49 protein-coding genes, 1 pseudogene and 1 riboswitch (2 of these 51 cut by a window edge) are annotated in these 57,671 nt (G+C 40.4%); of the genes and pseudogenes, 25 read left to right on the top strand and 25 right to left on the bottom strand.

Going from position 1 to position 57,671, the window contains the following annotated elements:
- The 10 genes from J663_RS10685 to J663_RS10640 all read right to left on the bottom strand — a co-directional run.
- Window positions 1-2,029 carry the 5' portion of a monovalent cation/H+ antiporter subunit A gene (locus tag J663_RS10685; protein WP_033849605.1) on the bottom strand. The gene continues 821 nt to the left of window position 1, outside the view, so the window shows 2,029 of its 2,850 coding nt (coding positions 1-2,029); it begins with the start codon at window positions 2,027-2,029; the stop codon falls past the left edge of the window.
- 294 nt (window positions 2,030-2,323) lie between these two features.
- Window positions 2,324-3,715, bottom strand: a complete 1,392-nt coding sequence (locus J663_RS10680; RefSeq protein WP_033849603.1) for an AAA family ATPase — start codon at window positions 3,713-3,715, stop codon at window positions 2,324-2,326.
- Window positions 3,716-3,738: 23 nt separating this feature from the next.
- Window positions 3,739-5,241 carry a UvrD-helicase domain-containing protein gene (locus J663_RS10675; RefSeq protein WP_033849601.1) on the bottom strand — a complete coding sequence of 501 codons (1,503 nt, stop codon included), beginning with the start codon at window positions 5,239-5,241 and terminating at the stop codon, window positions 3,739-3,741.
- Window positions 5,242-5,250: 9 nt separating this feature from the next.
- Window positions 5,251-6,024 carry a bifunctional phosphoribosyl-AMP cyclohydrolase/phosphoribosyl-ATP diphosphatase HisIE gene (gene hisIE / locus J663_RS10670; protein WP_029423712.1) on the bottom strand — a complete coding sequence of 258 codons (774 nt, stop codon included), beginning with the start codon at window positions 6,022-6,024 and terminating at the stop codon, window positions 5,251-5,253.
- Window positions 6,025-6,197: 173 nt separating this feature from the next.
- Window positions 6,198-6,584, bottom strand: coding sequence for a VOC family protein (locus J663_RS10665; protein WP_033849598.1), 387 nt, complete (start codon window positions 6,582-6,584; stop codon window positions 6,198-6,200).
- A 26-nt stretch (window positions 6,585-6,610) separates the two neighbouring features.
- Complete coding sequence (locus J663_RS10660; protein WP_033849596.1) at window positions 6,611-7,924, bottom strand: FAD-dependent oxidoreductase; 1,314 nt, start codon at window positions 7,922-7,924, stop codon at window positions 6,611-6,613.
- A gap of 125 nt (window positions 7,925-8,049) precedes the next feature.
- Window positions 8,050-9,669 (bottom strand): ABC1 kinase family protein, encoded by a 1,620-nt coding sequence (locus J663_RS10655; protein ID WP_033849593.1) that lies wholly within the window; start codon window positions 9,667-9,669, stop codon window positions 8,050-8,052.
- A gap of 12 nt (window positions 9,670-9,681) precedes the next feature.
- Window positions 9,682-10,350, bottom strand: coding sequence for a ubiquinone biosynthesis accessory factor UbiJ (locus J663_RS10650; RefSeq protein ID WP_033849592.1), 669 nt, complete (start codon window positions 10,348-10,350; stop codon window positions 9,682-9,684).
- Between the two features lie 11 nt (window positions 10,351-10,361).
- Window positions 10,362-11,309 carry a bifunctional demethylmenaquinone methyltransferase/2-methoxy-6-polyprenyl-1,4-benzoquinol methylase UbiE gene (gene ubiE / locus J663_RS10645; RefSeq protein ID WP_002114829.1) on the bottom strand — a complete coding sequence of 316 codons (948 nt, stop codon included), beginning with the start codon at window positions 11,307-11,309 and terminating at the stop codon, window positions 10,362-10,364.
- Window positions 11,310-11,456: 147 nt separating this feature from the next.
- Window positions 11,457-12,164 carry an FFLEELY motif protein gene (locus J663_RS10640; protein WP_017398741.1) on the bottom strand — a complete coding sequence of 236 codons (708 nt, stop codon included), beginning with the start codon at window positions 12,162-12,164 and terminating at the stop codon, window positions 11,457-11,459.
- Between the two features lie 209 nt (window positions 12,165-12,373).
- Here J663_RS10640 and J663_RS10635 point away from each other — a divergent pair, with 209 nt between their 5' ends.
- Window positions 12,374-13,792 carry a polyphosphate--AMP phosphotransferase gene (locus J663_RS10635; RefSeq protein WP_005065911.1) on the top strand — a complete coding sequence of 473 codons (1,419 nt, stop codon included), beginning with the start codon at window positions 12,374-12,376 and terminating at the stop codon, window positions 13,790-13,792.
- Window positions 13,793-13,814: 22 nt separating this feature from the next.
- On the opposite strand, the gene J663_RS10630 is transcribed toward J663_RS10635, so the two are convergent.
- Window positions 13,815-14,321 (bottom strand): hypothetical protein, encoded by a 507-nt coding sequence (locus J663_RS10630; protein ID WP_014208241.1) that lies wholly within the window; start codon window positions 14,319-14,321, stop codon window positions 13,815-13,817.
- A gap of 168 nt (window positions 14,322-14,489) precedes the next feature.
- On the opposite strand from J663_RS10630, the gene J663_RS10625 reads away from it, so the two are divergent.
- From J663_RS10625 to recD, 3 genes are all read left to right on the top strand, one after another.
- Complete coding sequence (locus J663_RS10625; protein ID WP_033849590.1) at window positions 14,490-18,125, top strand: exodeoxyribonuclease V subunit gamma; 3,636 nt, start codon at window positions 14,490-14,492, stop codon at window positions 18,123-18,125.
- Window positions 18,126-18,128: 3 nt separating this feature from the next.
- On the top strand, window positions 18,129-21,827 hold the full coding sequence (locus tag J663_RS10620; RefSeq protein WP_033849589.1) for a UvrD-helicase domain-containing protein: 3,699 nt from the start codon (window positions 18,129-18,131) through the stop codon (window positions 21,825-21,827).
- Window positions 21,828-21,935: 108 nt separating this feature from the next.
- Entirely contained in the window at window positions 21,936-23,687 is a 1,752-nt protein-coding gene (gene recD / locus J663_RS10615; protein WP_033849587.1) for an exodeoxyribonuclease V subunit alpha, read from the top strand.
- A gap of 701 nt (window positions 23,688-24,388) precedes the next feature.
- Here recD and J663_RS10610 read toward each other — a convergent pair.
- Window positions 24,389-25,687: an EstA family serine hydrolase gene (locus tag J663_RS10610; protein WP_033849585.1), complete on the bottom strand. Its 1,299-nt coding sequence runs from the start codon at window positions 25,685-25,687 to the stop codon at window positions 24,389-24,391.
- A 210-nt stretch (window positions 25,688-25,897) separates the two neighbouring features.
- Between J663_RS10610 and rpsO the strand changes: the two genes are divergently transcribed.
- The 3 genes from rpsO to J663_RS10595 all read left to right on the top strand — a co-directional run bounded on the left by rpsO (window position 25,898) and on the right by J663_RS10595 (window position 29,809).
- Entirely contained in the window at window positions 25,898-26,167 is a 270-nt protein-coding gene (rpsO, locus tag J663_RS10605; RefSeq protein WP_002114951.1) for a 30S ribosomal protein S15, read from the top strand.
- 257 nt (window positions 26,168-26,424) lie between these two features.
- Window positions 26,425-28,512: a polyribonucleotide nucleotidyltransferase gene (pnp, locus tag J663_RS10600; protein ID WP_170814194.1), complete on the top strand. Its 2,088-nt coding sequence runs from the start codon at window positions 26,425-26,427 to the stop codon at window positions 28,510-28,512.
- A gap of 85 nt (window positions 28,513-28,597) precedes the next feature.
- Window positions 28,598-29,809, top strand: coding sequence for a magnesium transporter CorA family protein (locus J663_RS10595; protein WP_014208248.1), 1,212 nt, complete (start codon window positions 28,598-28,600; stop codon window positions 29,807-29,809).
- Window positions 29,810-30,080: 271 nt separating this feature from the next.
- On the opposite strand, the gene J663_RS10590 is transcribed toward J663_RS10595, so the two are convergent.
- The 6 genes from J663_RS10590 to J663_RS10565 all read right to left on the bottom strand — a co-directional run bounded on the left by J663_RS10590 (window position 30,081) and on the right by J663_RS10565 (window position 37,462).
- Complete coding sequence (locus J663_RS10590; RefSeq protein ID WP_002114963.1) at window positions 30,081-30,410, bottom strand: chaperone modulator CbpM; 330 nt, start codon at window positions 30,408-30,410, stop codon at window positions 30,081-30,083.
- A gap of 11 nt (window positions 30,411-30,421) precedes the next feature.
- Window positions 30,422-31,378: a DnaJ C-terminal domain-containing protein gene (locus J663_RS10585; protein ID WP_033849582.1), complete on the bottom strand. Its 957-nt coding sequence runs from the start codon at window positions 31,376-31,378 to the stop codon at window positions 30,422-30,424.
- Between the two features lie 146 nt (window positions 31,379-31,524).
- Window positions 31,525-32,136, bottom strand: a complete 612-nt coding sequence (locus tag J663_RS10580) for a LysE family translocator (protein WP_002115157.1) — start codon at window positions 32,134-32,136, stop codon at window positions 31,525-31,527.
- 137 nt (window positions 32,137-32,273) lie between these two features.
- Window positions 32,274-33,149: an Hsp33 family molecular chaperone HslO gene (locus J663_RS10575; protein WP_033849580.1), complete on the bottom strand. Its 876-nt coding sequence runs from the start codon at window positions 33,147-33,149 to the stop codon at window positions 32,274-32,276.
- Between the two features lie 163 nt (window positions 33,150-33,312).
- On the bottom strand, window positions 33,313-35,157 hold the full coding sequence (locus J663_RS10570) for a monovalent cation:proton antiporter-2 (CPA2) family protein (RefSeq protein ID WP_017402577.1): 1,845 nt from the start codon (window positions 35,155-35,157) through the stop codon (window positions 33,313-33,315).
- A gap of 76 nt (window positions 35,158-35,233) precedes the next feature.
- The gene (locus tag J663_RS10565) at window positions 35,234-37,462 is read right to left on the bottom strand and encodes a primosomal protein N' (protein ID WP_033849578.1); all 2,229 of its coding nucleotides are present in this window, start codon (window positions 37,460-37,462) and stop codon (window positions 35,234-35,236) included.
- A gap of 148 nt (window positions 37,463-37,610) precedes the next feature.
- Between J663_RS10565 and gspF the strand changes: the two genes are divergently transcribed.
- From gspF to J663_RS10545, 4 genes are all read left to right on the top strand, one after another.
- Window positions 37,611-38,816 carry a type II secretion system inner membrane protein GspF gene (gene gspF / locus J663_RS10560; protein WP_005065941.1) on the top strand — a complete coding sequence of 402 codons (1,206 nt, stop codon included), beginning with the start codon at window positions 37,611-37,613 and terminating at the stop codon, window positions 38,814-38,816.
- A gap of 23 nt (window positions 38,817-38,839) precedes the next feature.
- On the top strand, window positions 38,840-39,355 hold the full coding sequence (gene gspG / locus J663_RS10555) for a type II secretion system major pseudopilin GspG (RefSeq protein WP_033849576.1): 516 nt from the start codon (window positions 38,840-38,842) through the stop codon (window positions 39,353-39,355).
- Window positions 39,356-39,622: 267 nt separating this feature from the next.
- Window positions 39,623-39,967 carry a hypothetical protein gene (locus tag J663_RS10550; protein ID WP_033849575.1) on the top strand — a complete coding sequence of 115 codons (345 nt, stop codon included), beginning with the start codon at window positions 39,623-39,625 and terminating at the stop codon, window positions 39,965-39,967.
- A gap of 145 nt (window positions 39,968-40,112) precedes the next feature.
- A complete protein-coding gene (locus J663_RS10545) occupies window positions 40,113-40,451 on the top strand; it encodes a tRNA-binding protein (protein WP_005079284.1) in 339 nt (112 codons plus the stop codon).
- 1 nt (window position 40,452) lies between these two features.
- Here the strand turns inward: J663_RS10545 and lnt are convergent, their stop codons facing one another.
- Together lnt and J663_RS10535 are read right to left on the bottom strand one after the other, a co-directional pair.
- Complete coding sequence (lnt, locus tag J663_RS10540; RefSeq protein ID WP_017481975.1) at window positions 40,453-42,012, bottom strand: apolipoprotein N-acyltransferase; 1,560 nt, start codon at window positions 42,010-42,012, stop codon at window positions 40,453-40,455.
- Window positions 42,009-42,848: an HlyC/CorC family transporter gene (locus J663_RS10535; RefSeq protein ID WP_002114976.1), complete on the bottom strand. Its 840-nt coding sequence runs from the start codon at window positions 42,846-42,848 to the stop codon at window positions 42,009-42,011. The genes lnt and J663_RS10535 overlap by 4 nt, the downstream gene beginning before the upstream one ends.
- A 184-nt stretch (window positions 42,849-43,032) precedes the next feature.
- Here J663_RS10535 and tusA point away from each other — a divergent pair, with 184 nt between their 5' ends.
- Both tusA and J663_RS19470 read left to right on the top strand, forming a co-directional pair.
- Window positions 43,033-43,290, top strand: coding sequence for a sulfurtransferase TusA (tusA, locus tag J663_RS10530; protein ID WP_002053527.1), 258 nt, complete (start codon window positions 43,033-43,035; stop codon window positions 43,288-43,290).
- Between the two features lie 132 nt (window positions 43,291-43,422).
- Window positions 43,423-43,803 carry a hypothetical protein gene (locus J663_RS19470; protein WP_032035414.1) on the top strand — a complete coding sequence of 127 codons (381 nt, stop codon included), beginning with the start codon at window positions 43,423-43,425 and terminating at the stop codon, window positions 43,801-43,803.
- An 86-nt stretch (window positions 43,804-43,889) separates the two neighbouring features.
- On the opposite strand, the gene J663_RS10520 is transcribed toward J663_RS19470, so the two are convergent.
- Window positions 43,890-45,602, bottom strand: a complete 1,713-nt coding sequence (locus J663_RS10520; protein ID WP_033849572.1) for an electron transfer flavoprotein-ubiquinone oxidoreductase — start codon at window positions 45,600-45,602, stop codon at window positions 43,890-43,892.
- A 187-nt stretch (window positions 45,603-45,789) separates the two neighbouring features.
- Here J663_RS10520 and J663_RS10515 point away from each other — a divergent pair, with 187 nt between their 5' ends.
- The 5 genes from J663_RS10515 (at window position 45,790) to J663_RS10495 (ending at window position 50,193) form a co-directional block, all read left to right on the top strand.
- A complete protein-coding gene (locus tag J663_RS10515) occupies window positions 45,790-46,401 on the top strand; it encodes a DUF1285 domain-containing protein (protein ID WP_002114653.1) in 612 nt (203 codons plus the stop codon).
- Window positions 46,402-46,447: 46 nt separating this feature from the next.
- Window positions 46,448-47,314, top strand: coding sequence for a glutamate racemase (murI, locus tag J663_RS10510; RefSeq protein WP_005804179.1), 867 nt, complete (start codon window positions 46,448-46,450; stop codon window positions 47,312-47,314).
- A 116-nt stretch (window positions 47,315-47,430) separates the two neighbouring features.
- Window positions 47,431-48,435: a DUF4062 domain-containing protein gene (locus J663_RS10505; protein ID WP_033849569.1), complete on the top strand. Its 1,005-nt coding sequence runs from the start codon at window positions 47,431-47,433 to the stop codon at window positions 48,433-48,435.
- Between the two features lie 73 nt (window positions 48,436-48,508).
- The gene (gene hemH, locus J663_RS10500; RefSeq protein WP_033849566.1) at window positions 48,509-49,525 is read left to right on the top strand and encodes a ferrochelatase; all 1,017 of its coding nucleotides are present in this window, start codon (window positions 48,509-48,511) and stop codon (window positions 49,523-49,525) included.
- A gap of 23 nt (window positions 49,526-49,548) precedes the next feature.
- Window positions 49,549-50,193 (top strand): MBL fold metallo-hydrolase, encoded by a 645-nt coding sequence (locus J663_RS10495; RefSeq protein ID WP_017385667.1) that lies wholly within the window; start codon window positions 49,549-49,551, stop codon window positions 50,191-50,193.
- Here J663_RS10495 and J663_RS10490 read toward each other — a convergent pair.
- The gene (locus J663_RS10490) at window positions 50,190-50,384 is read right to left on the bottom strand and encodes a DNA gyrase inhibitor YacG (protein WP_002114956.1); all 195 of its coding nucleotides are present in this window, start codon (window positions 50,382-50,384) and stop codon (window positions 50,190-50,192) included. The two genes, J663_RS10495 and J663_RS10490, sit on opposite strands and share 4 nt — an antisense overlap.
- Before the next feature lie 87 nt (window positions 50,385-50,471).
- On the opposite strand from J663_RS10490, the gene J663_RS10485 reads away from it, so the two are divergent.
- The 5 genes and pseudogenes from J663_RS10485 to J663_RS18920 all read left to right on the top strand — a co-directional run bounded on the left by J663_RS10485 (window position 50,472) and on the right by J663_RS18920 (window position 53,704).
- A complete protein-coding gene (locus tag J663_RS10485) occupies window positions 50,472-51,110 on the top strand; it encodes an SAM-dependent methyltransferase (protein ID WP_075383382.1) in 639 nt (212 codons plus the stop codon).
- Window positions 51,100-52,305 carry a TIGR03862 family flavoprotein gene (locus J663_RS10480; protein ID WP_033849561.1) on the top strand — a complete coding sequence of 402 codons (1,206 nt, stop codon included), beginning with the start codon at window positions 51,100-51,102 and terminating at the stop codon, window positions 52,303-52,305. Before J663_RS10485 ends, J663_RS10480 begins: the two co-directional genes overlap by 11 nt.
- Window positions 52,306-52,383: 78 nt before the next feature.
- The gene (locus J663_RS10475; protein ID WP_014208261.1) at window positions 52,384-52,794 is read left to right on the top strand and encodes a GFA family protein; all 411 of its coding nucleotides are present in this window, start codon (window positions 52,384-52,386) and stop codon (window positions 52,792-52,794) included.
- A gap of 45 nt (window positions 52,795-52,839) precedes the next feature.
- A riboswitch (Fluoride riboswitch) is annotated at window positions 52,840-52,906 on the top strand.
- Between the two features lie 124 nt (window positions 52,907-53,030).
- Complete coding sequence (crcB, locus tag J663_RS10470) at window positions 53,031-53,411, top strand: fluoride efflux transporter CrcB (RefSeq protein ID WP_033849558.1); 381 nt, start codon at window positions 53,031-53,033, stop codon at window positions 53,409-53,411.
- Between the two features lie 166 nt (window positions 53,412-53,577).
- Window positions 53,578-53,704, top strand: a pseudogene (locus J663_RS18920) (hypothetical protein).
- 135 nt (window positions 53,705-53,839) lie between these two features.
- On the opposite strand, the gene J663_RS10465 reads toward J663_RS18920, so the two are convergent.
- From J663_RS10465 to J663_RS10455, 3 genes are all read right to left on the bottom strand, one after another.
- Complete coding sequence (locus J663_RS10465) at window positions 53,840-54,172, bottom strand: HopJ type III effector protein (RefSeq protein ID WP_033849557.1); 333 nt, start codon at window positions 54,170-54,172, stop codon at window positions 53,840-53,842.
- A gap of 253 nt (window positions 54,173-54,425) precedes the next feature.
- Window positions 54,426-54,680, bottom strand: coding sequence for a type B 50S ribosomal protein L31 (locus J663_RS10460; RefSeq protein WP_002114896.1), 255 nt, complete (start codon window positions 54,678-54,680; stop codon window positions 54,426-54,428).
- A 101-nt stretch (window positions 54,681-54,781) separates the two neighbouring features.
- A complete protein-coding gene (locus J663_RS10455; protein ID WP_033849554.1) occupies window positions 54,782-56,080 on the bottom strand; it encodes an ABC1 kinase family protein in 1,299 nt (432 codons plus the stop codon).
- Window positions 56,081-56,336: 256 nt separating this feature from the next.
- On the opposite strand from J663_RS10455, the gene J663_RS10450 reads away from it, so the two are divergent.
- Window positions 56,337-57,584, top strand: coding sequence for an SfnB family sulfur acquisition oxidoreductase (locus tag J663_RS10450; RefSeq protein ID WP_033849552.1), 1,248 nt, complete (start codon window positions 56,337-56,339; stop codon window positions 57,582-57,584).
- Between the two features lie 32 nt (window positions 57,585-57,616).
- On the top strand, window positions 57,617-57,671 hold the 5' portion of the coding sequence (locus tag J663_RS10445; protein WP_033849550.1) for an acyl-CoA dehydrogenase family protein. Its footprint extends 1,196 nt past the window's final position; the window shows 55 of its 1,251 coding nt (coding positions 1-55); it begins with the start codon at window positions 57,617-57,619; the stop codon falls past the right edge of the window.

Genomic DNA, 57,671 nt, shown 5'->3' with positions numbered 1-57,671 from the left:
ATAAAAGAACAGTCGTTACCACGTCTACTGTAATTTGAGTCAGCGCTAAATCTGGTGCTGACATGGTGACGAAGACCATCGTTACCACTAGACCAATTGCACCACTAATAAGCACTGCTTTAATACGCTCATGATGGAACCAGAGCATCATCCAACAGCCTGAGAATAACGTCAGCCAAAGAACTACAGCAATCCATGGAGCATGGGTGAGTTCGCGTGTACCTGTACTCAGCCCTTGATTGAGTAAAGGCATAGTGACCATGATGACGCTAAAAGCAATGATCCAGAACAAATAACTTTGCAATGAACCATTTTCAGTTTTTTGTTTGATTTTTCGGCTTGTAAGCAGCAGATGTTTTAAAAATAAATCAAATAAGATGCGGCCTTGTAATTTGCCTAGACGTGGGTCAAGGTCAATTTTACGAATCATGCCGTCTTTTGCTAAGGCAAAGTAGAACAGCGTACCGCCAATCAAAGCAATAATACTCATCACAAGAGGAGCGTTGAAACCATGCCAAATTGCAAGGTGTGTACCCGCAAATTCCGGTTGCATCAAGCTTGCTCTAGTTACGCTATTGACCAGTGGTTCTACCAATAACGAAGGCAGAACGCCGACCAAGATACAAAGCACAGCAAGAAGAATGGCTGGAGCACGCATCCCCATTGGTGGTTCATGTGCATCTTTATTTGGAACTTGTTTACCAATTGGACCATCAAAGAACACACCATGCACTAAGCGAATTGAATAACTTACTGCGAAGATACCAGCCAGAGTTGCAATGATGCTGGCAAAGATAACTGTTGAGCCTGAAAGATTCGCCAATAGCTCGGTAAAGAACATCTCTTTTGAAATAAAGCCGTTGGTAAGTGGTACACCTGCCATAGAGGCAGCGGTGATCATGGTGAGTGTGGCAGTAAAAGGAAGTAATTGCCAAATACCACTGAGTTTTCGAAGATCACGTGTGCCAGTTTCATGATCAATAATCCCTGCAAGCATAAACAGCGCTGCTTTAAATGTTGCATGGTTAATAATATGGAAAATAGCAGCGGCAACCGCTAAAGGAGAACCGATCCCGAGTAAACAAACAATAAGTCCTAAATGACTAATGGTTGAATAGGCTAACAGTCCTTTTAAATCTTCTTTGAAAATGGCAAAACACGCTGCCATACAGAGCGTAAATAGGCCGACAAACGTAACGATATTGTGATAGATCGCAGCGCCTATAAAGATTGGAAGTAAGCGGGCAAGTAGAAAAATCCCGGCTTTTACCATGGTCGCAGAGTGCAGGTAAGCGGACACTGGTGTGGGTGCCGCCATTGCGTTAGGTAACCAAAAATGAAATGGAAACTGAGCACTCTTTGTAAATGCGCCAAGCAAAATAAGCAATAACATTGGAATAAAAAGAGCGTGGGCTTGGATCGCATCTTTCATGCCCATGATTTCGCTAATTTCATAGGTCCCAGTGATTTGTCCTAATAGAACAAATCCACCTAGCATTGCTAAACCACCCATCCCTGTAATAGTGAGCGCCATCCGAGAGCCACGTTGAGCAGCTTCATAATGGCTCCAATAACCCACTAACAAGAAAGATGAAATACTGGTGAGCTCCCAAAAGACTAATAAAATAATAAGATTATTAGAGAGCGAAATACCCAGCATTGCTGCCATAAATAGCATGAGTAGAGTATAGAGTTTACTTAATGAATTTTTAGGGCCTAAATAATAATAGGCGTATATATAAATGAGTGTACCGATACCGGTAATAAGAAGAGAAAATAATAAACCAAGAGCATCAAGTCTAAAGCTCAGATTGATCCCTAATTGAGGTAACCAATCCCAGCTTTGTTGAATGCTTGCACCACCAAGCACAGTTTTAGCTTGAGTCAGTAATAAACCAAAACTGGTTAAACTGACTCCAATTGCCCCTAAAGCCGTTACTCCACGCGAGAACCGTTGAAGCAATGAAACAAGGGTGGTGCCTAATATTAACGGTAATAAGATAATTATCGGTAGCACACTCGTATCCATATGTGATTTAGGTCGAAACCTAAAGGTGAAATTTTAATTTCAGAATAGATAGGAATTCAAAGAGAGTTCCAAAGCTTATTATTCCGAAAACCCAACCAAATTAGAAAATAAAGCGAGAAACAAGTTGTATTGCGCAACTTGAAGAATAAAAACGCAAAATGAAATTTATTGTACACTAAAAAAGCATTGAAAATCTGATGTTATTACATGTAGTAACAACATCTAGTTATTTTAGTGCCTAAAAAACCGTACTCCACCATATATTTTGTGAGTATGATTTTTTGATTATAAAACTCAAACCGAAGGGCTTTCTTCCGGTGCGTCTCCCGCATGAATCATCCTTAATAATTCATTTTTTTGTTGTTCAGTTAAACCCTGAATCTGCTGAAATAAAACCTCAATCTGTGCTGGTGTTGGCGTTGGATCTATTAAACTCAGAGGCTGTGCTTCTATAGATGGTGTTAATGGCTCGCTTCTTTGAAGTAAGGGATAGATATGTTCAAGCTGTTGCTTGGTCGTATTTAGGTCAAGATGGCTAATTCTACCAGACTCTAATTTTAGACATTGATAGGTCGAGGCATGTTCAAGTAGCTCTTCACGGCTTCCTGTTGCAATAATTTGTAGGCGTGGGAATGCTTGATGAAGCCGATTTAAGATCTCGGAGCAATGCGTTGAGTCGAGCTGTGCATCAATCTGGTCAATGAGTAAAACGCCATCCCCCTCAAGACAAGGGTTTAAACTTAAAGGATTGAGTAAACAGAGTCGGCGTGCTATATCACCTACTAAAGCAATCCAGGTTTTTGTTGTATTTGAAAGCTGCTGAAAAGGTAAGGTTTGATCTTCATAGTCGACCATGAGTTGCAGTCGAGGCTGATATTGTAAATAGAGGTCTTTAAGCTCAGGCAAAACTATATTCAATGCATTCTTGAGGGCGTATAGATTGGGTGAAGTGAGCTGTTTAGGTTGCCCTGATAACTCTTTTTGAAGCTCATTTAATAATTCTGTTTGATCTTGTTGATCTGATTGTTTCGATCTAATCCGTTGTACAAGATATGCAGCTTGAGCATTTTCGATATCACTGATTTCTCGTAACCATTCAAAAAAGCGTGTAAAAGTTGTAAACGGTAGTGGACTAATGTCATAGGCTGAAATGGCTTGAGTAATGCCGGGTAAATTTTTATTAAGCAGATTAATATCATTTACAAATCGCTCGGCTGGGTAGTAAGCGATTAAGGGAAGCCCCTGTAATGGATCTTTTTTTATGACTTGTTGATATAGAGCCATGGTTTGGTCAAGTTGCTGAGTTTCAACTTGGCTCACTCCAATCCCACTTGCATTTAAGGTTTTAAAAAGTTTCCAGCTACATAGTGAAGAGTCTAGCTGCTGAGCAGAGGTACTTTCTGGTAGATGACCAATTTCTGAAGGAACTTGAATAGTCACTTCAATTTTTGATTGTAGACGCGACTGAGTAATGTCTTGATCAGGCATGACAATACCGGGACTACGCAAATCTTTAAGGCGAGCGGGGAACCAAGTTAAAGCATGGTAAGTATGTTTGAGCAACATACTTTTACCAGTTGCCTGTTCACCTAAAATTAAGGTGATTGGCTGTTTTTCATAGTGAAAGTGTATTTTAAGGTCGTGAAACAGAGCAATATGTTTAAATTGGACAGATTCAAGTTTCATAGGCTCACCTAAATATGAGCGCTTCAACCAACCGACTGACGAAGACTTAAAGGCGCCCTTAGTTTTAATTGTTGTATCAGATCATAAAGATGATGGATATTTAGACTTACTTTAGCACGAGTACAGGCAACGTACAGTAGTCTTAATTCTTCATCGGTAATCTTGTGTTCTAACCCATTAATTTTAAATTGATAGTCATCCTCAATATGAACGCGGTTCCATTCTAGTCCTTTCGCTTTATGGGCTGTAGAGATGACATAGTCAGCTTGCTCAAGTGGTGTAATCTTTGCAAGTGCTTTTTTTAGTGGGTCTGTGCCGTGATCATCGACCAGTTTTACTAATGGCTTAATATCACTACCTTCATTAGTTTCACAGTATTCATGGACATCATGCCATGAATTAAACCATGCTAATTCAGGTACATCAGTAACCCGTTTTCCTTGCTTTAAGAGGCTTGCAGCATCTACAAAGCGGTTTAGCTTTTGATGATCAGCTTGCAAACTCACTTTATCACCGTGAACTAAACCTGCTAATAGAAGTTCCATAGCACGAGCATTGGTACGGCACAAAATTGCATCACGCATTTTGGTATGTGGTTTATTTACGACACTTGATTTCTGGTTTGGATTACCAAGCAGAGGAACAGTTTCATTTAATCCGCCCAGCAATGCATTGGCAACTTCGGCAATCGTTTCACCAAAACGAAAAGAAGTGGTGAGGCGAGACTCTGGCAAGGGTAATTGTTGCATCGCATTGATTGCACCACGCCATGCATAAATTTGCTGATGTGCATCACCTACATAGATGACCTGCGTACTTTTTTGGCGAAGTAAAATACCCAGCATTAAAGGGTCGGCATCTTGTGCTTCATCAAATAGTACATAATCGGCTGGGATGTTAGGTTCAGACAAAGCCCAAAGTTTGAGATAAATATCGTGACCAATTCCTGCCTGATGATTTGGGTCGATGGACTCTAACCAACGGCGCTCTACAGCAGGGTAAAGATGAGTTTGTAGCTCGGTAATATCATCCGGATGTAACCAGTTGGGCGCCTGAATATGTCGAGGCGCTGGATATTGAGAACTGGTTGAACAGAAATAGCTGACAGCATTAGCGACAAGGCTTGCGAGGCGACTTGGCATTAAGACGTATTTTTCATAACGTCCACCCATCATGCGTCGTAAAGTAATAGGTTCTAGTCGATATTCTTTTGCGATAAAGCTTGGACTTAAGCGAGGTAAGCGTAATTTATCAGTCACACCTCGTGGCACACTGCGAAACGCGAGTGAGTGAAAAGTCCGGCAGTCTACATTACGATGAAATTTGTTTTGTGCTTCACCAGCAATGGCTTTGTTAAAAGCCAAATACATACCGCGCCGTTCAGGCATGGCATCACTAATCATTTGTAACGTAGTAGTTTTACCTGTACCCGCATAGGCAATCACTTTAAATGATTGCCCAAGACGTCCGTTATCTATGGCAATAGCTTGCTCATAGGTGGCTTTAGGTTTTTCGATATTCGACACTGAGTGATTTTAAACCTTGTTGCGGTTAGCTTTTTCAACTAAACCAGATAAACCCTGACGACGAGCTAATTCGTCAATAATAAGTTGTGGATTAAGATCGAAATAACCCAACATGACAATGCTATGGAACCACAAATCGGCAGTTTCATAAATCAAGTCATTTAAATTGCTTTCTGTATTTTGAGCTGCGTAGTCTTTCGCAGCGATAATAGTTTCTACGCCTTCTTCGCCGACTTTTTCCAGGATTTTATTGATGCCTTTTTTGTAGAGGCTTGCAACATATGAAGTGTCCGCTTCAGCTTGCTTACGCTCTTGCATCAATTGCCCTAAGTGAGCAAGTACATCCACTTGTTCTGTCGTGTGAGCGTGATCGTGGCTTTCAGTTTTGGCTTTATCGCCATAAATTGCAGTAGGGTCCTTTAATTGTGCATCGACAATTTCCCAACCCTGTGGGGTAAGTTTACGGTAGAAACAAGACTCACGACCTGTATGGCAAGCAATACCGCCGTGTTGCTCAACTTGTAATATAATTACATCACCATCGCAGTCCAGACGAATTTCATAAACCGTTTGGAAATGACCTGATTCTTCACCCTTGTGCCAAAGTTTTTGGCGAGAGCGAGAGAAATACACCGCCTGATTTTTTTCTGCTGTGAGCGCAAGTGATTCACGGTTCATCCACGCCACCATCAAAATACGTCCGGTTTGATGATGTTGAGCAATGGCAGGGATAAGACCTTGTTCGTTAAATTTTACTTCATCGAGCCATTGCGTGTTATTCATGAGGAATCACCAAAGAAATATGAACTATAAATTGATTTCAATCAGATGCTAAAAATAGCTTGTATAGTGTACGGCATCAACGTCGCTTTGCGGAAAAATTCTTTGTCCTTTTTGTCTTTGTCAGCGTAATGAATAGGTTGTAACACTTACCAATCTGTATCTTATTCAAATGACTAAGGCGTGAGGATATTTGAAATCTCAATCAAATTTTGATCTGGATCGCGAATATAAACTGAAAGAATAGGATGCATTGCACCAGTACGTTCAACGGGGCCTTCCTCAATTGTAATATTTAATTGATTAAGGTGTGCAACCACTTCTGAAATGGGAGTGTCTGAAATAAAACACAAGTCGGCAGATCCAGGAGTCGGCTGTAATGCCTTCGGTTCAAACTCGTTGCCTTGCTGGTGTAAATTTATTTTTTGATTTCCAAACTTTAGAGCCTTTCTATTACCTTTAAACGTGATGACTTCAAACCCCAATACGGTTTGATAGAAATGACAGGTAGATTCAATATTTGAGACAGTTAAAACAAGATGATCAAGATGGCTAATTTTCATGTGTTAATCACTATTATTTGGTGGGGTTAATAGTCAGACAGAGATTCGCTTTTTAAATTAAAAACACTGTTTTCTTTAGGTAATTGAGCAACCTGATCATAGTCAAGTTGTTGGAATGGACCAGTCTTTAAGCCTGAAATTGTAATTGCCATTTCTTTTCGAAAATAAGGGATTTGATACATCCACGGAAAAACTAAATCTCTTAAACCTCCAGCCCACCAATGATCAGACTGATAAAGTGGTGTTAATAAGCGACTAAGAAATTGATAAAACTGGGTGGATGAACGGCGAAGCTGGTGGTAGTGCTGCCAGAGCAGGGACCAATCAATATTCTGGTTTTTTTGAGCATGTTGCAATGATTGAGAGAAAGCCCAAGCATCCAATAATCCCATATTTGCACCTTGACCTAACTGCGGACTCATCGCATGAGCGGCATCGCCAATCACCCCAATTCGACCTTGACCAAATTGAGTCATAACGACATCACGGTAGTTTGCAGATAACCATTTGGGCTGAGTTTGACTGTTATAGAAAATTTCTTTCAGCCATTCTGCAACTTTGGGCCAACGCTCAGAGACTTCCTTTAACCAAGCTTGTTTAGCCTGCTCATCTTGTAAAAAGCTTTGTAATTTTGAAGTAGGTAAACTCCAAAAAACACTTGAAAGGCGCTGTTGAGGTTCTGTTGGAACTGCTCCTGTAGGGAGAATTCCCATCATAATTTTCGAGCGATCATAAAATTGATGCAGAATTTCAGAATCGAGAACTTGGCACTCAGGCACGATACTCCACGCCGCACCCCAAGGATAGGCTTGGTCAACCTTTACCCATGCTTTGGGGCGTAATTGACTCCGAGCACCATTGGCAATAAGGACGGCATCAAAGCAAGCATCAAACTTTTGGTTTTGATGACTGCCGAATAGCTGAATTTCATCGTTACGTTCTTCAAAACTTTCAACAGAGTGGTTCATACACCAAGTAATTTGGTTTGAATATTCGCTAAGCTTTTGAGTGAGCACATGACATAAAGTAGCTCGGTGTATACCTAGGCCATAAAGATTTGCTGATGCTTCGTGATAGTGACTGTTCACTAAAAGACGCTTGTCTGGAAGTTGGCCCTCTAAGCCTGTGACTCTTGCACCTAATGTTAAGGCGTTTTCGAGCACACCTAAATGTTCAAATATAGCTAAGCCCGCAGGTTGTAGTAATAAACCAGCACCTACCGGAGATAACTCATCAACTTGTTCAAAAATAGTAACGTTATTGCCTTGGCGGGCGAGTAAAATCGCAGTGGCTAAACCTGCAGTGCCGGCACCGATAATGGCAAAATGAGGTGTTTTCATTGTTTGTTCTTTTGAAGCATTTATAGGTTCAATTTAGCAATGAACGAATAGTTGAGCTATAAATTTTTTTTAAAATTAAAGTTTTTCCATAAAAAAATCCCTTGCACTGGCAAGGGATTTTGAACTTATTTCAATATACGCCAAAGCGCTAGTAAACTACTCAGCACAATTAGAATAATCGAAACAAACCAAGGGCTAATAATTGCAATAGTCAGCAAAATCAGCATGGTACTGCCGAACATCCAGCTACGGCGTTGCTGATGTTCCATTTGCAAACGAAGTTGCTGAATTTCGCGTAACTGGCGGTCTTGCCAAGCTGACTGATTTTTTAAACCATTTAAGCTATCAATAATTAAGCTTGGGAAATCTTGAGCGCCTAAAAGCAGGTCAGGTAATTGCTGGCCAAGCTCTTTTACATTTTTGACTGGGTTCATGTTGGATTTGACCCATTCCGTCAAAATTGGTTTTGCCAATTTCCAGATGTCGAGCTGCGGATAAAGATCAGTACCTAAGCCTTCTACATGCACTAAAGTTTTGAGTAGCAGCATGAGTTGTGGCGGGGTTTCTAAATGAAAACGGCGAGCAATATTCATGACTTGAATTAAGATACCAGCAAAATCAAGTTGATCCATTGGTTTAGACACCATTGGCCCAACAGTACGGCGCATTTCACGTGCTAAAGCGTCTTGGTCTGTACCTGGTGGAATCCAGCCAGCTTGATGCACAATTTGAATGAGCTGCATAAAGTTGCTGTTCATGACAGCAAGCAGCATGCGGGCAACCGTCATTTGGTCGTGTTTAGATAGCTCGCCCATAATCGCACAGTCCAGTGCAATAAAGCGTGGATTGCTTGGATTAATGGTTTCTACAAAGACATTACCAGGATGCATGTCGGCATGGAAAAAGTTATCGCGGAATACTTGGGTAAAGAAAATGGTTAACCCTTTTTCTGCAAGTTGTGCGCGGTCCATGCCTAGACGGTCAAAGGTTGCCGTATCTGAAATAGGAACACCTGTAATGCGCTCTGCCACCATGACATCTTTGGTGTCCATGTAGACTTCAGGCACATACATCATGGTTGAGCCAGTAAAGTAATGGCGCATACGACGTGTGTTATCTGCCTCAATACTCAAGTCCAGTTCATTTAAAATGATCTGGCGGTAGTCTTGAATAATTTCGGTGAGATGCAACGCACGGGCAGCTTCAAGGCGGCTTTCTAGTGTGTTGCCTAGCCATGCCAAAATCTCAAAGTCTTGTAAAATTTGATTGCGAATGTCAGGGCGAGTGACCTTAACAACGACTTCGCGACCATCATGCAATGCAGCAGTATGAACTTGGGCAATTGATGCGGCAGCTAATGGCTGGTCATCAAATCGTGCAAACAAGGTATTTACGTCAGCTTTTAACGATTCTTGAATACGTTGTTTGGCAACATTGCTATTAAAAGGTTTTACCTGATCTTGAAGTAAGACCAATTGAGCGAGTATTTCTGGTGGAATTAGGTCACGACGAGTAGACAGTAATTGACCGAGCTTGATTGCAAGTGGTCCCATATCTTCTAAAGCTTCTTTGAGCTTTAAAGGATTTTTACGTTCACGACTCGACCATGCAGCAGGGTGCATTTTAATAATATTTAATGCATGCTGAGCTTTAACTGGTAATTCATCCGCAGGGAACAACGTATCGAGTCTATAGTGCGCTGCAATACGCCAAAGTTCGAGTAAACGTGAAACGTGCGGAATCATATAAAGTCTTACCTAGTCTTGAGAGGGTTGTAGTTGTGCATTGAGTTGCTGCAATCTTGCTTCAAGACGGTCAATGTCTTGATTAAGCTTGCGCGTTGCTTGAGTTAAGTCGTCCATTTCCCAGCGAGGGGCAAATAGGCCGCTATCTTCTTTTAAGGCATCTTCAGCAAAAAACAGATGGCTTTGCACGGAGCATTTTAAATGTTTTGGTGCAAGTTGAATCTTGCCAATTTCATGAGCGAGTTGAGGACCCACCCATCTTGATAAATGCGCAGCTAAATCTGGCTCAGCTTGCTGCATAATCTTTTGAATATCCTGTAGCAGATGGTAATCACCTTGCAATGGGATATTACCAATCTGATCTGGATCGCTGACCAATAATTTAATCAGTTCAATGACATCATTAACATGCAAAGTTGCAGTTGCTTCAGAAATTTTGAATTGGGCCTCAAAAGGACGCTGTTCAAAAATAGAAGGCTTTTCACTATGACCTGTTACGGTAGGTTCAAGACGTACTTTTTCTTGGTCAAAGAACACATCGACAGAAAGCTGCGGGCTATCGATGACAACACGCAACATTTTGCCCTGTAACTGATTAAGCTGAATGCGGGTAACCGCATCCAGATCGATCAGATGATGAATGATACGTTCGACTGCACCGAGTGCCAGAATCGACCACATATCGTTATCCCTTACAGTTTGAAGCCACGGTGAACGGCAACGATACCGGCAGTAAGGTTGTGATAGTCACAGTTCTGGAAGCCAGCATTTTCCATCATACCTTTTAAAGTACGTTGGTCTGGATGCATACGGATTGATTCAGCCAAATATTTATAGCTTTCTGAGTCATTCGCAACCAATTTACCCATGATCGGTAAAGCAGTGAATGAATAGAGGTCATAAAGTTTTGAGAATGGCTCAAATACAGGTTTAGAAAATTCAAGAATCAGTAAACGGCCACCTGGTTTTAATACACGGAACATAGAAGCAAGTGCTGCGTCTTTATCTGTCACGTTACGTAAACCAAAGCTAATGGTTACAAGGTCAAAGCTGTTGTCTGCAAAAGGTTCTAATGTTTCAGCATTGGCAAGAACGAAGTCAACATTGGTACAGCCTGCATCAATTAGACGGTCACGGCCAACATTGAGCATAGATTCGTTAATGTCTGAAAGTACAACGTGACCTTGCGGACCAACTTCACGGCTAAATACTTTTGCTAAGTCGCCTGTACCGCCAGCAATGTCTAACACGTGTTGACCACGGCGAACACCAGACATGTTAATTGCAAAACGCTTCCACAAACGGTGAATACCAAATGACATCAAGTCATTCATCAAGTCATATTTGCTTGCAACTGAGTGGAAAACTTCTGCAACTTTTTGTGCTTTATCTTCAGTTCTAACAGTTGAGTAACCAAAGTGTGTGGTTTCACCAACGTTGCCAGTATTACCAGCACCACGAGGTAAATTGTATTTAGGTACAGAACCATTCACAGGCGTGTCTGTTAAGGTTTGCTGTAAAGTTTGTTGTTGCCCTTGAGGGGTACCTTGCGGTAAAGGTGAGCTTAGGAATGGGCTAACTTTGTCTGAACTTTGTGCCTGCTCAGTTGGAGATGTTGGCTTTTGGTTTTCGTTAGACATATTGTCTCTCCTAGACTCAAACTCAAGTGAAACGGAATAAGTTCTGCATGATGACAGATTTTGTCTATTTTTACAGGCATCATCATGCAAATATAATGAATAAAATCTCAACTTCGCGAGGTTGAGTTTTTCTATGTGCCGACCTTATCACACTCTAAACGGATTCGGATGCCCTGAATGTACATTTTCAATAATCTGGCGTTCTTTTTCAGTAAAAGTTTTAATAAAGGTCTCGGCCGATTTTAACGGTTTCATCGCACTAAAACCATCTTGAATGAAATCATACATCAATTCGAAGTGATATTTTTGGGCAATACCTTTACACATTTTAAAAGCAGTAAACATCATAAATGAACGCATGTATTTATCGAGCGCTGCTCCTAAATCATCAAGAAGGGCAAGCTGTTGATAACGCGCTTCTGCTTGATCGAGCTTGATTAAGGTTAAACGCATAATCTCATCAGTGAGTACTGTATCTGCCGGATAGTCCTCAAGAAGTTGCATTGCTACTTGCTCATCAAGTTGGGTTGCAAGTACAGCCAAACTTACTGATTTAGTACCTGTTTTAATTGCATTTTCAGGTAAGACTTTTTCGGCTTTATGCGCATATTTCAATAGGCGTTCAATTTGAGCTGCAAGAGCATCAAACTCTGGGCCACCATATAAACGATTTAAAAAGTACTCTGACATGAGCTTGTGTGTTGGCAGATTAAAAAAGTCATGATGCGTATCTTTCATCCGCTCTTTTAGCCATGTTTGTACATCTTGCAAACGCTGGGCAAGCACTGGATTATCGTGATAATTAAACGTTTTATATTGTTGTAAAAGATCATCAAAAGCAGCGAGTTTAGACATTTAAGGCTCTAATATTGGGCTATTTGCAAAAAATCATAAAAGGCATTGTAACCTTGTACTATGGCGAGTAGATGTAAAAAAAATGATTCATGCGTCAATTTTTAAACAGAATTTTGTCGCAATGACATAATTTGTATAGCAATTCATCATTTAACCGCATAAGTTAAAGATCATCGAAATTAAACAATAAAAGATTAGAGCCGTGGACTATGAGTGAACAACAACCAAAATTTGAGATTCGTGATGAAGAACAGCTTTCAGTTGATTTGATTGAAGCACAATATGCGTTAAAAGAAAGTCGGGGCAAACCCAACGCTAAAAGCACACTCATTTTAATGAGCGGTATTGAACTGGCTGGAAAAGGTGAGGCTGTTAAGCAACTTCGTGAGTGGTTAGACCCTAGATATTTACGAGTCAAAGCAGACGCGCCACGTGTGCTGACAGACACAGAAGCATTTTGGCAATCTTACTCGGAGTTTATTCCGACTGAAGGACAAATTGTGGTGATGTTCGGCAACTGGTATAGCGATTTGCTCGTCACCGCAACGCATGTTTCCGAGCCTTTAGATGATTCGCGTTTTGATGAATACGTTGAAAATATGCGGGCATTTGAGCAAGATTTAAAAAATAACTATGTCGATGTGGTTAAAGTCTGGTTCGATCTATCATGGAAATCGCTGCAAAAACGTTTAGATAAAATAGATCCATCTGAACAACATTGGCATAAGCTCCACGGCCTAGACTGGCGTAATAAAAAACAATATGACACTTTGCAAAAGTTACGCCGTCGTTTTACCGATGATTGGTACATTATTGATGGCGAAGATGAAAAGCAGCGTGATCAGTTTTTCGCTCAATACCTTTTACAACATATGCGTCAACTTCCAGAGCATGAAACTGAAGTTAAAGGAAAATGGCAGCAAGCTAAAATTCCAGAGAGTTTATTAAAACCTTCTAATGAACCACTTGAAAAAGCTGAATATAAAAAAGAGCTCGATAAGCTGAGTAAGAAAATTGCCGATGCCATGCGTTTTGATAAACGTAATGTCGTCATTGCTTTTGAAGGTATGGATGCTGCTGGTAAAGGCGGGGCCATTAAGCGAATTGTTAAAAACTTAGACCCACGTGAATATGATATTCATTGTATTGGTGCACCTGAACGCTTTGAAGCTCGACATCCTTACTTATGGCGCTTTTGGAACCGCATTAATGAAGCCGAAAAAATTACGATTTTTGACCGTACTTGGTATGGCCGAGTGCTGGTAGAACGAGTTGAAGGTTTTGCTTCGCCTTTAGAATGGCAGCGTGCTTACGATGAAATAAATCGCTTTGAAAAAGATTTATTTGATAGTCAAACGATTGTAGTAAAAATTTGGCTAGCGATTAGTAAAGATGAGCAAGAGCAGCGTTTTAAGGCCAGAGAAGAGACACCGCATAAACGTTTTAAAATCACTGCGGAAGATTGGCGTAATCGTGATAAGTGGGACGATTATTTAAAGGCAGCAGCCGATATGTTTGAGCGAACCAGTACTGAATATGCACCTTGGTATATCGTCGCAACTGATGATAAATATACGGCACGTCTGGAAGTGTTGAAGGCCATTTTAAAACAGCTGAGAGCAGACTAAGCTCTCAGCTACAAGGTATACATTAATTTACAATGGTGCTACGGCTTTTTTGCTGAATACGTTTTGCAAGGTTATAACTGTCATTCAGATGAGTTTCTGCTATTTTTTTCATCATGAAATAGCCTAAACTTGCTGCTACAATTTGTCCGCCTAGCGGTATAAATTTAGTCACCTGTTTCGTTACGATTTTGCCAAAAAAGCCATTAAATGTTTTTTTAACAGTAGTACGTGCGACTACAAAACCTGAAAATTCAAAACCGCGTTTACGTAACTCATCCCAATGAATAGTTTTAGTTTTTGGGTCGTAAACGCTCACGTGCTCAGGTGCTAAACCGAAACGGGAATTGATATCTGGAATCAGGTGCGACAAAATTCCCAAATCTACCACCACGTCAAAAAAAGGAATCGGTACAATTGCCGCTCCGGCTGAGACGTAAGCTCTTTTTTTGATGAGATCATGGCACTCATCGCGAATTTGTTCCAGATTTAGGCTAGGATCAATATAGTCAGGAATCTTGTCAATTTTCATAATGTCTACCTGTATAAGTTCTTGATGGCGTCATTCAAACCAAGTGTAAGTGACACCTTAAGTTAAATTATGCTGTGTTTAAACCAACGTGACATAGTCAGATTCAGTTGTATAGTAATGAATGTTTATGATTTTGTGCATAAATTATGCAAGCAGGAAATGAAATAAATGGGGATCCATGTTATTCAAAGTCAACGTATTGATGTGTTGTTGCAAGGTGTATTGGCGTCTACATCTCAAGCTTCAACGCATCCATTACAGGTTTTGAAAACCCAACATTTTATTGTTCCAAGTCCTGCGGTCGAGCAGTGGCTGATACAAAAACTTGCAGAACAGCAAGGCATGAGTGCCAATTACCAGTTTCACCAACGGGTACGAGGTTTCCAATGGTTTGCCTATCAGCAAGTTTTAACTGCGCATAAAGAGCAGGTTCGTAAAGCGAACATCCCGCGTTTGATTTTTAAATGGCGGGTGCATCAGGCTTTGCACGAATTTATTCAACCTGACACGATAAGCATCGATACGTCGCATCCTTTACATTCTATTGTTCAGCGTATTTATGACAGCGCAGATCGACTCGAACAAGGCATAGATAAACAATTAAAAAAACAAAAAATGCTGTATTGGGTCGCTGAGCAGGTTGCCGATCTATTTAGCAACTATATGATTTATCGTGGACAGTGCCAGCGTGGTTGTGAAAATAGTTGTACCTGTCCGGAAAACTGGTTGTCTGCTTGGGGACAGGGCCGAGCACTCGATATTGAAAAATATATTGTGCAGAAAGATGAAGAAGTGACTGCTTTTGCATTACATCAAACTGAGGAGCTAGAGCGTTGGCAGCGTTGGTTGTGGCAGCAACATTTTCATGATGATTTTGTGCAAATGCAGCAAATTGACGCGTTGTTTTGGCAAGAGTTAGATCATCCAGACCGTGGTAAGCGTGCTATTTCAAGATTACCTAATCAAGTGGTGATCTTTACATTATTAGATTTGCCGCCAAGTCAGTTACAGTTCTTGCGCCGTTTAGGCCAATATATTGATGTCTTGATTTTGCACTATAACCCTTCACAAGAATATTGGGCCGATAGTGTCGATCCACTCTGGAAACAGCGTTATGACTTAGGGGTAAAAGAGCGTTTTATTGCGAAAAATCCAAAGGCTACTGATGCTGAAATTAGTGATTTCTTTAATAAATTCACACTCAATTTTAATGCTGAAGCGCGTGAGTCTAGACATCCGCTTTTAACCAGATTGGGTAAACAAGCCCGCGACCACTTTTCTTTATTATCGAATTTATCTACGGGGGAAGAAGGTAAGTGGGTGGATGCTTTTGTGGATGATTTTCCTGAAAGTTTACTCGGTAAAGTTCAGTCAGATATTTTGCATTTAGTTGAACCTCAAGCTAAGCAATATGAGCTTGCCCCAGACGATGACTCGATTCAGATTCATGTTTGTCATTCGACTTTACGTCAGCTTGAAGTTCTAAAAGAGCAATTAATCTGTTGGTTGGCTAAACCACATGAGCAGCCGCGCCGACCAAACGATATTTTAGTTTTAGTTCCTAATTTGGCCGACATAGAACCTTTAATTCGAAGTGTATTTCCCGCTACTGCCACTGAGCAAGGTGTACATTTGCCAGTGAAAATTGCAGGTGTTGCATCACTTGATGCACTTAATGCTTGGCGTGCTGTAATTGGGCGTATTCAACTGATGCAGGGCCGTTTTAGCTTTGATGATTTTGCTGACTGGTTAAGCTTGCATGCGACCCAGCAACGTTACGAACTTGAGTATGTTCAGGTCGAGCGGATTTTAAATTTGCTTGCCGATGCGGGTTTTAAACGAGGGCTTGATGCAGAGCATCTCAAGCGCAGTTTGTGTGACGGTGATGATGATTATCGATATAGCTTTAAATTTGCCTTAGAGCGATTGGCTCTTGGCATTGCCGTGCCTGTACATGCGACGTTTAATCAGGTGTTGAGTTATGCCAAAGTTCAACCGAGCGATTTCGAGCTGATTGGTACACTCATTCAGATTTATCAGGATTTGAACGAGCGCCGTGATTGGCTGACTCTGCATGAACAAGGAAAAGTCTATACCGTTGAATATTGGCTTCAGGTACTAGGCAAAGATATTGTTGAATTTGAGCAGGTTGGTGTTGCTGCTCTAAAAGCTGTGCGTGAAATTGTTAAAAAACAAGAACGAATGTTGACGCTCGCAAGCTATTACGCCGAGACAGAAACAGGAACTTTGCGCAAAATTACTTTGCCTCTGCCTTATATTATTGAAGAAATTCAACGGACATTAGAAAGCCAAAGTGCACAAGCTGAGCCGACAGGGCAAATTACCTTTGCCCAAATTGGACACATTCGACCATTACCTTATCGTTTAATGGTCATGCTAAATCTTGATGCAGGACAATTTCCAAACCGTGATACACACGTTCCATTTGATTTGATGGATGCACTGCGCCAACAGTTAGGTGATCGTTCTCGACTTGAAGATGATCAAGGTGCTTTTTTAGATGCTTTATTATTAGCCCAAGAAAATTTATGGCTGTTTTATAACGGCTTTGATGTGAACGATGGCGAGGTGCGCGAACCTTCCAGTATTCTTCAAGAGTTTCGTGAACATCTTGCGTTGATTGTGAAAGCTGAAGATGGTGAACCTGAAAGTGTCGTTATTGAAGGAATTGAGATTCCATCACAGTTAAAACAACTCTATCACTTACATGATTTACAGCCCTTCGACCCGAAAGGTTTTACTGTAGAAAAAAGTGTTATTCGCTACCAAGATCACTGGTTTAAGGTCGCTTCACAAATTCAGCAAGTTTCAGGAAGCCGTCAACCTTGGGCGAATACGACCTATCCGCTACAAGCGCCTGACATGCTGGTTTTAGAAAGTCAGCAGTGGATACAGGATGTGACGTTCCCTGCACGGTTATATTTGAAAACTTTAGGTGTAGAAAACTTAGGAAGTGTCGGAGTACTCGACCAAAATGAACCTTTATTATTAGATGGTTTAGGGCGCTATGTGATTCGACATTTTTTACAACAATCTGAACAGCAAGCACAACCTGAAGTATTAATTGATCAGTTGCCTGTCGGTAAAGTCAAATATAGCGCATGGCAACAAGGTGTTTTTGAGCAAGAATGTTTACTTGAACGCCTTCACCATTATGCACCAGCAGTGACACAAACAACTCAGCGTATTTGGCGAATTGCTAAACAGCTTCATATGAATATTACCGTTCCGAAGTCTGAAACTCGGGACTGGGTGAGTATGGAACCTTCAAGCGCTCGCGCAAAAAGACGTGCTAAAGTCTGGTTAGAATATCTGCTCTGGTTAGCTTATTTGAATGAGGGTAGTGCAGGAGCTGAAAAGCGCCGTATTGTGGTTTTTAGCGATCAAACTGTGATTTGTAGTGGGATTAGTTCTGAGCAAGCTCGGCAATATTTGCAGCCATGGTTTAAAATCTGGCGCCATGCACAGCAACAACCCTTGGTTTTACCAGCAGCCTTATTATTAAAGCCATTAGAAAAAGCTAAAGCATATCAGTGGGAAACAACAAATCAGACAGAAAAAGCAAAACTGGATGAGAAGAGCTATGCTGAGCTGCTAAAATACTGGAATGAAACAGGGTCATTTACCACGATGGATATGACTCAAAATGAAGCTTGTAAGTTGCATCAAGACTGGAGCTTTATTTTGCAAGAACAAGATGCGCAAGCTTTGCTTCAACATGCTTGTGATGAGTTTGCGTATGATTTGTATCATCCGGTTTTTCAATTTCAACATTCGGAGTAAGGCATGAACTCAAGAGTACAGGTGTCTTATCAACCTATTATTGATATTGAATTTAGTGGCTTGCACTTAATTGAAGCTTCGGCTGGGACAGGAAAAACCTATACCTTATCAAGTTTGATGGTCCGTATCTTTCTTGAAAAATACTTGCCTAGACAAGTCATTGCGACCACGTTTACCCGTGCTGCTGCTGCTGAGTTAAAAAGCCGTATTCGTGCCCGTTTGGTTGAAACGTACCGTTATTTAGATGCCAAGCGTAGTTTTACAGAACAAGAATTACTTACGCAGGCAGAGCAAGAACCTGATTTATTACTCCAGCATATTCTAAAGCATTTTGCGACGCGTATTGCCTATGCGTGTGAACGTTTAAAATTGGTTATAGATCAGTTAGACGAGTTATTTGTCGGAACACTCGATAGCTTTAGCCAAAAACTATTACGTGAGTTTGCCTTTGAGAGTGGCAAAATTGAACGCGCTCAAATTACCGATGATGCTAAAACTTATAGTCGACAACTGATTCATGATGTTTTACGTGAATGGATACAGTCTCAACCTCAGACCGTGATTGATGCATTGTATCTGGCTGGTGAACTCAAGAGTGTCGATAGTTTTGTCAAACTTGTTGAAGACTCACTTAACTTTAGTTCTGCTCATTTTAAACTTCCCGAAAAACCAACCATTCAATTTGAAGAACTCACGCAGCTCAAACAATTAGCGGCAGAAATCGATATTAGCCTTTTAGAAGCATATTACTTGCTTGATGGTGAACACTACAAGCATGTGAGCGGGACAGTATTTCGAAATGGAGCGTTTAATAAGTTATTTAGTGAATGTTTGCCGCAGCTGTTGCAAGTTCTAACGCAAAGCGACAGCATTTTGGTTTTTGATGGGTCTTTGACTGCACAACGTGAGCTTGTTTTTAAGTTTTTAGGTCAACTTGCCGATCAGAAAGTTTTCAAGAAATGTCCTGCTGAAATTTCAGATGGATTCTATCAACATCCTTGTATCCAACAGATTCAACAGCTATTTGGTGTGCTGAAAAACTACGCCGAGCAGTTCGACCAGCTTCATATTTTTTTAAAAGCCTATTTATGTGTAGAGGTGAAAAAACGTTTACCTCAGGTTTTGCAAAATAAAGGTGAAACTACTTTTTCTCAGCAAATTCGTACACTTTCTGAAGCTTTAAAAGGTGAGCAGGGGCAGCGTTTTGCTGTATTTGTTCAGGCACGTTATCCCTTAATTTTGGTTGATGAATTTCAGGACACTAACCAAGATCAAGACGACATGCTAGCGAGCATTTGGCGCCATCCAGAGCGCTACCAAAAAGGTTGCATGATTATGGTCGGTGATCGTAAACAGGCGATTTATGGTTTCCGTGGTGGGGATATGCTCACCTTCTTAAATGCCTATAAAGATATTCAGGCAAAGCATGGTCGTGAATATAAGTTAATTCATAACCATCGCTCCGTTGCAGATCTGGTTGAAGTGGTCGACGCCTTATTTCAACGACAAATTGATTTTGGTGAAGAAGTTCAATATGACCCAATTCGAGCGGGCACTCGACCTCATCCTGTACTGATTGAGCAGAACAATCATAATCCTTACCCTTTGCGCTGGTTAATGCTCAAAGATAAAGAAACAGAGGCTCAGCAAGTTGCTTGGAAGATTCGAGATCTACTCAACCAGTCACATGCTGGAGAGCTATATTTTCAAAAAGATGCTCAGACCCAAACATTAAACGAAGATGATATTGCGGTATTGTCCCGTAATCATGATGGACTTGATAAAGTTCAATTTGAGCTAGAGCGTTTAGGAATACGAGTTAACAGGCCTTCAAAACGAAGTGTTTTCGACTGCACGATTGCTCAAGACGTGGGTGCTTTGTTGACCGCCATACTTCATCCTTACGATGAGGCAAAAGTAAAGCGAGCTTTAATTAGCCGTCTATTTGCTATGGATTTAAAACAACTCTTGCAGCTTGAGCAGACAGCCGAAGGGTTAAGCCAGTTTATGACTGGTTTTGACACGATTAGAGAGTTGTGGTCCGCTCAAGGCTTTTTAGTTGCATGGCAACAATGCTTAATCCAGTTCGATATATGGCAAAATTTAGTTGCAGCTCAAAGTAAAGATAATGAACGGGTTGTGGTGAACTTGCGGCATTTAACTGAAATTTTGAGTCAGCACAGTGAGAAATACTCTGGTGCTCAGAACCTTTATCACTGGTATCTCAAACAGTTACGTTCTCCTCTTGACCGTGATTGGGAGTTAGAACGTAAATTATCGAGCGAAGCTGGTGTTCAGCTCATGACAATTCACCAGTCAAAAGGGCTGGAATTCAAGATTGTATTTTTATTAGGTGCAGACAAGCCCTTTCGAGAAAATAACAAAACTCTCAATTTTTCGACCCAAGATATAGTTCAATCAGACTCAAGTCAGACCTTGACTCAACGTGTAGTTGCGATTGCTGATAAGACTTATTTGAATGAAGTTGAACTTAAGCAACATGAAGAGCGAGCGCTCGCTGAACAGAATCGTCTTTGGTATGTCGCTTTAACGCGAGCAAGCCACCGCGTCTATGCACTTTTACAAGATGTGGATGGTAAATCAGTATCAGGCCTCGCGTTTTGGAAAAATAGGACTGAGCCTTTTCAACACCGTTGCTGTACGGATGAAATGGTTTTGGAGCAGATTCCACAGGCAATTCATTTAGCCAAACAAACAAGTATTATTGAAATACAAGCGCAACGGTTTCCTGAACAACGTTTTTATTCGAGAGGTAAAACCAGTTTCAGTTATTTGGCACAGCATTTAAAACATAAGGCTGGCACAGATTTATTGGCGAGTCAGAGCAATGATGCTGTATTGGCAGAAGATGAGCTAGATTTAATTAACACTGCTGAGGCAATCAGTGCTCAGCCGATTGACTGGATCAAGAGTAACTTCCCTCGAGGAACGCTTGCTGGTAATTTCTTACATGAAATCTTTGAGCACATCGATTTTCAATGTTCAGATGACTGGGTAAGTGAAATACGTCGTCGTTTTAAAAATGACTATAGTAGTCTTTGGCAAGATTTACTTAATAAATATAACGAGAGCTTCCCAGAGCAAGAAGATGCCGAGAATCTGCTTTACCAGTCCGTTGCAGAGTGGCTGAAAGATATTTTGCAAACGCCGCTTGATCAAGGTTTCCGACTAAATCAGCTTAAACAAGAGCAGTATTTGTCAGAGTTTCCTTTTTATTTAGCACTCTCAGATCGGGTTCTAGCGATGACACGTATTCAGCAGCTTTTCGCTGAGTATGGTTTGAATATGCCTGAATTACTTGAAGCACGTTCAGCGCGTTACCTCAATGGTTCTATCGATTTAGTTTATTTTGATGGGCAGCGTTACCACATTGCCGATTATAAAAGTAATTATTTAGGTGATGATCTTGCAGACTATCGTAGCGATAGCATTGCTCAGAGCATGTCTTTGGCAAGTTACTGGCTACAAGCAGGTTTATATCTCGTTGCATTGCATCGCTATTTGCAAGTCAAAATGCAGGATTACCAAATTGAGCAACATTTGGGTGGGGCAACTTATCTTTATTTACGTGGCATGAATGGTGAAGCAGAGCAGGGCTATTATTACTGGCAACCTAGCGTTGAGTTTATTCTTCGTCTTGATGCCATTTTGGGGTATTTTGCTGAGGATAAATTAGCATGAAAAATGCTGATAAAATGCGTAATTTGAAGATTAACAAATACTTGACATGTGGATAAGCCTGTCTATAACCATGTGGACAAGCGTGTGGAAAACTAGGTGGATAAGTGTGTGGACAATCTAAACAGCCCTGAACAAGCCGATTTAAGCTGGTTAACAACGTGGAGTAACTTCTTAAATCAGGCTCCATTTACTGAACAATCGCAAGTGTCAGAAGCCACTTGTTACTTACAGCAGCTTATTGAAGCGAGCTTACAAGGCGATAGTTGTATTGATATCAGTTCAGAGCAAATTGCAGCACTTGGTCAGCTTGCTATATCTGCCGATCAAGCAACCTCAAAAGTTGCGCCGTGCGTCTACGATGAGCAGGGGTTGGCATTATACCGATATTGGCACCTAGAGCAACGACTTGCTGAACAAATTTGTCGATTAAAGCAACAATTAATTCAACCTGTCTCTTGTGATGACTATTTAGACCTGCTTACCGATCCTCATCAACAGGCAGCTTTACAAATGGTTGCTCGGCAGAGCCTGAGTATCATTACGGGTGGGCCGGGTACAGGTAAGACTTATACACTTGCACGTATTATTGCTGTGCTGAGTCAAGCAATTCCACATATTCGTGTGGCGATGGCTGCTCCAACAGGTAAAGCAGCACAGCGAATGCAAGAGGCTTTACAGAACTCGTTTAATGACCCTAAATTGCTTGAGTCCGGATTAGTGAGTGAAGAGCTCAGAAATCAGGGAACACAAACGATTCACCGTTTGTTGGGGATGGGACATAGCCAGACACCACGGTTTAATCAAAAACAGCCTTTGCCTTATGACGTGATTGTCGTCGATGAAGCTTCCATGCTGGATTTAAATCTGGCTACTCTTCTATTTGAGGCGGTGCCTGAGTCTTGTCGAATTATTTTATTAGGAGATGCGAATCAGCTTGCTTCTGTTGATGTCGGAGCAGTTCTTGCTGATTTACAGCAAATACAGGCGTTGGCTGACAACAGGGTACAATTACAAACCAGTCGCCGTTTCGCTGAAGGGGCACTGATTGGACAAGTGGCCAAATTTATTCAGGCACAAACTCATCAACAAGACCATGTAGAAGTTTTGCAGCAGTTTGAAATTGATATTGTTGAGGTTTCAGAATTAAAACCTATACTTTTACAAACAGATATGCCTGATGTTGTTCAGTTTGAATATTTACCAGAAGGGAGTCTGTTAGACCTAGATAATTATTATCAAAAGCTAATGCTCGGTTTCCAAGGGTATGTACAGAGTCTAAAAAATTATTTAAAAGAAGAGCGCTCGATTGAACAGGTCCAAAATGTAGTAAAAGCATTTGATGACTACCGGATTTTAACCGCAGTTCGTCATGGCCCATTTGGGTTACAGCAGTTAAACCAATATGCGCAGCGTTGGTTGCAACAGCAACTTTCAATAGTGACAGCAGGGGGATGGTATGTCGGTCGTCCTGTAATGATGACTTATAACGATTATCAGCTCGGTATTTCAAATGGCGATATTGGTTTGTGCTTTGAGCACAGAACTCAGCCACAGCAGTTTGAAGTATATTTTCCAAGTTTGAACAAATGGGTTGCTGCAAATCGATTACCTAAAAGTATTCAAAGTGCATTCGCCTTAACAATTCATAAATCGCAAGGGTCTGAATTTACCCATACTGCTGTCGTTTTAGATCAGGGTGCCAAGAACTTATTAAGCCAAGAGCTTATTTACACTGCGATTACACGAGCTAAGAAAGTAGTCAGTCTTTTAGTGCACCAAGAGGCTTTATTACAAGCATTTACAGTTCGTACTACACGAAAAAGCGGTTTAGTTCAAAAAGTTAATCGGTTAGTTCGTTAAGACAAACTTAATATTTTTACCCTTGTAAGAAAAAGCTTACATAGATTCGAGATATTTGCTGCTAGAGTACACCCCGTGTTTTTGAGATTATAAACGCACAACGAGCTTGGCACGGAATGTCGGGCAAAATCGCACAATAATAATAATTTAAGTCGAGAGACTGCGAACTTACAATGAAGTAGGTGTATAAAGAGGAAACTTACAGCCGCTAAGCCTTGTAGTTTTGGGAGAGACTACAGGGCTTTTTTATATTCTACTTTTCACCATGTTTCAAAAAGCATTACAACATTTCGTTTTTAGCACTATCTTCACTTTGTTTTTGTCTAAAGATTTAAATCAATAATATCAATATATTTATCTATAATATGATTTCAAAACAGGCATTTTTCCTGTGAATTGTTAAGTTATATGTTATACAGAACTGTACGTTAAAGGTTAAAAATGGCTATTTACCAAATATTATACAGACCTGTACGTTTTCACTTACATGATGATAAGAAAAATACTACTTTTCTTCATAATTGGATATGTCACAATACATCACATAAGGAAATAGAAACAAAAACATCGGAAGTGAGTTAAAACAACAAGAAGGATGTGACTAGCATCTCACCAACGACAATAAAAACAGCAATAACACGATAAACAAAAACTACAGCGCAAAAAACCCAAGCAGAAATGCTTGGGTTTTTTATTTGTTTCTACACTAAGTCAGTTTCATGAGAATCACTACCAAATAACGAACGGCGTTGATCTCTCGGTATACGTGGACATTGGGTTGAGATTTGATAGAGCACTTTAGCTAAAGCAGGTAGGTGAGTACCCACTACAGATTTACCAGTTGTTAATAAGGAAACACTGATATCTCTTTCAGGGTCGGCCCAACATAAAATGTTAGAGAATCCTAAATGACCAAATGCTTGTCCTGTCATTGGGCCAAAAAGACCTACAGGATTGCTACCTAACATTGGCCCCAGAGCATAGCGCATTGGAATCAGCAAAGTACGGTCAATGTTAACGCCTGTGGTTGGCAGTGTTGCTCTGAAAATTGTTTTCTCACTAAAGATTTGCTGACCGCCGTAGCTTCCTCCACTTAAAAGCATTTCAAAGAAGCGGCCGGCTTGTTCTGCACTGGTATAGATGTTTCCAGCTGGGCAAATGGTGTCCATAAAACGACTATCGTTAGTCACATCAACTGCAAGTTGTAAACCGCCACCTAACACATGATTCAGGTAGTGATCGGTACCAAGGCGTGGGTGCAGACCTGTTGCACAGTTTAAGGCGACTTCTGAACGGTATTCTGGTTTTAAGCCATAATTGAAATAAGGCATCCCCATTGGTTTTTCGATAGTTTGATGTACAAATTCACGTAAATCCTGCCCAGTCCCCCGTTCAATAACTTCTCCTAAAATATAACCTGCCGTAACAGCATGATAGGCAAGGTGATTGCCAGCAGGAGACACAGGTCGGGCAGCATATAAACGTTTTAAAATTTCGTCTTTATCAAATAATAAATCTGGTGTGACATCGCCATCAATATAAGGAATGCCGCCACGATGTGCTAATAAATGAAAGATCGTTGCACGACGCTTACCATTTACCCCATATTCAGGAACATAATAGCTCACGGGATCAAGCAAATTGATTTCGCCTTTTTCATCTAATAGATGAATCAACATGGCTGTAATCATCTTTGATGCTGAAAATAGGCAAACAGGTGTGTCAGGTGTTGCAATCAGGGTATTTTCTTGAAGGCCTGCCGGAGAGTTTCCTTGAGCATATCCAATGCTTCTATTTAGCAAAATTTTACCTTGCCTGCGTAAACAAAAGGTAATGAGTGGATAGTTTCCGGTTTTATATAGTGCTTCTATACTTTTCCAGATTTTTTGAATCTGGTGATCACTCATTCCACCCTGTTCAGCAGCAACTTCATCTTTTTGTCGAATGACTTGCTCAATATTGTCCGGTACTGGACAAGTGTTGGTTGAAAAAATTTTCACACGTCCCTCGCGCTTCTTTCTTTTTATTCGAGGCTAGTGTGCAGGGTTAAGGTCTTCATGTCAGTGTCTAAAATGACAAGTTACTGAAAACTATTTTGCAATCCACCTATAGATACCTTAAAATAGGCGACTTGCTGTAGTGATGCACGGCAGTCAGTTGCCTCAACTGATTCATATCGTTTACTTTTTTAAGCATCTCGGAGAAATCGAATGGCTTTAACTAATGCAGACCGCGCAGAGATCATTGCTAAATTTGCTCGCGCTGAAAATGACACTGGTTCACCAGAAGTACAAGTAGCTTTATTGACTGCTCAAATCAATGATTTACAAGGTCACTTCAAAGCTCACAAACACGACCACCACAGCCGTCGTGGTTTGATCCGTATGGTTAACCAACGTCGTAAATTGCTCGACTACTTAAATGGTAAAGACCACGGTCGTTACACTGCTTTGATCGGTGCTTTAGGTTTACGTCGTTAATTCGATTTTCACTTTGTTTTCGCTATTTCGCATGTCGCAATGCTTTATCGCTGAAAAGAGAGTTTCACTTAATGTTAGGTTAAGTGATTTTTAGAAGGGGCGCTTGTGCGCTCCTTCTTTGCGTTTAACTTATTTTAAATAATTGATCTAGTGTGATGGCTTCTAAGCTTTGTCATTTATCTACCAATCGGTGTAGTCTGAATGCCAAACCTTAGGGGTCTCACTAGAATAAAATTAGGAAAATACAATACATGTCAATGTTTAATATCGTTCGTAAAGAATTCCAATTCGGTCAACATCAAGTCGTTTTAGAAACGGGTCGCGTTGCACGTCAAGCAAACACAGTTTTAATCACTATGGGTGGCGTAACTGTTTTAGTTGCAGTTGTTGCTCAACCTAAAGCAAAAGCGGGTCAAGACTTCTTCCCGTTAACAGTTAACTATCAAGAAAAACAATATGCAGCTGGTCGTATCCCTGGTGGTTACGGTAAGCGTGAAGGTCGTGCTTCTGAAGCTGAAACTTTAATTTCACGTCTTATTGACCGTCCAATTCGTCCGTTGTTCCCAGAAGGTTACTTCAACGAGATCCAAGTGACAGCAACTGTTGTTTCTTCTGACAAAACTATGGATGCTGATATTGCAGCAATGCTTGGTACATCAGCAGCATTGTCTATTGCTGGTACTCCTTTCCGTGGTCCAATTGGTGGCGCACGTGTTGGTTTAATCAACGGTGAATATGTTCTTAACCCGAACTTCGAACAGTTGAAAGAAAGTGACCTTGACCTTGTGGTTGCTGGTACAGAATCTGCTGTATTGATGGTTGAATCTGAAGCGAAAGAACTTTCAGAAGACCAAATGCTGGGTGCTGTTCTTTTCGGTCATGACGAAATGCAAATCGCAATTCAAGCGATCAAAGAATTTGCTGCCGCTGCTGGTGCTGTTGAGTCAACTTGGGTTGCTCCAACTAAAAACGAAGCTCTTCTTGAGCAATTAAAAGCAGCTTTCGAAGCTAAAATTTCTGAAGCATATACAATTGCGGTTAAACAAGATCGTTATGCAGCACTTGATGCACTTTATGCAGAAGCTGTAGCTCAGTTCGTTCCAGAAAATGACGAAACTGGTATTGCTGATGAAGTAAACGAATTATTCGAAGACCTTAAATACCGTACAGTACGTGACAACATCTTGTCAGGTAAGCCACGTATTGATGGCCGTGATACTAAAACTGTTCGTGCTATCGACGTTCAAGTTGGCGTATTAGATCGTGCACACGGTTCTGCATTATTTACACGTGGTGAAACTCAAGCGTTAGTAACAACAACTTTGGGTAATACTCGTGATGCATTAATGGTTGATACCCTTGCTGGTACTAAAACTGACAACTTCATGTTGCACTACAACTTCCCTGCATACTCTGTAGGTGAAACAGGCCGCGAATCTGGTCCTAAGCGTCGTGAAATTGGTCACGGTCGTTTAGCACGTCGTGGTGTTCAAGCAGTTCTTCCTGCTGCTGACCGCTTCCCGTATGTAATTCGTATTGTATCTGACATTACTGAATCTAACGGTTCATCTTCAATGGCTTCTGTATGTGGTGCTTCATTATCACTTATGGATGCAGGTGTTCCGCTTAAAGCACCAGTTGCGGGTATCGCAATGGGCTTAGTGAAAGAAGGCGAGCGTTTCGCAGTACTTTCTGACATCTTGGGTGATGAAGATCACTTAGGTGATATGGACTTTAAAGTAGCAGGTTCTGCAAACGGTATTACTGCGCTTCAAATGGACATCAAGATTGAAGGTATTACTGAAGAAATCATGGAAGTTGCATTAAACCAAGCATTTGCTGGTCGTATGCACATTCTAAACGAAATGAATAAAGTCATTTCACGTGCTCGTGCTGAAATCAGTGCTCATGCACCGACGTTTGAAGTTATTAACATTAACCCAGACAAGATCCGTGATGTTATTGGTAAAGGCGGCGCAACTATCCGTCAAATTACTGAAGAAACTAAAGCTGCAATTGATATCGAAGACAATGGTACAGTTCGCGTATTTGGTGAAACTAAAGCTGCTGCTAAAGCTGCAATTGCTAAGATTCAAGCCATTACTGCTGAAGTTGAACCAGGTAAGATCTATGACGGTAAAGTAATCCGTATCGTAGAATTCGGTGCGTTTGTAAACATCATGCCGGGTACTGATGGTCTTCTTCACATTTCGCAAATTTCAAATGAACGTATTGCGAACGTAACTGATGTTCTTAAAGAAGGTCAGGAAGTGAAAGTACAAGTTGCTGATGTTGATAATCGTGGTCGTATCAAATTGACTATGAAAGACATTGAACAAGCATAATTGTTCTAGTGACATGAAAAAGTCCGCTTGATGCGGACTTTTTTTATGGCATGATGCAAGTAATACAAAAACAGATCATTGTGGTATGCAGGTTTATTACTTTTATCGCCATCAAGCTGACGGTTATGTCTTTTTAAGCCGTGAACAGCATAATGAACACATTCTGGAGTTTTTCTGGATTGATAGTGTCAGAGCTGATGTGGTGAACCATAACGAAGAATGGCAACAAAAGATTCAGCAGCTTTCAGGCGTGGTTATTAATGAATTTCATATGCGGGATATTGCGAATATTGAGCATCCTTGTGCATTTGATACGCTTGAAGAATATGATCTGCTTATTTTTAGAAAGCTCGTTACACCTGATGATGAAATTAAAAATGGGGAATCCCACGAGAGTGTATTTGGCCTAGCAACTACGCCGATTAGCTTTATTTTTACTCCTAAAGTTCTGATTAGTGTTCGTGAGCAGGGCAATAAGTCGATTGAAAACTATATTCAACGTCTCGAAAATATTTTATGTAAAACTTTGGAAGAACAAAATAAAACCCGTAAGCTGCCTAATTCACCTGTAGATTTATGTTTACGACTGCTCAATAGTATGGTGGATGGCTACCTTGATATCCGTTCACCTTTGACTAGAAGGGTCGAGCATTGGCAACAGCAATTGCTGCAAGGTAATCGCCGTTTTAAACAATGGCATCAGCTGTTTCATGAAAACATGGCCTTTCAGCAGGTTGAAAATTTATGCGAAGAGCAAATTGAAACTTTACAAGAGTTTCGAGATGAAATTGTAGAAAACTATCATCATGTTATTGGTGAGAAGACACATAGTTCTCAAGATCTTCTGTTGGTTCGTTTGAATGATTTAATGAGTCATGTCGAACGTATTCAAAAACATACTTTACGTTTACGTAGCGCCATTCAGTCGGCGATTGATTTGCATTTCTCGGCAATTGCAAACCAGACCAATGAGAATATGCGTATTCTTGCCATTATTACTGCTGTCTTTGCACCACTTACTCTTTTAACGGGTATTTATGGAATGAACTTTGAGTTTATTCCAGGGCTTAAATCACCAGTAGGTTTCTGGATTATGCTGGGTGTCATGCTGCTCAGTACTGTTTTATTGCTGTACTATTTTTATCGACAACATTTGGTCGGCCGCGGTGAAAAAAGTGTGATTGATTTATTGGCTCAACAACATCGCCAAGATCGGATGAATTTGTTCTGGTTTTTGGAATATGAACCGATTAAGCAGACTTTGAAGGAAGTGGAAAAGATTACTCGGTTGAAATAATTCTTCAATTTTTATTGAATTTTTTCCAAATTTGCTTGAGCTAAGCGTCATCCACAACCTGAGCGAGAAAAAGCAAACATCGTTTGCTTCGAGCGCAAGACAAACGAAGTGCGTAGCTTGTGTTCAAATATAAATTTGATCTTAGTACGCACTTCAATATCTCTGGTTTTGGCCTTGCGTAGCTTCGCTACTCATGCCAAAACAAAAGTAACGTAATTAACTGATGAAATAGATAGGGAGTGCCAGTAGGACTCCGTCGTGACTATCTAATCTAATGAAAATGCTTCAACTGTTTTCTAAGTTGTTGCACTTCATCAATCAAATCTAACATCACAGCAACTGCCGCCAAACTTGCGTCAAAGTCACGTTGTAAACGATACGCTTTACGTGCGCGTGCGACATCTTCACCCATAAACTGGTGTGCTTCAGGTGTGTTCTCGACTGATAAAATGTCATATTCAATGAGCTGAAGAATCCAGTCAGGACTTTGGCCGCAAGCTTGGGCAAATTGTTGTAAATCAAATGTAGATTGTTCATCAACGACCTCTGCACTAAAGGTATGGCCGTCATATACAATTTCTCGATAGTGAATGGTTGTCATGATCTTGCTCCCTAATGAGATGAACGAGGTTCGAATGAAGCAAATGCTTCTGCCAGTTGCTGATACGCTTCTTTTTCTTTTTCAGAATTTGCAGGCGGGAATACAATATTTAAAATTAAATAGAGATGGCCTGGCGTTTTATTTGGTATCCCTTTGTCTTTTAAACGTAGCTGTTGTCCTTGTTTTGCATTTTTAGGTAAATTGACATGTAAAGATCCTGCTGGTGTTTTCACTTCAATACCTTGACCTAATGCCGCTTCCCATGGAGCTACATCTACAGTCAGATATACGTCACTGCCTTCGACATGAACACGGTCTGTATCTTTATACTGGATTTCAATATAAAGATCACCGTTAGCACCACCATTAATCCCACTTTGGCCTTGCCCACTTAAGCGGATTTGCTGACCTTCTTTCATGCCTTTTGGGATTTTTACCTGCAAGGTCTTGCGTTGAACTTCAGGCTCGCCATAAGCGTTCATGGTTGGAATTTGCAGAGTAATTTGCTGGGTTGAACCATGATAGGCAATATCAAGATCAACCTCTATGCTGGCATGTTGATCTTCACCGCGATAACTACGTTGTTGTCTTTGATATTGTTGTTGGCCACCGCCAAAGCCTGCACCAAAGCGACCAAATAAATCTTCAAAACCGCTAAAGTCTGCTTGTTCACCGCCTGTAAAACCTTGACGATAAAACTGTGCTCCATCAAAGCCCCCTTGTGCAGCACCTTGACCAAAGTTATTAAAACCTTGAGGATGATCTAACATTTGGTCATATTCGGCTTTTTTATCTGCATTGCTTAATGTGTCGTAGGCAACATTAATGGCCTGCATTTTTTCTTCTGCATCTTTTTCTTTGCTGATGTCGGGATGATATTTACGGGCTAATTTTCGATAAGCTTTTTTAATTTCATCAGCAGAGGCTTTGCGGGTAACCCCTAATTCTTCATAATAATTTTTTGCCATAATGTTTTATCACGATGGTGTTGTTTATTTCATTATGAAACGATTTTTAGAGTTTTCAATAAGCTAGATTGTATAAGAGTTGTTCTATTACGAAATACAGAGGAACGTAAAGAGGTATAGAAAAATTAGACTATACCTCTAATGAATTAGATGAAACTCTGATATAAGCCGTAAAGAGCAATAAGTAGAAGTAATAAACCGCAGAGGCCTAATATTTTTGGATATAAATGACTGTTAGAAAGGCGGCGGAAAAAGATATAAACCAAAGATAGGGTGAGGAAGTCTAAAACAATCCATGTCAAAGTAAGTAGGGTTAAACTTAAATTTAACTGAGGGGTAATAGAGACAAATTGCGGAAAGAAAGCCGAGAAAAAGATAATATCTTTTGGGTTTGAAATACCGACAAGAAAGCCTTTTTTAAAGCCACCATTTTGTGCTGAAACTGTTTGTATTGCTTCTGGGTGAGGTGCTTGAATCACTTCTTTGAGAATACTAAAACCTAAATAACCAATATATAGGCACCCTAAAATACGAATGATATTGAGGTAACTATCATTAACACTCAGTACTCCTTTTAAAACCAGTACTGAAATAAAAATTAAAACAAGGGATGCTAGGTTTGTACCAAAAATGGTTTCTAGTGCTTTTTTATAGCCCCCTTTAAGTCCAGCGCTTGCAACTAAAATCATGACAGGGCCAGGGGTCGCAATCATGATAACTACACTAAAAATAAAGAGAAAATAATCAAAATAATTCATGGTATTTAGGCATCTTATTTATTAGGCTATAAAGTAGCCTTATATTATCCTATTTAAATTAACATGTTGAAAATTATCATCAAAAAATACAGGTAAATAAAAAGGCGGTATAACCGCCTTTTTATAAAGTTAAAAGATTAACTTAAATGTTCACCAAATAACGCTAAAGCCTCTTCAGCGGTAAAGGTATATTGCGTATTACAGAACTGACAGTCCATACGAATCGGGTTCTGATGTTCTAGGGTTTCATGAACAGCGTCTACACCAATTTGAATCAGGGCATTTGCACAGCGTTCTTTTGAACATGTACAGCCAAATTTTAATGCTTCAATTTCTGGTAAACGAACTTCTTCTTCGTTGTATAAACGATATAAGATTTCATTTGCATCTAAATTGGTAAGCTCTTCAGCTTTTAATGTTTCAGTCAACATCGTCAAACGTGGCCATAAATCTTCATCGACCAAGTTTTGCTCTTCTTCATCATGACGTGGTAAGAGTTGAATCAGTAAACCGCCAGAACGCTTATCTGTACTTGCCAACACAATACGAGTTGGAATTTGTGCAGATAAATCGTAATACTGCATCAAGCAGCCTGCTAAATTTACTTGATCAAGCGGCACGATCCCTTGATAACGTTCGCCAAATTCCGGTTCAATGTTAATAAATAAAACTGGATTAACTAAAGCACCAAGAACTGTGCTGCTGTCTGTTGCTTCAATAAAGCGAGGATCAGTTTCATAGTCCGCTAAAGCACGGACTTCTCCTAAATGGTTACATTCAGCCATCGCCCATTTGAAGGTGCCGCTAGCCTGGATTTGCAAGCTGATACGGCCTTTGATTTTTAGTGTACTTGCAAGTAATGCAGTCGCACTCAACATTTCACCTAGCAGAATTTTAACCGCAGGCATATAGTCACGTTGAGCTAAGATAGTTTGTAGGGCTTCTTCTAGATGAACTACTTCTCCACGTACTGGAAAGTTCTCTATATAAAAGCGTTGGCGTAAATCAGACATAATATTCTCCAGGGCCCTAAGCAGAGTATAACTATTTCGTTTTAATCAAGCTCAGGAAATGCAGCTAAGCCGCAAGCCGGACAGGGGCAGCTTTGTGCCCATTGTCCAATTATTTAGGCAATGTGAATAAGTCCTTAATATAGCCATTTTCTGAAATCTCAAGTTATTCTAGATGATCTCTTGTAATGTCGATGCGATTTGGTTGTAAATGACGCTTTAAATTAACATCATGCTTTGATGTAGCCTGTTGCTGCGCATCACTTTCAAACAAATGTTCAAGCTCGGCTAAGGCATTACGATGTGTTTCAAAAATCTTCTGTTCATCAGTATAAATACTTTGCTGCTGTATGAGCAATTTCTCATCATAATCCCGAAAGATTTCGATATTGTTATAGGCTTGTTCATCAGAGATTCCAAGTTCTCTCAAGGCACGATAAGCCATACCTAATGAAGATAAATACGTTTCACGCCAAATGTATTCAACACCTAAATCTCTTAAAAGATGGACATGGTGGCGGTCACGAGCACGAGCCAACAGCTTTAAGTTTGGATAATTTAATCTAAGATGACGCGCGACATTCATAGAGTCTTCAACATCATCAATCGCTAAAATAAATACTTTAGCTTTTTCAATACCGGCAGAACGCAGTAAATCGGGCTGGGTTACATCGCCATAATAGAGTTTGCCGCCATAGCGACGAACAAAGTCCACTTGATGAAGATTGTTGTCGATTGCAGTAAAGCCTAAATGTTGTAGGCGAGCAATACGCGCGATGATTTGTCCAAATCGACCAAAGCCGGCAATGATAATCGGGTTATCCTGCTGAGGAATTTCATCATACTCGGGAGGACGTTCTTTATTAAACAGAGGAATGACCTGAGTTGCCATGATCCAGTAAATTACTGGTGTAAGTACCATCGACAATGTCACGATCAGAGTCACGGGTTCTAATATAGCTTGAGTTAAAACCTTCTCACTTTTTGCAAGACTCAAAATTACAAAAGCAAATTCTCCACCTTGTGCCAAGCAAGTACCTAAAAGCAAACTGTTATTCCAACTATATTTTTTATAGCGGGCGATGGCGGTCAATATCAGCGTTTTGATGAGTAATAAGCCGACTGCTCCACCAATAATAAGCAAAGGCATTTCAATGAGCAGTGACAGCTGTGTAGTCATGCCGACGGTCATAAAGAATAAGCCAAGCAATAAACCTTTAAACGGTGCAATACTCGCTTCAACTTCATGGCGAAATTCTGAATCTGCTAATAATACACCTGTGAGGAATGCACCTAATGTAGTGCTAATTCCTAAAGTATCCATAAGCAAGACAACAGCAAGAATAATAAATAATCCTACTGCTGTAATAAGTTCAGTCGCTCCACTTTTGGCAACAAAACGGAAGAATGGACGCATCACATAGCGACTAAACAGAAACAGACCAGTAAAGGTTGCAATGATAGCCGCAAAATAAGCCACCCCATGATGGGTTGATTCTGTTCCTGCCAATAATGGAATGATGGCAAGTAAGGGAATAGCCGCTATATCTTGGAAAAGTAAAATGGAAAAAGACTGCTGACCATAAGTCGTATTGAGTTGCTGCTTTTCGGTCAGAAGTTGTAATACAAAAGCGGTAGAAGAAAGCGCAAGGGCAAAACCAATGACAAAGCTGACAGAAAGCTGCTGTTGAAAGAGTAATAGTACGATCAGCATAAGAATAGCCCCACTAATGAGGACTTGCAGACTTCCCATTACAAAAATAGAGTCGCGCATTTCCCATAAACGTTGGGGGCGTAACTCTAAACCAATCAGGAACATCAATAAGATAACGCCAAATTCGGCAAGTTCCATAATCGCTTCAGGGTCATGTGCAATATTTAAAACACTAGGGCCCAGAAGTATTCCTGTAAATAAATAACCTAAAACTGTTGCTATCCCTAGGCGTTTGCCAAGAGGGACTAAAATCAGAGAAGCTCCAAGAAAAATTGTTGCTTGCAGTAGGAATGACATTCATTGCCTCGAATGTATTAGTCTCTTTTAAGTGTAAAGCCAAAAAGGCTTCTTCACACCATGATATTCAAATCATCTAATTAAATTCTTGCGGATCGACATCAATTGATAGCCTGAGTTGATGCTGTCTTGGAGCATGAACCAATTGAGACCACCATTGTCTTAAGTAAAAATGTAGGCGAGCACGGTCAGCAGATAAAATCACCATATGGGCACGATAACGTCCCGCTTTACGTTCCATCGGCGCTGGAATAGGTCCCCAAATATCAACAATTTCACCTGCAATTTGGCGTAATTGTTCCGTCGCTTCATTTAAGAAATGTAAGGTGTAGTCGCGATCTTTGGATTCTGCACGTATCAGTACTGCATAACGGTAAGGCGGCAGCAATGCGACTTTACGTTCCGCAAGAGTCTGTTTAGCAACCGCCCGATAATCTTTTTCGATGAGTGTGGTTAGTAAAGGGTGATCTGGTCTTAGGGTTTGTAAATAAACATGGCCTTTATGTTCACCACGGCCTGCACGTCCAGCGACTTGTACAATTAACTGCGCAGTACGTTCTGGCGCGCGGATGTCGACACTAAGTAACCCCGCATCAATATCTAAAATGGCAACCAAAGTCACGTGTGGGAAATGATGACCTTTTGCCAGCATTTGAGTGCCAAGCAAAATTGTTGGTTTGTTTTGATGAATCCGATCATAGATTTTTTGCCAGCTACCGACACGACTGGTGCTGTCACGGTCAACCCGAATCACATCATAGTCTGGAAATAGTTCTTGTAAGTGCTCTTCAACCTTGGCAGTTCCTGCCCCTAAGGTTTTTAAGCTTTTTTGCTGGCATTCAGGGCAATGGTCTGGCAAGCGATGAACAGTACCGCAGTGGTGGCAGTGTAAATAAGAATAAGGCTGACTGTGCAACGTAAAATGCGCATCACAATGCGGACAATTTGCTTGCCATCCACAACTTTCACAAACCAGTACAGGTGCATAGCCACGACGGTTTAAAAAGATTAAAACCTGTTCTTTTCTAGCTAATGTATGTTTGATTTGTTCAATAAGGGGCTGGCTAATTCCATGCTGTTTTTTGACAATTTTAAGGTCTATCAAATGCATTTTAGGCAAAAGTGCATGTCCAGCACGTTTGTTGAGTTGCAGCGCAGTTAATTTGCCAGATTCGACCAAATAATAACTATCTATGCTTGGAGTTGCTGAACCTAAAATAACAGGGCAGCTTTGTAAGTGACCTCGATAAAGAGCGACATCACGTGCATGGTAGCGGAAGCCTTCTTGCTGTTTATAAGACAGGTCATGTTCTTCATCTAAGATGATGAGGCCCAAACGTGGCAGTGGCGTATAGATGGCTGAGCGGGTTCCTAAAATAATAGATGCTTTGCCAGTCTGGGCCTGTTGCCATGCCTGCAAGCGTTTGGAGTCATTTAAGCCCGAGTGTAATAGAGCAATATCACAGTTAAAACGTGATTTAAAACGAGAAATCGTTTGAGGGGTTAGACCAATTTCAGGGACTAACACCAGTACTTGCTTACCTTGCTTTAGCACTTCGTGCATGATGTGCAGATAAACTTCAGTTTTACCGCTTCCTGTTAAACCATCTAATAAAAAGGCTTGGTATTGATGCTGTGCGTTTACGACGTGCTGGGTTGCTTTCTTTTGGTCTTCATTTAGCGTGAGCGGCATTTGTGCCAATTCAACAGGCGATGGGCTAAAGTCGTGAGGTTCAAGCGTACAGTCAACCAGTCCTTTCTTTTGAAGTGCTTTAAGCGTAGCCGTTTCTACACCACTTAAATTAAGAATATTCTCTGTAGTTCCGGCAGGGTGTAATTTTAAAATTTGATACGCGTCTTGTTGCTTAACAGAGCGTTTAAGAAGTGCTTCAACATTATCACATGGTGTGATTTTCCAAAGATGGAACAAAACATCCATCGGTTTGCCCTGACGCAATAACGCGGGTAGGGCAGTTTGCATGACCTCACCAATTGGAAATTGGTAATATTGCGCCGACCATGTCAATAAACTTAAAACTTGTTCATCTAAAATTGGTTCTTCATCTAAAAGGTCAGAAATGGCTTTAAGCTGAAAGGTGCCTGTAAATGATTCACTTGGATCAACTTTTTCAGTAATGATGCCAATCAGGTTTTGGCGCCCAAATGAAATAGCGACGCGTGAGCCTACATGAGCCCGTTCATATTGTGCTTGGGTGAGTGTATAGTCAAAAGTGTCGTACAGATGCACAGGTACGGCTACACGCACACGATAAACAACTGAATCAGGCTTTGGCGTTATGGTCATAGAGGCTCATTTCGTCAATTTTAAAAAACGGCATAGCGTCGTGAAGAGGACTTGGGTATTCTACACAGGCTATAGAACGAATATGAATGATTGCGTAGCATAGATGCAACAGCAGCGACTATTATTTTTGGAAAATTAGAACATTACCATGCCTGCATATCAATTTACTGCCATTGATGCTTCAGGGAAGCAGCAAAAAGGAGTGCTTGAGGGAGACTCAGCGCGCCAGATTCGCCAACAATTACGCGATAAAGCATGGACTCCCATTAGCGTTGACCCTGTTGAACAAAAAGATAAACATCAAAGTCAGGGGTTATTCCAAAAAAAGTTCAGTGCTTACGATTTGGCGCTCATGACCAGACAACTTTCGGTCTTGGTTGCCGCTGCTATTCCACTTGAAGAAGCTTTGCGCGCCGTGAGTAGGCAAAGTGAAAAAACACATGTGCAAAATCTTTTACTATCCGTGCGTTCTCGAGTCTTAGAAGGGCATTCACTTGCACAAGGTATGCAGCAGTCTGGACGGTTTCCAGACCTTTATATTGCAACGGTGGCTGCTGGCGAGCGCTCGGGACATTTAGATCTCATTTTAGATCAGCTTTCGGATTACACTGAAAACCGCTTTGCCATGCAAAAGAAAGTTCAGGGCGCCATGATTTATCCCATCATTTTAATGCTGATGTCTTTTGGTATTGTGATGGGTTTAATGACTTATGTTGTGCCAGAGATTGTAAAAACTTTTGATCAAAATAAAGACGCTTTACCGTGGATTACAGTCGCTTTAATGAAAGCCAGTGATTTTATTCGCCACGCGTGGGTGTTCATTATTCTTTTTGCAGTGGTGGGTGTTATTGCATTCGTAAGGTTTTTAAAAACCACTGCTGGACATTATGCTTTTGATCGATTAACACTCAAATTGCCATTATTCGGTAAACTATCACGTGGTATTAATGCTGCACGATTTGCCAGTACCTTATCTATTTTGACTCGTTCAGGTGTGCCTTTGGTGGATGCCTTAAAAATTGGTGCAGCAGTGACCAACAACTGGGTTATCCGAGATTCAATTGCTCATGCGGCTGAGCGAGTGACAGAGGGTGGTAACCTAGGTACGCAACTGGAGCGCAGTGGTTATTTCCCACCAATGATGGTACAAATGATTCGAAGTGGAGAGGCATCAGGCGAGCTTGACAGGATGTTAGAACGAGCATCGACCATGCAAGACCGTGAGGTGACGACATTTATTTCAACCTTACTGGCATTACTTGAACCGCTTATGCTGGTTTTAATGGCAAGCATTGTACTGGTTATTGTAATCGCGGTTATGCTGCCAATCGTAAATATGAACAATATGATTTAATAACTTTGATATTAGAGATAATGATGAAGATGGTCATGAAACAAAAAGAGCACGTTAAGGATGCTCAAAAAACCTCAAGCACAGCTTTCGGACTTGCGGCACGTTCGAGCGGTGCTCGAATGAAGCGTGCCTCAGGCTTTACCCTCATTGAAGTCATGGTCGTGATTGTAATTTTAGGTGTGTTAGCAGCTTTAATCGTACCAAATGTCATGGGGCGTAGTGAAAAAGCTAAAATTGATACGACTCAAATTGCATTAAAGGGTGTGGCGGGTGCTTTAGATCAGTACAAGCTAGATAATGGCCATTTCCCAACCATGCAAGAAGGTGGGCTAGATGCTTTGGTTAACCAGCCAGCTACAGCGAAAAACTGGATGCCAGGTGGCTATGTAAAAGGTGGTTATCCTAAAGACAGCTGGAAAAATGATATTCAATATGTCATTCCTGGGGCAGATGGGCGAGCTTTTGATTTGTACTCATTTGGAGCAGATGGCAAAGAAGGCGGTGAAGGTAATGATGCAGATATTTATTATCAACCTTAATTAAAATGTAATGGAGATTATCAATTCAGTTAAAAAGATAAAATGATAAATACGAATTGATAATCTCTCTCAATCAGAAAAATATAATAACTAATTGAAAAATATAAATTAAAGTTAATATCAATATTTGATATTTATAATAAGAATTATTCCCATATTTAATGGTTACAAGAAAGTTAAAATGTAGAGAAAAATAAGCTATATATTTAAATGAAAGCTTTGCATAATAACTAAAAAGCACTTTATTCAATTAAAAGGAGAGATTAAATGAAAGCATTTCTCATATTAGATGAACTGACTCAGTTTCATTGGGTAATGCTCAAGTCTGTCCTATTGATTTTGGGTTTATTGCCGATTGCTGAAGTGTCATTAAAGTTATGGCTGAGTACAGAGGGAAGTAGCCAAATCATGATTGGTTTCTTCGCATTAAGTATTGTGAGTGCATGGTTAATGGTGAGCTTCTTTACTGCATTAAAAGCGAGCGTCTGGCAAGCTAAACAAATCTCTACTCAATATGAACAATTACTTTTTAAAGCTTACCGTTATGTACCCATGGTCTTTTTATCGAGTTTAGTTGCATATTTATCTCTGCAACTATCGATTGCTTTTTAATAATATTTTAAAAACAAATTTTTAGATAAAACGTAGACTAAACATCTACGTTTTATTTTTTAACTGGACTTAAAAACAGGATGTTTCTTCATTTGTACATATTATATGCTTCAAATCAGCAATTTAAGAAAATGAGAAATATGAAATGGAACAAATCGATTGGAATGATTTTTTAAAAGTAGAGCTTCGCGTTGGTAAAATTATTCAAGCCGAGGTTTTTGAAAAGGCACGTAAACCTGCTTATATTTTGCATGTAGATTTTGGTGAAGAGTTGGGAGTGCGTAAATCAAGTGCACAAATTACCAAGCTCTATCAACCACAAGATTTGGTGGGTAAATTAGTCGTTGCTGTAGTGAATTTCCCTAAAAAACAAATAGGGCCTATTCAGTCGGAATGTTTGGTGACAGGGTTTCATAACGCAGATGGTGATGTCGCACTTTGTATCCCAGAGTTTGAAGTTCCTCTGGGTACAAAGTTATTATGATTTAGCGACGAGATTTAAAAGAAACGTCAACTTTACGCGGACGATAAACCCAACCTAAAATCAGCAGTAAGACCGCGAATCCTAAAATTGGATAATCACCTAAACGGTTATAAAGAGTTTGGCCTTGCATAGCAGGTAAATCGCCTCTCAAGACAAACTCTTTATCGATTGGTGCTTGTTCAGTGATATGACCATTTTGATCAATAAACGCTGTTACACCTGTGTTGGTTGCACGAATAAACCAGCGGCCATTTTCTTTCGCGCGCATCTGCACCATTTGTAAATGTTGCCAAGGCCCAGCAGTACCCGTAAACCAAGCATCATTCGATACAGTCACCAAAAAGTCGCTATCTTCTGCATTACGACGTGTTAGGTTCGGGTAAGCCACTTCATAACAAATTGCAGCAGCAAGCGCATGTCCTTTAATTAAAAGTGGTTTTTGGTCACTCTCACCACGTGTAAAACCGCTCATGCTAATATCATTTTGCATGGCTGGTAAAACCCAAGAAAGCAAACCTGACAGCGGAATATATTCACCAAATGGAACAAGACGCTGCTTTTTATAGAGTCCACTTGAATCACTACCAGAGGCCATAATACTGTTGTAATACAGTGGGCTACCAACTTGATGTGATTTCGCAACATCCCAGTAGGGAATTCCGGTTACCCAAGCTGTATGATTCTTTTTCGCTTGTGCATCCATTGCATCCAAAAACGGTTCAATGTCGGTTTGGAAGAGCGGAATTGAAGACTCAGGCCATACAATCAGGTCACGGCCCCATTCAGATTGTGTCAAACCAGCATAAATTTCTAATGTTCTAACTTGATATTCGGTTAGCCATTTTAAATCTTGTGGAATGTTACCTTGAATGAGCGAAACGCTAAGTGGTTTAGCAGCTTTAGGTTGTACAAACTGAATATACGATGCTCCCCATGCACCCAAAACTAACAGGACAGAAGGGATAACCCAGAAAATACGTTTACGAAGAACTTCGACTAAGGCACATGCTAATACAATGACGACGAAGGAAATTGCATAAATACCAAATAGCGGTGCATAACCATCGAGTAAGCGTTCAGTAAAAGCGTAACCTACAAATAACCATGGGAAACCTGTAAATACCCAAGTTTTTGCCCACTCGAAAACAATCCAGAGCGGGGCAAAAGTAAGTGGCGTTTCAGGAAAGAATCGTCGGTAAACCCATGTCTGAAATGCCGTAAATAGACCCATCACAAGGGCCATAATAGCGATCATACATACGCTTAGAAATGCATTGGTATCGCCATATACATGGATGGAAGTATAGAGCCAGAAAGCGCCTACAAACCATAAGCCGAAGCCATAGCTCCAACCAATAGCAAAGGCTTGTTTAGCTGAGCGCTTATGTAATGTTGCATAGAGTAGGGCTGGGGATAAAATTGCCAACCACCACCAATAATAAGGTGCCAGTGAAAAACTGAACACGGCACCTGAAAATAAAGCAATGAGTAAAGGAAAAATTAAAGGAAGCTGTTTTTGTTGTTGCGAAGAATCTAACAGCTTTTCAAAGTATGCTCTCATTGACGTACAGCTCGAATCAGATGAATAGTGCGGGCATCTGCTTCAACAATTGTAAATAACCAATTTCCAAGCTCAACAGTTTGACCTTGTAAATCACTTACTAGACCAATCTCTTGAAGCAATAAACCGCCGACAGTTTCTACTTCATCGTCAGAAAAATCAGCATCTAAAACAGTATTGAAATGTTCGATTGGTGTAAGTGCTTGCACCATCCATGCATTTGCTACCGTATGGTCATTGTCAGGAACAATGTACTGAGCATCTTCATCGACCGTGTCGTGCTCATCTTCAATTTCGCCAACGATCTCTTCAAGAATATCTTCAAGCGTAACAAGACCGGCTGTTGAACCATATTCATCAATCACAATCGCAATGTGAGTCTGAGTATGTTTTAACATGCGCAGTACCTGATCGGAACGTGCACTTTCAGGAACAAACAACGGTTGGCGCATAAGAACTCGAATATCAACTTTGGTATTCGGTTCAGTTAGAAACGGCAACAAATCTTTTGCGAGCAAAATCCCGACAACATTGTCTGGCTGATCGGCAGAGAAGACTGGAAAGCGTGAGTGAGCAGACTCAACCAGTACATCAAGAATATCAAGTAATTGATCATCTTCTTGTAAACTGATCATTGCTGTTCGTGGCGTCATGACTTCACGAATTTTTGTAGCTGGAAGGTCAAGAACGCCTTCAAGCATAGCAACAGTATCTGGTTCTAAAAAGCGGCGTGAATTTTGGACTAATTTTAATAATTCATCACGGGTTTCTGGCGCTGTACCTAACCATTTTCGTAAGCCTCGCATTCCCCACGACGGACTTGGTTCCTCTTGCATGATCTTTCCTAAAGACTCAATGTATCAAATGAATACACAGATCATACCGAAGAAAAGATGCTTATGCATCTATAAAACAAGCTAAAAGACAAAACGTATATTGTTATGTAAAAGCCAGTTACAGTTAACAGCTCAGTAATTTGTTTATGCTAAAATGTGAAAATTCTATTTGTTCGAGTTTGTTATGTCAGAGCAACCCATTTCACCTACTGTACAACTCAATACGCGTGGTTTACGTTGTCCGGAACCTGTCATGATGTTGCATCAAGCCATCCGCAAATCTAAGTCTGGGGATGTGGTTGAAGTCTTCGCAACTGATAATTCGACCTCGTGGGATATCCCTAAGTTTTGTATGCATTTAGGCCATGAGTTGTTGTTACAAGAAGAACGCTTAGATGAAAATGGTCATAAAGAATTTCATTACTTAGTGAAGAAAGGTTAATAGAATAATAAGGCTTCTAATAAAGATGATTAGAAGCCATGAATAATTCAACTTTAATTTGAAATGATAATTTTTTACAAATAAGAATCGTTATATAATTTATAAAATTAAGTATATAAATGACGTATAAAAATGAATGATTATTTTGTGAAAAGAAGCTTATTAATCTGTCTTTGGTTTTTCACTATTGCTGGTTTATTACATTTAGAGATCTCTTGGCTATCTGAAACTGTTGCTATCATTATTATATCTATTCTTATTATTTTAGGTTCAATTCTACTCGGTTATAGAAATACATATTTTGCTCCTGAACCAAAGATAAAGATGAGTTTGATCTTGCATACAAGGTTTCTCGGGCTGATGTTAATTCTTGATTTATTATTTGGTAAATCGGTTTGGTACTACGATTTAGCGCGGAACTTTGGTTTTCTCGGCTTATTTTTATTAGGCACATTTATTTTCTATAAAAAGAATTTTAATTTAAACGTAGCAAAAATACCGCCTTTTCAATAAGCGGATACTAATAAAAAAGCCCCGAATAATCGGGGCTTTTTTATTACATATTAGGATATGAGCCGCGGCTAAAGCGGCGCAAGGAATTACATGTTAGGGTAATTCGGACCACCGCCGCCTTCAGGCGTTACCCACGTAATGTTTTGAGATGGGTCTTTAATATCACAGGTCTTACAGTGAACACAGTTCGCTGCGTTAATCTGAAAGCGTTTAGAACCATCATCATTTTCCATGATTTCATAAACACCAGCAGGGCAGTAGCGCTGTGCAGGCTCATCCCATTTCGGTAAGTTCACATTCACTGGAATTGAAGGATCAGTAAGCTTCAAGTGAGCTGGCTGGTTTTCTTCATGTACAGTGTTTGAGATAAATACTGAAGATAAACGGTCAAATGTAAGTTTGCCATCTGGTTTTGGATAGTTTGGCTTAAAGCTTGTTGCATCAACAGTTTTCAATGCAGCAAAGTCTTGCTTCAAGTCATGTAAAGTGAATGGCACTTTAAAGACATTCTGGTCGATAAAGTTAAATGCACCACCCATCCATTGACCAAATTTATGCATTGCTGGGCCAAAGTTACGAGAGTTATAAAGCTCTTCTTTTAACCAGCTGTTGTTAAATTTGTCAGTGTATGAAGTTAATTCTTTAACGAATAAATCTTCGCCTTCAGTAACACGTGCAATCGCAAGATCACCGCCTTTTTCTACACCCGCAGCAATCGCTTCAAATACAGCTTCACCACATAACATGCCTGATTTCATAGCAGTGTGTGAGCCTTTGATTTTTGCAAAGTTTAAGAAACCTGCATCATCACCAATCAAGCAACCGCCCGGGAAAGTTAATTTAGGCAATGAGTTGAAACCGCCTTTCACTACCGCACGTGCGCCGTAAGAAATACGTTTACCACCTTCTAAATACTGTTTAATCAGTGGGTGAGTTTTCCAGCGCTGCATTTCCATAAAAGGATACATGTGTGGATTTTCATAAGACAAGTCCACAATCATACCCAAAGTCACTTGGTTGTTTTCAGCGTGGTATAACCACCAGCCACCTGAAGAAGCTGTTTCTGCTAAAGGCCAACCTGCACCGTGCATGACTAAGCCCGGTTTGTGTTTTGCTGGGTCAATTTCCCAAAGCTCTTTGATCCCGATACCGTAGTGCTGAGGATCAGCATCTTTATCAAGGTTGTATTTCGCAATTAGGCGTTTACCTAAGTGACCACGGCAACCTTCAGCGAAGAGGGTATATTTCGCGTGAAGTTCATAGCCTGGAGTAAAGTTATGCGTTGGTTCGCCATCTTTACCAATACCCATGTCACCTGTTTGAATACCTTTTACAGTACCGTCTTCATGATAAAGCACTTCAGATGCAGCAAAGCCAGGGAAGATAGAAACTTCTAACTCTTCAGCTTTTTGACCTAACCAGCGAACCACATTACCTAAAGAGATCACATAGTTACCGTCGTTGTGCATGGTTTTAGGAACCATCCAGTGAGGTACTTCTTTAGAAGTGGTGTCTGAAAGTAAGAAGAAAGTTTTGTCTTCAGTTACAGGGACATTAAGAGGTGCGCCTTCATCTTTCCAGTTCGGGAAAAGTTCATTGATGGCACGTGGCTCAAGCACAGCACCAGACAAGATATGCGCACCTACTTCAGAGCCTTTTTCAACTACACAAACAGAAAGATCGGTTAAGTTTTTTTCAATCGCTAATTGACGGATCTTAATCGCAGCAGATAGACCTGCAGGTCCTGCACCTACGATGACAACGTCAAACTCCATCGATTCACGTTCGATGTGTTCCATGTAGGACTCCTCAATACTTAAAGGTGGCAACCGTCATATTCAGATAATTCGGTGCTGCCGTGAGTGTTTTAATCCATAGGCGCAAATATGCTATTGTGCCTTTTATCGTTTGGGCTAGTATAGTTTTAAACCATGATCTAGCCAATTGGCTGAGTCGTAACATTTTTTCGTCAGCAAGGCATAAACTATGGTAAATCAAAATAATTCACCATCGGATATGGGAAAAATACCGTTATCTGATGATAAAAACTTAATGAACATTGCACAATACTTAAAAGGTGTACAGCAAAGTCACAAAAGGTCAATTCCACCTTTAGAGCAGTGGCATCCAAAGCATTGCGGCAAAATGGATTTGACAGTGAAATCCAATGGAGAATGGTGGCACGAAGGTCAATTAATCAAGCGCCAAGCTCTATTAGATCTGTTTACCAAAGTCCTATGGAAAGAAGAAGGCAAATTCTACCTGAAAACCCCTGTAGAACAAATTGAAATCGAAGTTGAAGATGAACCTTTATTAGTCAATCAGGCAGATCAGGTCGAAATTTCAGGTGAGCAGTTTTTACAACTGACCACCACGAACCAAGATGTAATTTTGGTTGATGCAGAACATCCTATTTTTATGCGTGAATATGCAGGAGAGTTGCGTCCTTATGTGCATGTCCGTTTTGGGATTAATGCGCTGATTCAACGTCAGGCTTTCTATCATTTGGTGAACTATGGAACACTGATTGAAAACGATAAAGGTGAAACTATTTTAGAGCTAAAAAGTGGTAATTTGCTCTTGCAATTAGGCACTTGAGGTTTAAGCTTTAGGGAGTGAAATTTTCTGACACTTCAGTACAGCTATGACCGCCATACAACCTTTATTTTCCGAGCTAGAACCTATGCCTAAAGCATCAGCAGATGCCCCAATTGGTATTTTTGATTCGGGAATTGGAGGAATGTCAGTTGCAGCAGAAATTGCCAAATATTTACCAAATGAACGTATTGTGTATTATGCCGATACTGCCTACGTGCCTTATGGTCCTCGCTCTGATGAAGAAATCAGGGAACTCACGGCTCGAGCAGTCGATTGGCTATATCGTCAAGGCTGTAAAATTGCAGTCGTAGCTTGCAATACGGCTTCCGCATTTAGCCTTGATCATTTGCGTGAGCATTATGGAGAACACTTTCCAATTGTTGGATTGGTTCCAGCATTAAAACCTGCTGTATTACAGACTCGTTCTAAAGTGGTTGCTGTTTTGGCAACGCCTGCTACTTTTCGCGGCCAGCTTATTAAAGATGTAGTCGAGAAGTTTGCTGTTCCAGCAGGCGTTAAGGTGATGACTTTAACTAGCCTTGAACTTGTTCCCTGTGTCGAGGCAGGCCAGCAAATGGGTGAGGCATGTTTAAAGGCATTAAAAGAAGTTTTACAGCCCGCCGCTGAGCAAGGTGCCGACTATTTAGTGCTCGGTTGCACGCATTATCCTTTCTTAAATCAAGCAATTCATCATCTTTTTGATAATCAATTCACACTGGTTGATTCTGGATTGGCAGTTGCCCGACAAACAGCCCGTATTTTAATAAAAAATGAGTTATTATGTGACCAAATAGGTCAGAATGTTGCACGTATTGAATGTTATGTCAGCGGTAATAATGCTGAGGCACTGCAACCTGTTTTACAACATATGATTCCACAAGAGTTAACTTGGACACTTCATAATCTGAACTGATCTTTTAGCATCATTTAGAAAGTAGTGTTTTTTAGATTTATTATTTTATTTGGGGCGGTTCATGATCTTGGCTGATATTAAGTCACTGACAGATCATGGGGCGAAAGGGTATTGTTATGCTCGATACACGCTATCAGATTTTTATTTCAACGTCTGGCCGCGATATGCAGCCAGAGCGAATGGTTTTGTCTCAAACCTTGGTAGGGATGGGTTTCTTTGCTTGGGGATTAGAACAACGAACACCCCTCACCACTACGCTTGCACGTCGACAAATTGATGAATGTGATTATGTAATCCTACTTTTAGGCAGCCAGTATGGAGAGCAGTCGATTTCTGGTGTGAGTTATTTATCTTTAGAGTATGAATATGCATTAAGTCAGGCTAAACCCATTATTGTGTTCATGCATGAGCAGCCCGAAAGCCGTGAAATACATTTACAAGAAACACATCCACAGCTTAAAGATAAATTTCTCGCATTTAGAAAAAAGTTACTACTTGATGTAAATCATATTTTTTACTTTAAAACTCCACGTGAACTAGAGCTGGCTGTCCGTTTAAATATGCCTTTAATCATGGAGCAGCATATCGGACAAGGTTGGGTGCCTGCTCATCAGGCTCATCACTTAGAAGATGAAATTAAGCTATTAAAAAGTAAAATTTTACAGTTAGAACAGCAATTAACAGAGTCATCAGCTCAAGTAAACGAAGTTGCTCCTCAAGATATTTTTGCATTTGAATATCAAATTCAAGCATTTCAGGATGGCAATTTTAAAGAGTTGAAACGACAACGACAAATGACTTGGTCTCAGCTGTTAAGTATATTGGCAAAGCAGTTTGAAACAGCGACACCAGAAGAGAATTTTGGGACATGTTTAAATGAATATCTGAATCAGGCTGGCCTAGAAGATGCTCGTCAGGAGTTACCTCGTGCTCATGCTGTTGCCTGCGCTCAGATTAACCATAACGCATTGTTTCGGATCAAAAAGCAAATGCAGTCACAGGGCTGGATTGTTCCAACTCAAACTGAACAATCCTATAGCTTATGGAAAGTCACAGCTAAAGCTCAAAAGTTATTACTTAGCTATAAATGGAATCATCGGGGCATTCGATTAAAAGCTTAGAGCGATTCAATTTATATATGACAATAAAAGCTGTTACATTAGTGACATAAGATGAATTGAAAGGCATTTACACATGTCGTTTGAACAAAAACCGAAAGTCACAGTCATTTTAGCGAATTTAGGTACACCGGATGAGGCCACTGTTCCTGCGGTTCGCCGTTTTCTAAAGCAGTTTTTATCTGATTCACGTGTAATTGAAATACCGAAATTCATTTGGTGGATTATTTTAAATCTGTTTGTTTTACCTTTTCGCCCAAAAAGGGTAGCACATGCCTATGCTTCGGTATGGTCAAAAGATTCGCCCATGCGTGAAATTGTGTTTGAGCAAACTCAACGTATTCAGGCTTATTTGCAGCGAGAAAATAATCAGTTTGATTTAACCGTGATACCGGCGATGACCTATGGTAATCCAGGCATTGATGCAGTTTTAGAAAAACTGGCAGCTAACCCACAAGAGCATGTCATTCTATTGCCTTTATTTCCTCAATATTCAGCCACTTCTACAGCACCGCTATACGATGCATTTGCCAAGTGGATTCCAGCCCAGCGAAACTTGCCAGGTCTAACAATTATCAAAGACTACTATCAGCATCCAATGTTTATTCAGGCATTGGCAGAAAGTGTTTTAGCTTATCAAGAGCAACATGGTAAGCCTGAAAAACTGTTGATGTCATTTCACGGTATTCCACAGCCGTATGCAGACAAAGGCGATCCGTATGCAGACCGTTGTCGCATTACTGCAAAGTTAGTCGCTGAAGCTTTGCATTTAAAAGATGATGAATGGGCAATTAGCTTCCAGTCACGTTTTGGGAAACAAGAGTGGGTTAAGCCTTATACAGACCAACTTTTACAAGATTGGGCGAAGCAAGGCGTTAAGTCAGTACAGGTATTAAGCCCAGCTTTTTCTGCTGATTGCTTGGAAACACTTGAAGAGTTGGCCATACAAAATGCTGAGTTGTTTCAAGAGGCGGGGGGTGGTAGCTATGCTTATATTCCTGCTTTAAATAGCGATCAAGCTCATATTGATTTGCTTGCAGGGTTAGTTCAGGCTAATCTTGATGCCCTTACCCATACCTTAGCCCACCGTTAATTGCGTTTTAGCCAGAGGTTCTTATGCTGCAAGTCAAAATTGTTCCAGTTACTGCATTTGCCCAAAATTGTTCTCTTGTTTGGGACAGTGAAACCAAAGAAGCAGTTTTGATTGATGCGGGTGGTGACGCTTCGGTTTTGAAAAAAGAAGTAGAAGCCTTAGGTTTAAAAGTGAAAGCTCTTTGGCTCACTCACGGACATTTAGACCATGCTGGAGCGGTGGGTGAACTTGCCAAAGAATGGAGCGTTCCAGTTATTGGTCCCCATAAAGAAGATCAGTTCTGGCTAGATATGATTCAGGAAGTTTCAGCACGTTATGGTTTTCCAATTCCACAGCCTGTTAAGGTCGATCAATGGCTTGAGGGGGGTGAAGTGCTAAAACTGGGTGAAGATGAGTTTGAGGTACGTTTTGCCCCAGGTCATACACCAGGACATGTTATTTTCTATAATAAAAATCATGGCTTGCTTTGGACTGGTGATGTCTTGTTTAAAGGCTCAATTGGCAGAACAGACTTCCCGCGTGGAAACCATGATCAGTTGATTGAATCGATTAAACGAGAGTGTTTTAGTTTGCCAGATGATACTCAGTTTATTTCTGGGCATGGTCCAATGAGTACCATTGGCTATGAAAAACAATTTAACCCGTTTGTCGCGGGTAAAGCAGGTTAATCTTCGTAATCATCTTCATTTTGACTACCCTTGTTATGCTGAGGCGCATCTTGGGTAGGCAGTCTATATTCATCATTTGCCCACGCACCTAAATCAATTAATTTACAGCGTTCAGAGCAAAATGGACGAAATTCGTTACCTTCCCAAACACTTGGTTCACCACAACGTGGGCAGGGGAATGTACGTGGCATAAAGCGATATCCTCAAAGTGAAGAGAAATAGATTAGGCAAAAGTCAGGTGACTTGTTAGACTTATACCGATTTTTATTTAGTTTGATGTGATTATGCAGATTCGTCAATTTCAAGCACAACGTATGCAAGCGCCTCGCGATTTTACCCCAATTGAAAATACCCCAATTTGTGTAGAAATTGGAGCGGGCAAGGGTAAACATGCTTTGCTTTTTAGCGGGCAACAGCCGCAGCACACATTGTATGCAATTGAACGAACCCGAGAAAAATTCTTGGCAATGCAAAAACAGCACGGTCTGGAACCAAGAGATAATTTAATCCCTGTGCATGCAGATGCTTTACCGTGGGTGGTACATGCACTACATCCTGCTCAAGTTGAACATTTCTTTATTCTCTACCCAAATCCAGAACCACATAATCCAGCACAGCGCTGGTTGAATATGCCATTTTTTGAATTCTTAATTTCTCGCCTGCAAACAGGTGGAACCATTACTTTGGCAAGTAATATCCCTGAATATATTGAAGAAGCTGAACAACAATTAATTAAGGTTTGGAAGCTGCCTTATCAAAAAGAAAAAATTGCTCAAACATCTGCACGTACTCATTTTGAAATTAAGTATTTAGAACGTGGAGAACTTTGCCAACAGCTTGTGATCACTAAACCTGAAGGTTACAGCACACGTTTTGATGAGTTTGCCCCATTACAAGGTCAAGTGCATGGCGAATAAGCGGGTTGCCATTATTGGTGCGGGTCCGGCTGGTTTAATGGCAGCTGAGGTACTGAGCCAATATGCTTATGATATTGATGTATACGAGCAAAAGCCTTCAGCTGCGCGTAAGTTTCTAATGGCAGGGAAAACTGGGTTAAACATCTCGCATGCTGAACCATTAGCGCAGTTTATTGAGCGCTATGACCATGCAGAATGGCTCAAACCATGGGTTGAAAAATGGGATGCAGTCTGGATTCAAAGCTGGATGAAAAATCTGGGAATAGAATCCTACGTTGGCACCTCAGGTCGCATTTTTCCTGTCGAAATGAAAGCAGCCCCTCTGTTACGTGCTTGGCTAAAACGTTTGGCAGAACAGCAGGTTAAATTCTTTTATCGTTATCGTTGTATTAATTTACAAGGCACAACGGTGACTTTAGAAAACCAAAATAACCAAAGCACTGAAACCTTTACCCAGCAATACGATGCGGTCGTATTGGCTTGTGGTGCTGTGTCTTGGACACAATTAGGGAGTGATGGTGCTTGGCAGCAATGGATGGATCAATCCAATATTGAACCTTTTCAAGCGAGTAATGCAGGAGTATTGCACGCTTGGTCAGCTTTTATGGAAAGCTGTTTTGGTGAACCTTTAAAACGTATCAATGCGTGGGTTGAACCCAGCCAAGTTACTCATGGTGATATTGTGATTACTCACTATGGCTTAGAAAGTGGTGTTATTTATAAACTTGGACGTGCTTTACGAGAACAACAAAAACAAGGGCAAAGCTTAAATTTGTTTTTAGATTTATTGCCTGATGTAGAGTTGTCACAGTTAGTTAAAAAATTACAGGCTAGCAAAAAACAATCGCTCACCAATATCTGGCGTAAAGCAGGCTTAGACACGACCAAGATTAACTTAATTCGAGAAGTGGTTGATAAAGCACTATGGAACCAACCAGAGGCTATGGCTCAGCGCATCAAAGCGCTCCAAATTAAGCTAGAAGGGTTTAGACCCATTGAAGAAGCGATTAGCTGTGCTGGTGGTGTTAAGCAGAATGCACTAACTGAAAGCTTAGAGCTTAAACAAACTTCAGGTGTATTCTGTTGTGGTGAAATGCTGGATTGGGATGCTCCTACAGGTGGATATTTACTTACAGCATGCTTTGCTACAGGGCGAGCGGCTGGTGAAGGCGTGCATTCATTCTTAGAGAAATAACAGGATAATTTGATGCTATGTTTGATAGGTGAAAAGTGTTATTTTTGAGCGATCAATAATAATAGGATTTACGAGAACATGTCTCAAGCTTCACCAGTTTATCAAGGAAGTTGTTTATGCCAGGGTATTCGCTATGAAATTAAGGGCGATATCGGAGATATTATTCAGTGTCACTGTCAAAGATGCCGAAAAGCTAATGGAACAGCATTTGCAACGAATGCTCCTATCAACAGTACAGATTTTAAAATTACCCAAGGTGAAGACCTAGTCAAAAAATTTGCTGTGAACGGTGTGTACCGCTGGTTTTGTAGCGAATGTGGTTCACCTTTGATTAGTTCTCGTGATGCTCAGCCTGAATTATACCGCTTAAGAATTGGGACACTTGATACACCACTAGACCAAAAGCCGACAATGCATATATTTGCTGCTTCTAAGGCTGAATGGGAAAGTATTTGTGACAATTTACCGCAATACGATGAACGTCCATGATTTTAAAAAGTATGTTTAAATCAAATTCAAGATGATCTAATATACTTAAAACAGGGAGATGGCATTCCTCCCTTGAAAAACCGCCGTATTGGCTAATGATGCCTACGTTACCCTCATGTATTTATATCGCTGGGTACGTAGGTTATTGCGTACTTTGCTTATTTTTGGAGTACGCTGTGTCATATTTCTCTTCATTATTTTTTGCTCTTTTAGCGTCTATCTAAAGGGGTGGTCCTATGTATTACTCTCTACTTTCAATTGCTTTAGGCTCAGTTCTAGGGGCATGGCTGCGTTGGTTTTTAGGTTTAAAACTCAACCCGATTTATCCGCAAATTCCACTTGGTACAGTGACTGTTAATTTAGTGGGTGGCTTTATTATTGGCTTTGCAATTGCCTATTTTGCTCAAAGTGATTTAAGTCCGAATTATAAGCTTTTTGTGATTACTGGTTTTTGTGGTGCTTTAACTACGTTTTCAACTTTCTCGATTGAGATCGTCACTTTATTACAAAGCGGTAAGTTGGGAATGGCGATGTTGGGGATTTCTATCCATTTAATTGGGTCTTTAATTTTTACGTGTTTGGGGGTGGCGACTTATTATTGGGTAGCGGGCAACTGATTATTCGGATGTTTAAGGAGCGAGATATGCGGTACGGCCTCCGTTTTAAGATGTTCTCCAATACCATTTGTATAGGCATACCTTACTTTTGAAAGATCAAAAGTAAGCAAAAATCTTTTGTTTCGCTGATGCTACATCCATGTAGCACAGCAAAACAGCGGCATCCATGCCGCTTGTCACGATAGTAAATGAAGAATTAAAAACAACTGATTTATTCTTGGGATTTGATACGCGTTAAAGTCATCAACAGCCTGGCTGAAATCAGCTATATATTGTTTTTGCAAGATAGTTGATAAGTGTAAACAGGGAACAGGTTCTGTTGATGACAAATGCCTTTGGTTACTTTGGGCAAAACCAAAGTAACAGAATTAGCTACTTTCATTTGAGAATAAACGGTAAGACTCCGTCGTGTATTCACAAATTATTAATTACCTTTCAGTTAAAGCTTGCCCTTCAAACTTCACACCATCCCAACCATTTTGCATAAACTGACGAATATTTTGATGATCAGTTCCCTCTGGGGTAGCTAATACAGATGCGTAGTGCTCTGCAAATAAACTTAAAGTTTGTGCTTGGTCTAAACCTTGTAACTTGGCAAAAGAGAAAACTTTTGCACTGCCTTGATTTTCAGTAGCAGCGTTATGCTGTACACCATTTTGAAAAGCCGTTGGAGTATGTTGGTAACGTGCTTCAATATGAGCTAAAACGTCTGAAAATTTTGCTGTGCCTGCTTGTAATTGGGCAAGTAACTCTTGTGCCATAATCTTAAACTTCCTATCAAATGGGGCTTAAGCATAGCATTGAATACATGCTTTGAAAGCTTGGTAGTTATAAAAATTGAGGGGGTTATGAAAAAAAAATCAGAAGAGTTTTTAGGCAACTTGTGGATAAGTTTTCTTTTATACACAGTTTAGAAATGATCGAAAAAATGCACATAAAAAAAGAAGCCTAAGTGGAGGAGATAGTCTTAGGCTTCCAATGATTTAAGTTTATTGGTCGAATCTTAACGCAAGATTAACTCTTACGATTAAAGCGAGCGAAGCGTTTATTGAAGCTTGCTACACGGCCTTCATTACTTGCTTGACGTACTTCACCTGTGTAGAAAGGGTGTGATGCACTTGAAATATCAAGAGTGACATAAGGGTAGACTTTCCCTTGATACTCTTTGGTTTGTTTAGACTGAAGAGTACTACCAATTAAGAAGTACACGTCTGCATTGGTGTCATGAAATAACACTTGTTGATAAGCAGGATGAATATCTTTACGCATGAGAGATTGTCCTAAATTATTTTTGATTAAAGAAATGTTATAACATAACAATTAAAAAGTCAATGTACCCCATAAAAGGCTACATTGATCAGTAAATTAAGTTAGTTAGAAGGCGGTACAAGCTCTTCAAATAGATCGTTTAGATTGTCATGAACTTTTAAGTGAATCAGGTTCCAGTAATGCCCTGAAATGGTTCTGTTGACCATTAAAGTATCTGGTGAGGGTTTAAAGACATCCCAATACTTCAAAGATTTTTTCACAAGTAACATGCCATCATGGTGTGATGAGTTTTCGGCGAAATCATAAGTAGTGGTAAGCGGACGTAATAATACTTCAATCCAGAGTTTATATAGATCACTCGGGAATTTGCCTTTTTCAGCAAGTGAATGTAGTTCAAATAATTCTGTTTCGATCAAATCGATATTTTCATGGCGAGCTGCATTTACTAAGCGTTTAAAGTGCTGCACGATTTCATTTGAAAGCGTTTTAACACTGCCATAGTCATAAATAATGACACTGCCATCTTGGCGGAAAGCAAAGTTACCTGGATGAGGGTCACAGTGAAAACGTTTTAAAAAGAACATTTCCTGACCTAAAGCACGAATCAAGCGGCGTCCAATGGTATTTCGAATTTCAATAGGCCAAGCGCTAGCAGTTTCAATGCTGTCACCTTGTTCGAGACTCAAGGTTAAAATGCGTCTTGAAGAGTAATCTTTATAAACGGTCGGAATGATAATTTTGTCATCTAACTGACTATGGAATGTTTTGAAAACTTCAAGGTTTTGAGCTTCGATTTCATAGTTAAGCTCTGCTGACAGACTATCTTGAATCTCTGCAAAAAGCTGATCTTGTAGCTTTTTATCAATTTTAAGCACCCCCATTAAACGAAGTGCCAAACGTACTTGTTTTAAGTCACTTTCACAGGCTTCATCAACACCTGGATATTGCACCTTAACCACGACTTGTTCACCACTTGGCAGGACAGCTTTGTGAACTTGTCCAATTGAAGCAGCTGCAAAAGGTTCTTGATCAAAAGATTTAAAGGCAACATGCAGCGGCTTTCCAAGTTCACGTTCAACTTGTTGTTGAATAGCAGCAAAGGGCATAGGGGGAGCTTGGCGCTGTAACTTAGAAATTGCTTTAGCGACCTCGGGTGGAAAAATATCTTTATATTGCGAAGCAATTTGGCCGACCTTCATGACGGCACCTTTCATTTCACCTAAGGTGTCGGCAATTTGCAAACCAATATCCTGAAATAACTTGGTTTTTGAAGCCAGCTTTTGCTCTTCGTCTGCGGTCAAGTTTCGAATCGAGTTAGAAACGGTTTTCGTTGCAATGCTCGCGGTCATTCCTGCAAGTTTCATAAATCGTTTGCCGGGTGAACTTGCATTCTTTGCCATATCTTCGATACCTCATTGACTACAACATAATTTTGCCTAGTTTTGATCATAGGTGACAAAGCTTAAAAAGCCTATATGAAATTGTTTATCTCATGTAAGAAAATTTTCGGAAAACAAAATGTTATTTTTATAGTAAAAAATATGAAAAGCTTGTGAAAATCCATTTCATAAACAAAGCTTTAATATCTATAAAGTGCCTGTTTTTTTGGTGGTAATGTGAATAACAGGTTAAATAAAAATAGAGATAACAAAAGTTATGACAAGTTTAAGTTCAGCCCATGGGCGGTCGCAGGCGGTTCCTTTATCTGTGTTTGAGCAGTCAAAAGATGCGCATATTATTCGTTCTGATGAAGAAGCAATTGAGCTTGCCAAACAACTTGCTCAAGAATTTGCACAAGAAGCATCTGAACGAGACAGAGAGCGCCGTTTACCTCTAAACGAAATTCAACAGTTCTCACAAAGTGGCTTATGGGCTATTACGGTTCCCAAGCAATTTGGTGGTGCCCAAGTTAAATATCGAACCTTGGCTGAGGTCATCAAAACAATTGCGAGCGTTGATTCATCTCTTGCACAGCTTCCTCAAAACCATTTGGCTTTTATTGAGCATTTACGCCTTGATGCAGGCCCAGAACAACAACAGTTTTTCTTTAACTTAGTGTTGAGGGGGATTCGCTTTGGTAATGCCTTTTCGGAAAAACATAGCAAGACGGTGGCCGACCTCACTACCACATTACGAAAGACCGAGCACGGTTATGAAATTAATGGCAAGAAGTTCTTTGCAACAGGCGCATTGCTTGCACATTGGGTTCCCATTGTCGCTGTAAATGAACAGGGGCAGCCTTACGCAGCGTTAGTTCCTCGGGAAACTTCAGGGGTTAATATTATTAATGACTGGTCTGGTTTTGGGCAACGAACCACGGCCAGTGGAACCGTTAAACTTAATCAAGTTCCAGTACGTGAAGAATATCTAATTCCAATTTATCAGGCTTTCGAACGTCCTACACCGGCAGGTGCAATTTCACAATTTATTCAAGCTGCTGTCGACGCTGGTATTGCACGTGGCGCAATTGAAGAAACAATCCACTATGTCAAAAATCATAGCCGCGCATGGGTCGATTCAGGTTTAGAAAAAGCGAGTGATGATCCCTATACGATTGCAAACATTGGTGATTTAAAAATAAAACTGCGTGCAGCAGAAGCGGTATTAGATTTGGCTGGAGATGCGATTGATCAAGCGATTGCCGACACGACAGAAGAACATGTAAATCAAGCGACATTACTGGTTGCTGAAGCAAAAGTACTCACTACAGAAGTTGCGATTTTAGCAGCGAATAAGCTTTTTGAGTTGTCTGGAACACGATCGACCTTGTCTGAGCTTAATCTGGACCGACATTGGCGTAATGCTCGCACTCACACCTTGCATGATCCCGTGCGTTGGAAATATCACATTGTTGGTAATTATTACCTCAATGGTGTTCATCCACCGCGTCATGCATGGAGCTAAAGTGAATAAAAAATAAGATTAGGAGAATAAAGATGACAATTACCCAAATTGAATTAGAAGAGCTATCAGTAGGCGCCGATTATGAAA

The sequence above is a fragment of the Acinetobacter sp. 826659 genome (assembly GCF_000588515.1).
Lineage (GTDB): Bacteria > Pseudomonadota > Gammaproteobacteria > Pseudomonadales > Moraxellaceae > Acinetobacter > Acinetobacter pittii.
Note: the sequence above shows the minus strand (reverse complement) of the source record. Positions and strands in the feature narration are given on the sequence as shown.

Bases quoted from the DNA above. Each gene is read 5' to 3' on its own strand.
- J663_RS10680 (WP_033849603.1), bottom strand. From the start codon at position 3,715: ATGAAACTTGAATCTGTCCAATTTAAACATATTGCTCTGTTTCACGAC.
- hisIE (WP_029423712.1), bottom strand. From the start codon at position 6,024: ATGAATAACACGCAATGGCTCGATGAAGTAAAATTTAACGAACAAGGT.
- J663_RS10665 (WP_033849598.1), bottom strand. From the start codon at position 6,584: ATGAAAATTAGCCATCTTGATCATCTTGTTTTAACTGTCTCAAATATT.
- J663_RS10660 (WP_033849596.1), bottom strand. From the start codon at position 7,924: ATGAAAACACCTCATTTTGCCATTATCGGTGCCGGCACTGCAGGTTTA.
- J663_RS10655 (WP_033849593.1), bottom strand. From the start codon at position 9,669: ATGATTCCGCACGTTTCACGTTTACTCGAACTTTGGCGTATTGCAGCG.
- J663_RS10650 (WP_033849592.1), bottom strand. From the start codon at position 10,350: ATGTGGTCGATTCTGGCACTCGGTGCAGTCGAACGTATCATTCATCAT.
- ubiE (WP_002114829.1), bottom strand. From the start codon at position 11,309: ATGTCTAACGAAAACCAAAAGCCAACATCTCCAACTGAGCAGGCACAA.
- J663_RS10640 (WP_017398741.1), bottom strand. From the start codon at position 12,164: ATGTCTAAACTCGCTGCTTTTGATGATCTTTTACAACAATATAAAACG.
- J663_RS10635 (WP_005065911.1), top strand. From the start codon at position 12,374: ATGAGTGAACAACAACCAAAATTTGAGATTCGTGATGAAGAACAGCTT.
- J663_RS10630 (WP_014208241.1), bottom strand. From the start codon at position 14,321: ATGAAAATTGACAAGATTCCTGACTATATTGATCCTAGCCTAAATCTG.
- J663_RS10625 (WP_033849590.1), top strand. From the start codon at position 14,490: ATGGGGATCCATGTTATTCAAAGTCAACGTATTGATGTGTTGTTGCAA.
- J663_RS10620 (WP_033849589.1), top strand. From the start codon at position 18,129: ATGAACTCAAGAGTACAGGTGTCTTATCAACCTATTATTGATATTGAA.
- rpsO (WP_002114951.1), top strand. From the start codon at position 25,898: ATGGCTTTAACTAATGCAGACCGCGCAGAGATCATTGCTAAATTTGCT.
- pnp (WP_170814194.1), top strand. From the start codon at position 26,425: ATGTTTAATATCGTTCGTAAAGAATTCCAATTCGGTCAACATCAAGTC.
- J663_RS10595 (WP_014208248.1), top strand. From the start codon at position 28,598: ATGCAGGTTTATTACTTTTATCGCCATCAAGCTGACGGTTATGTCTTT.
- J663_RS10590 (WP_002114963.1), bottom strand. From the start codon at position 30,410: ATGACAACCATTCACTATCGAGAAATTGTATATGACGGCCATACCTTT.
- J663_RS10585 (WP_033849582.1), bottom strand. From the start codon at position 31,378: ATGGCAAAAAATTATTATGAAGAATTAGGGGTTACCCGCAAAGCCTCT.
- J663_RS10580 (WP_002115157.1), bottom strand. From the start codon at position 32,136: ATGAATTATTTTGATTATTTTCTCTTTATTTTTAGTGTAGTTATCATG.
- J663_RS10575 (WP_033849580.1), bottom strand. From the start codon at position 33,149: ATGTCTGATTTACGCCAACGCTTTTATATAGAGAACTTTCCAGTACGT.
- J663_RS10570 (WP_017402577.1), bottom strand. From the start codon at position 35,157: ATGTCATTCCTACTGCAAGCAACAATTTTTCTTGGAGCTTCTCTGATT.
- J663_RS10565 (WP_033849578.1), bottom strand. From the start codon at position 37,462: ATGACCATAACGCCAAAGCCTGATTCAGTTGTTTATCGTGTGCGTGTA.
- gspF (WP_005065941.1), top strand. From the start codon at position 37,611: ATGCCTGCATATCAATTTACTGCCATTGATGCTTCAGGGAAGCAGCAA.
- gspG (WP_033849576.1), top strand. From the start codon at position 38,840: ATGAAGATGGTCATGAAACAAAAAGAGCACGTTAAGGATGCTCAAAAA.
- J663_RS10550 (WP_033849575.1), top strand. From the start codon at position 39,623: ATGAAAGCATTTCTCATATTAGATGAACTGACTCAGTTTCATTGGGTA.
- J663_RS10545 (WP_005079284.1), top strand. From the start codon at position 40,113: ATGGAACAAATCGATTGGAATGATTTTTTAAAAGTAGAGCTTCGCGTT.
- lnt (WP_017481975.1), bottom strand. From the start codon at position 42,012: ATGAGAGCATACTTTGAAAAGCTGTTAGATTCTTCGCAACAACAAAAA.
- J663_RS10535 (WP_002114976.1), bottom strand. From the start codon at position 42,848: ATGCAAGAGGAACCAAGTCCGTCGTGGGGAATGCGAGGCTTACGAAAA.
- tusA (WP_002053527.1), top strand. From the start codon at position 43,033: ATGTCAGAGCAACCCATTTCACCTACTGTACAACTCAATACGCGTGGT.
- J663_RS19470 (WP_032035414.1), top strand. From the start codon at position 43,423: ATGAATGATTATTTTGTGAAAAGAAGCTTATTAATCTGTCTTTGGTTT.
- J663_RS10520 (WP_033849572.1), bottom strand. From the start codon at position 45,602: ATGGAACACATCGAACGTGAATCGATGGAGTTTGACGTTGTCATCGTA.
- J663_RS10515 (WP_002114653.1), top strand. From the start codon at position 45,790: ATGGTAAATCAAAATAATTCACCATCGGATATGGGAAAAATACCGTTA.
- murI (WP_005804179.1), top strand. From the start codon at position 46,448: ATGACCGCCATACAACCTTTATTTTCCGAGCTAGAACCTATGCCTAAA.
- J663_RS10505 (WP_033849569.1), top strand. From the start codon at position 47,431: ATGCTCGATACACGCTATCAGATTTTTATTTCAACGTCTGGCCGCGAT.
- hemH (WP_033849566.1), top strand. From the start codon at position 48,509: ATGTCGTTTGAACAAAAACCGAAAGTCACAGTCATTTTAGCGAATTTA.
- J663_RS10495 (WP_017385667.1), top strand. From the start codon at position 49,549: ATGCTGCAAGTCAAAATTGTTCCAGTTACTGCATTTGCCCAAAATTGT.
- J663_RS10490 (WP_002114956.1), bottom strand. From the start codon at position 50,384: ATGCCACGTACATTCCCCTGCCCACGTTGTGGTGAACCAAGTGTTTGG.
- J663_RS10480 (WP_033849561.1), top strand. From the start codon at position 51,100: ATGGCGAATAAGCGGGTTGCCATTATTGGTGCGGGTCCGGCTGGTTTA.
- J663_RS10475 (WP_014208261.1), top strand. From the start codon at position 52,384: ATGTCTCAAGCTTCACCAGTTTATCAAGGAAGTTGTTTATGCCAGGGT.
- crcB (WP_033849558.1), top strand. From the start codon at position 53,031: ATGTATTACTCTCTACTTTCAATTGCTTTAGGCTCAGTTCTAGGGGCA.
- J663_RS10465 (WP_033849557.1), bottom strand. From the start codon at position 54,172: ATGGCACAAGAGTTACTTGCCCAATTACAAGCAGGCACAGCAAAATTT.
- J663_RS10460 (WP_002114896.1), bottom strand. From the start codon at position 54,680: ATGCGTAAAGATATTCATCCTGCTTATCAACAAGTGTTATTTCATGAC.
- J663_RS10455 (WP_033849554.1), bottom strand. From the start codon at position 56,080: ATGGCAAAGAATGCAAGTTCACCCGGCAAACGATTTATGAAACTTGCA.
- J663_RS10450 (WP_033849552.1), top strand. From the start codon at position 56,337: ATGACAAGTTTAAGTTCAGCCCATGGGCGGTCGCAGGCGGTTCCTTTA.